This is a genomic window from Lelliottia wanjuensis (assembly GCF_030238365.1).
Classification (GTDB): domain Bacteria; phylum Pseudomonadota; class Gammaproteobacteria; order Enterobacterales; family Enterobacteriaceae; genus Enterobacter; species Enterobacter wanjuensis.
Genome location: NZ_JASSOT010000059.1, coordinates 1 through 56,655, shown reverse-complemented (window position 1 = coordinate 56,655; position 56,655 = coordinate 1). Strand labels below are relative to the sequence as shown.

Genomic DNA, 56,655 nt, shown 5'->3' with positions numbered 1-56,655 from the left:
AAGAGGGCGAAATCCTCTATAAAGCGATCCCCATTCATCTCCCGACGCCGGAATCGGCGCATAAAGTCGGGATTACCGCGATTCATCAGGAAACCGTGCTGTTCGATGAGCTGTCGGTGACCGAAAACATTTTTGTCGGCCAGTACCTGCACAAAGGCTTTTTCAAAAAGCTCGACTGGCCAGAGATGCACCGCCGGGCGCAGGAGATCCTCACGCGCCTCGAGGTGCAAATCGATCCGCGCGCGACGCTCAAAACCCTGAGCATCGCTCAGCGGCATATGGTCGCCATCGCCCGCGCCCTGTCGTTCGAGGCGCAGGTGGTGATCCTCGACGAACCCACCGCCGCCCTGTCGCAGCACGAAATCCTTGAGTTTTATCAGATCGTTGAGCGCCTCAAGCAGGAGGGGAAAGCCATTCTCTTTATCTCGCACAAGTTCGACGAGATTTTTGAGCTGGCAGACCACTACACCATTTTGCGCGACGGCGTATTCGTTGGCGCGGGGGCGATCAACGACATCACCGAAGAGCGGATGGTGGCGATGATGGTGGGCCGGGCGATCACCCAGACCTTCCCGAAAGTGGCGTGCGAAAAAGGGGCGACGGTGCTGGAGGTGAAAGACCTCTGCCACCCGACCGAGTTCGCGCACATCTCGTTTTCTCTGCGCAAAGGCGAAATCCTCGGCTTTTACGGGCTGGTCGGCGCCGGGCGGACCGAACTGATGCAGGCGCTTTCCGGCGTCACGCGCCCCTCTTCCGGCGAAATCGTCCTCAACGGCAGCGCGCAGCATTTCCGCCAGCCTGCCGACGCCATCCGCGCGGGAATTGTCTGCGTGCCGGAAGAGCGGCAAAAGCAGGGGGCGATTATCGAGCTGTCGATTGCCCAAAACATCAGCCTGCCGCAGCTGAGTAAACTCAACCCCGGCGGCGTGTTGAACCAGGATCGCGAATGGGCGCTGGCCGATGAGTATGCCCGGCGCTTGCAGGTCAAAGCCTTTAGCTGGAAACAGCCGGTCGAGACGCTCTCCGGCGGCAATCAGCAAAAGGTGGTTATTGGCAAATGGCTGGCGACGCATCCTGAGGTGATCATCCTCGATGAGCCGACAAAAGGCATCGATATTGGCTCGAAAGCGGCCGTTCATCAGTTTATGTCCGAGCTGGTCGGCCAGGGGCTGGCGGTGATCATGGTCTCGTCGGAACTGCCCGAAGTGATGGGCATGGCCGATCGCATCATCGTGATGCACGAGGGGCTGATGGTGGCGGAATACCCGGCAGGCGGCGCGACGGCGGAAACCATCGTCAGCGCGGCCAGCGGCGCAAAACAGGAGGCCGCGTAATGTTCAAGTCACTCCTGAAACACCGCGAAGCCCTGCTGGGCGGGGTCATCGTGCTGATGATTCTCGCCATCGGCAGCCGGGTGCCGTCGTTTATCGCACCGGGAAATCTGGTGGAGATGTTTAACGATACCTCGATTCTGGTCATCCTCGCGCTGGGCCAGATGATGGTCCTGCTGACCAAAGGCATCGACCTGTCGATGGCGGCCAATCTGGCGCTGACCGGGATGATTGTCGCCCTGATTAACTTCCACTACCCCGACGTGCCGGTCTGGGCGCTGCTGTTTCTCGCCACCGCCCTCGGCCTGCTGATGGGGGTCATCAACGGCCTGCTGGTGTGGAAGCTAGGGATCCCGGCGATTGTGGTGACGCTCGGCACCATGAGCATCTATCGCGGGATTATCTTTTTACTCACCGGCGGCGGCTGGGTGAACTCCAACCAGATGGGGGCGGATTTCCTCGCTCTGCCGCGCGCCTCCCTGCTCGGCCTGCCGGTGTTGAGCTGGTGTGCGATTGCCGCCCTGCTGCTGGTCGGCTATTTCCTGCGCTACAGCCGCACCGGACGCGCCCTTTACACCGCGGGCGGTAACGCCACGGCGGCGTATTACACCGGGATCAACGCAGGAAAAATGCAGTTCGTCAGCTTCTGCCTCTCGGGCGCGCTGGCCGGATTCTGCGGCTATCTGTGGATCTCACGCTTCGCCGTGGCCTACGTCGACGTTGCCAACGGCTTTGAGCTGCAGGTCGTCGCCGCGTGCGTGATCGGCGGCATCAGCACCATGGGCGGCACAGGCCGGGTGTTGGGCTGTCTGTTTGGCGCGCTGTTCCTTGGGGTGATCAACAACGCCCTGCCGGTGATCGGCGTCTCGCCGTTCTGGCAGATGGCGATTTCCGGAACGGTGATCGTGATTGCGGTGCTGCTCAATGAGCGCGGCAATAAACGCAAAGGGCGGTTAATCCTGCGCGATGCCGCCCTGGCGCGGCAGAAACAGGCGGTGAACTCATGAGCAAAATGATGACTACCGAAGAGATCAAAAACCAACCGACTTCCACGGGGATTTTCCAGCGCCTGCTGTGCTGGGAGGGCTTCCTGCTGGCGGTCACGCTGGCGGTGTTTATCGTCAACGCGATGGCCTCGCCCTACTTCCTCGATATCTGGAACCTGTCGGATGCCACCTTCAACTTCACCGAAAAGGCGATCATCGTGCTGCCGATGGCGATGCTGATTATCGCCCGTGAAATCGATCTGTCGGTGGCGTCAACCATCGCGCTCAGCTCCACGGCGATGGGCTTTTGCGCGGCGGCGGGGGTGGATACACCGCTGCTGGTCTGCGTGGGATTAGGCGTCGGGCTGCTGTGCGGACTGTTCAACGGCTTTCTGGTGACGCGCTTTAACCTGTCGTCGATCGTGATCACCATCGGCACCATGAGCTTGTATCGCGGCATTACCTACATTTTGCTCGGCGATCAGGCGCTGAACAGCTGGCCGGAGAGCTTCGCCTGGTTCGGGCAGGGCTACGTGTGGGGCGCGCTGTCGTTTGAGTTCGCGCTGTTTATCGTCCTGGCGGCGGTGTTTGCCTTCGTGCTGCATCGCACCAACTTCGGTCGCCGGACTTACGCCATCGGCAACAACCCGACCGGGGCGTGGTATTCGGGCATCAACGTAAAACGTCACAACCTGCTGCTGTTTGCGCTGGTCGGGCTGATGTCGGGCCTGGCCTCGGTGCTGCTCACCTCACGCCTCGGGAGCACGCGCCCGACCATTGCGATGGGCTGGGAGCTGGCGGTGGTGACGATGGCGGTGCTCGGCGGCGTCAATATTCTCGGCGGGTCCGGCAGCATGGTGGGCGTGATTATCGCCGCCTTCCTGATGGGGCTGGTGACCTTTGGCCTGAGCCTGCTCAACGTGCCCGGCATTGTGATGTCGGTGATCATCGGCGCGATGCTGATTGTGGTGATTTCGCTGCCGATTATGACTCGCCGGATGTTGCAGCGAAGACGGATTTGATGCCCTCACCCTAACCCTCTCCCACAGGGAGAGGGGACTGCTCGGTGCGGCCTTTCACCCTCTCCCTTGGGGAGAGGGCTGGGGTGAGGGGCAAGGATTTCCCAAAAAATCATTAAGGAGAATTATCATGAGCTTTATGTTGGCACTGCCGAAAATCAGCCTGCACGGTGCAGGCGCTATCGGCGATATGGTTAATCTGGTGGCGAGCAAACAGTGGGGCAAAGCGCTGATCGTCACCGACGGCCAACTGGTCAAAATGGGCCTGCTCGACAGTCTGTTCACCGCTCTGGACGCCCATCAGATGTCATATCACCTGTTTGACGAAGTGTTCCCGAATCCGACGGAAGCGCTGGTGCAAAAAGGCTTCGCGACGTATCAGAGCGCCGAATGTGATTACGTGATCGCCTTCGGCGGCGGCAGCCCGATTGATACGGCGAAAGCGATTAAAATCCTCACCGCCAACCCTGGCCCGTCGACCGCTTATTCTGGCGTCGGCAAGGTGAAAAACGCCGGTGTGCCGCTGGTGGCGATCAACACCACGGCAGGCACCGCGGCGGAGATGACCAGCAACGCGGTGATCATCGACAGCGAGCGCCAGGTGAAAGAGGTGATTATCGACTCGAATATCATTCCGGATATCGCCGTGGACGACGCCAGCGTGATGCTCGATATTCCCGCCTCCGTCACCGCCGCAACGGGTATGGATGCCCTGACCCACGCCATCGAAGCCTATGTTTCCGTTGGCGCGCACCCACTTACGGACGCCAACGCCCTGGAGGCGATTCGCCTGATTAGCCTCTGGCTGCCGAAAGCGGTCGACGAGGGACACAACCTCGAAGCGCGCGAGCAGATGGCCTTCGGCCAGTATCTGGCGGGCATGGCCTTTAACAGCGCCGGTCTGGGCCTGGTTCACGCCCTGGCGCATCAGCCGGGCGCGACCCACAACCTGCCGCACGGCGTGTGTAACGCCATCCTGCTGCCGATCATCGAAAACTTTAACCGTCCGAACGCGGTGGCGCGTTTTGCCCGCGTGGCGCAGGCGATGGGCGTGGAGACACGCGGCATGAGCGACGAAGCGGCCAGCATGGAGGCGATCAACGCCATTCGCGCCCTGAGTACCCGCGTCGGCATTCCTTCCGGGTTCAGCAAACTCGGCGTCACCAAAGCCGATATCGAAGGCTGGCTGGACAAAGCCCTCGCCGACCCGTGTGCGCCGTGCAACCCGCGCACCGCCAGCCGCGACGAAGTCCGCGAGCTGTATCTGGAGGCCTTATGATCCGCAAAGCTTTTGTGATGCAGGTAAACCCGGACGCCCACGAGGAGTATCAGCGCCGCCACACCCCCATCTGGCCGGAGCTGGAGTCGGTGCTGAAAGACCACGGCGCGCACCACTACGCCATTTATCTCGACAAGGAACGTCACCTGCTGTTTGCGACCGTGGAGATTGAATCGGAAGAGCGCTGGAACGCGGTGGCGAATACCGACGTGTGCCAGCGCTGGTGGAAACACATGCGCGACGTGATGCCCGCCAACCCGGATAACAGCCCGGTGAGTGCGGAGCTGAAAGAGGTGTTTTTCCTCGAGTAAGGTGTTGTGTGATTGCCGGGTGGCGGCTGCGCCTTACCCGGCCTACGAAAGATTATGCTGCCGCCCTTGCGGCAGCGATTTCCTGCCTGCTGCTCAGCGTAAACGCCGAGATTACCGTCACCGCCAGCACGAAGCATCCGAGCATCAGATAGGTGTCCTGGAAACCGATCCGGTCATACATATTCCCGGCGAACGCCGAAAGGAAAATGGCGGCCGACTGTTTGGCAAAGTTAAAGCCAATCAGATAGATGGTCGCTGACAGACGGGTATCAAACACGCCGGTGATGTATTTAAACGCCCCCACCAACAGGAAGGGTACTTCCAGCGCATGGAGCATTTTCAGGGCGATCACTTCCACCACGGTGGTGGCGAAGGACGAACCGATAATGCGCGTCGCCATAATCAGCCCGGCAATCAGCAGGGTGTTTTTCGCGCCGATGCGGTTAATGATCCACGGCGAGCAGAACATGATGATCGCGTTACACATTTCCCCGGCCGTGGTCGCAAAACCAAAGGCGCGCGTGCCCTCTTCCGGCGTCGCAAAGAACGATTTGAAGAAGGTGGCAAACTGCTGATCGAAGACGTCATACACGCAGGCCACGCCAATCACGTACAGAATAAACATCCACATTTTGCGCTGACGGAACAGGGTGAAGACGGTTTTGGCGGTGATTTGCGGCTGGTTCGCCCCCAGCGCGTTCATCACTTCGGCAGTCTGGTTTGGCTTAGGCTTGGCGACCACCAGCAGAAGCATCAGCAGCAGCGCCGCGCCGGAGCCCATCCAGAAGACATACGACGGATCGATGCTGAACAACACGCCGCCCGTCGAAGCACACAGCCCCCAGCCCAGGCAGCCGAACATCCGCGCTTTGCCGTATTCGAAGAAGCTGTTGCGACTCACGCGCTCGATGTAGGCCTCAATCGCCCCCGATCCCGCCGAGAAGACAAAACCGATATACAGCCCGCCGCTCAGCGCCCCAAGCCAGATATTCATTTTCAGCAGCGGCGCGAAAACGTAGAGGAAGAACGGCGCGAACAAAAAGAGTAAAACCGCGATGATCCACAGCAAGTGTTTTTTCAGCCCCAGCTTGTCGGAAATGACGCCCAGCACCGGCTGGAAGGCAATCGCCGAGAGTGAGATGCAGGAGAAGACAATCCCGGTATGGGTTTTATTCAGGCCGATGATATCCGACAGCCAGATCGGCAGGAACGGAAAGCAGGTGGCCATAATGAAGAAGTAGAGAAAGAAGAACGCCCCGAAAATCCAGAAATTAGGGTTGTCTTTGTGGGTACAGGCAGTCGTGTTCATTATTTTTATCCTCAACTCAGGGCCGGTCGCCCGGCCCATCACCCTTACACGCGTTCAACGCCAATCAGAATGGCGGTTTCCGGGTCCAGAATCGGCAGGACGAGCCCCGCCTGCATCAGCCATTCGCCGCTCACCGTTTGCGGCGCTTCCATCCATGCCGGGAGTTTGCGCATGGTGTGACCCCCTTCGCCGGTCAGGCGGATATTCGGGTGATCGAGCAACGTGATGCGGTACTGCGCGTCTCGCGCCAGGCCCGGCATGCGCAGCGGCATCATCAGGGTGTAATCCGGCATGGCCAGCTGGCTGACGATAAACAGCCCCTGCCGCTGGTCTTCGCTCACTATACCCTGCGCCTGGGTGGTGGCGTCCGGCATATCCACGCGCCACTGGGTGCCGTGGTGAATCACCTCGCGCCACTGTTTGTGCAGCGCGGCATAGCGGCGGTAGCCTTCGCGCTCGTGCTCGTCGACGGTGAGCGGATCCAGCTCCAGCCCCATATGCCCAAACAGCGCCGTCAGCCCACGGAATTCAATGCTGTGCTGGCGGAAGGTGGCATGGCATTTATGATGACCGATATGCGCGCCCATCACCTCCGGCGGGAAGAAGTAGCTCATTCCGCGCTGGATGGTGTTGCGCTCCAGCGCGTCGTTGTTATCGGAGGCCCAGAAGCGATGGCAGCGGGTCAGGACTTCGTAATCAATACGTCCGCCGCCGGACGAGCAGGATTCGAATTCCACGTTCGGGAAGCGCTGACCCAGCGTCTCAAGCAGACGATAATACTGGCGCGTTTGCGCATCGGCGGCGGCTTTGCCGAGATGGCCCGGCTGCACCAGCTCGCGGTTCATGTCCCACTTCACGTAGTCCACCGGGTGCTCGCCCAGCAGCCAGCTCATGCGCTCCAGCAGATACTCGAAGGCTTCAGGTATGTTCAGGTTCAGCACCAGCTGATGTCGCCCCGTCGCCTGCGGATATCCCGGCAGGGCCAGCACCCAGTCAGGATGGGCGCGGTAGAGATCCGAGTCCGGGTTAATCATCTCCGGCTCCACCCAGATGCCAAACTCCATCCCGAGATTTTTGACGTGATTGATCACCGGCATCAGGCCGTTGGGGTATTTTTTCTCGTCGAGCGTCCAGTCGCCGAGGGCGGCGTGGTCGTCGTTGCGCCCTTTAAACCAGCCGTCGTCGATGATGAAACGCTCCACGCCCAGCGCCGCGGCTTCGTCGGCCATGCGCATGATGTATTCCGGATCGTGGTTGAAGTAGATCCCCTCCCAGGTGTTGAGATGCACCGGGCGCGGTTTGTTTTCCGGGAAGCGAATAATATTGTCACGCAGATAGCGGTGGAACTGCTGGCTCATGCCGTTCAGCCCCTGCGCGGAGTAGCTGGCGTAGAGCTTAGGCGTCCAGAGGGTTTCGCCCTCGGCAATCGCCATTTCCCCTGGCAGATAAAGCGCTTCGGCCTGCACGTAGCGGCGGCCATCGGTTTTGACTTCGGCGCGCAGGCGGTGGTTGCCGCTCCAGCCGAGATGCACACCCCACACGTCGCCGTGCATTTCGCCAAACGCCGGCGTGCCGGTCATCAGCGCCGGGAAATGTTCGTGAGAGGTGCGCCCGCGGCGGTTCTCAATCACAAAGCTGTCGTGCTCAAGGGTCAAACGATGCGGCTGGAATTCGCGGATCCAGCGGCCATGAAAGGCCATCACCTCTTTTGCGCGCTCCGAAACCGGCAGCGTCACGGCCAGGCGATCCACCTGCCACGGCTGCGCTCGTAGGTTGGTCAGACCGTGGCGCACCACCAGCACGCCGCTCTCATCGAGGGACAATTCGCTGGTCAGGCGTAGCCCGGCGTGTTCATCTTCTGCGGTAATGGTCAGGCTCTGGCCCTGCTGATCGACAGCTTCGGTCCTGAAAACCGGAGACCCGTCCAGCCCCTGACGGTGGCCTTCGATACCCGGCGCACCGAACAGACCGTGGCCCAGCTCGGCCATCAGCGTCAGCGGAATATCCACATCCAGCCTGCCATTGGCGACAGGGCGAATCAGGCTTTGCGCATCCTGCGGCGAAAAGTGGCGAAGGTGTGGCCCCCAGTAGACAATTTCGGCGAACGGGTGAGTTTTGATCACCACGTCTGTCGTCGGGCTTTCGAGTCGTAAAATGGAATCTTGCATCGGACATCTCCTGTCATCAGATGTCCTGAGTGTTGATCCGAAACGTTTCGGATACCAACCCAAACGTTTCGGATCTGTGATCGACTTTTGAATTTTGCGGAGATTTAGGCCGTCTGGCCCGGTGAAAATTCAGGCTGCCACAGCACCTGCAGCCGGGAAATATCCTCGCCATTAATCAACTGGCGCACCATGTCAGCGATTTGCTTGCCGACGCCCTCGCGGGTGGACTGGATCACTGCCGCCACGTCAGCCTCGACAATGCTGTCCTGCGGCAGACCGTCGTACACCACCAGCGAAACCGCGTCGCTGCCGGTCAGTCGTCCCTGCTGGGCCAGCGCCATGGCGGCTCCGTCACCGTGGGTGTTGCAGTCGGTGACAATCGCGGTGGGCGGGTTGGGCAGTGAAAGCAGCTCCAGCGTCGCGGTATAGCCCGCGCGGCGTGACGGCGGCATGGCGCGCAGCCATTCGCTGGAGAGCCCCGCCTCGCGCAGGGCGTCGAGATAGCCCAGACGGCGCTGGGTGATAAACGCCTGACTGTTGTTTTCGCCTAACAGGGCGATGCGCTGATGGCCTTTGTCGATCAGCCAGCGCGTGGCGCGATAGGTGCCCGCATAGTTATCGAAATCAAACCACGCGTAGGGTTTCGGCAGCTGGCTGCGGCCAAGGGCGAGGAACGGGAAACCGGCGTTTTGCAGCTGCGTGAGGCGCGGGTCCTGATCGAGGGTATGGGCGACAATCAGGGCATCCACGCGGCGACTTTGCACCATGCGCATATAGCTGTGTTTGTCGGCGAGGTCATCGTCGGCGATCAGCAGCAAATCAATCTCATGTCGCGCCAGTTCGTGGCTAATTTCGCCGACCATGTCCATAAACACGCTGTTATTAAGCGGAACCGGATGCACGGGAAACACCAGCCCGACGGCGTCGATTTTGCCCATCTTCAGACGACGGGCAAAGGTGTTCGGTCGATAGCCACGGCGCTGCGCTTCGGCTTCCACGCGGGCGCGCGTCTCGCGAGAAACGTCATCATATCCGTTGAGGGCGCGGCTGACGGTGGTAACCGACAGCCCCAGTTCTTTGGCAATGGCTTTGAGCGACATGATTTCCGTGTCCGAAGAAGTTAGTTTTGTTCCGCTACTAAAAGCGCGTGGGTGTCGGGTTCCAGCGCCTTAAAGATATGCGGCTGATCGGCGGGATAGCAGATGTAATCGCCAGGACCGAGCTCTTCCGGCGCGTCCGTCAGGCCGATCAGCGCCCGCCCCTGGGTGACAATAATGTGCTCCACAGAGCCCGGCGGATGCGGCTGCGAAATACGGTCCGCGCCCGGCTGGGTCATCAGGAGATAGACATCCCGACGCGCGCCCGGCGGGCAGGACGCCAGTAAAATCGCCTGATAGTTCGCCTGCTCGGCAATCACCTTGGTGCCTTCGCCCCGGCGGATCACCTGGGTGGTCGGCTGCTGCGGCTCCAGCAGACGCGCGAAGGGAATTCCGAGCGCCACGCAGAGCGACCAGAGCGTTTCCAGGCTAGGATTGCCATTGCCCGACTCCAGCTGTGACAGCGTGGATTTGGCGATCCCGGCGCGGCGCGCGATTTCCGCCAGCGACAGCCCGGTTCGCAGGCGTTCCCGCACCAGGCTTTTGGCGATCACGCTGATTGGCTGCGTCATAAAACGGCCTCTTGTTCTATAAATCGAACGAATCGTTCATCTTGAAAAACGAAAGTGATGCGTTCATTATAATGGAATCTCGTTCGATATGGCTAAAATTGTATGAAGAACTCCCTCTCCTGCCTGAAAGGCGACACGATAAAAGCGATCGTGCTGGTGTGCCTCGCCGTCGGCGTGGTCGGCATGTCCTACGGCTCGCTGGCGATGGCTTACGGCTTCCCGGTGTGGGTGCCGTTTTTACTCTCGATTACCGTCCTCGCGGGCGCGTCAGAATTTATGTTTATCGGCATCGTTGCCAGCGGCGGTAATCCCCTTGCGGCAGCGGCGGCGGGTCTGCTGGTCAACGCCCGCCACGTACCGTTCGGCGTGACGGTGCGGGAACTGGTGGGAAAACGCGGCCTGAGCTTCCTCGGCTGCCACATCATGAACGACGAAAGCGTGGTGTTTGGCCTGTCGCAAAAAACGCCCGAGCAGCGCAAAGCCGCCTACTGGCTGTGCGGTATGGGCGTGGCGATCGTCTGGCCGCTCGGCACGCTGTTAGGGGCGATGGTCGGCAAACTGCTGCCCGCGCCGGAAACCATCGGTCTCGACGCCGTATTCCCGGCGATTTTGCTGGCGTTAGTGGTTCCGGCGTTTAAAAACCGCACCACGCTGATTCGCGCCTGCAGCGGCGCGGCGCTGTCGCTCGCCGCCGTGCCGTTCGCGCCGGTCGGTTTGCCGGTGTTGTTGTCATTGCTCGGTCTCGCCGCGAGGAAGAAATAATGGGAAATATGACGGTCTTTATCCTCGGCATCGCGATTTTGTCGGCGGGCACCTATCTGATGCGCCTCGGCGGGGCGAAACTCGGCAGCCGCCTGGCGCTGTCCGAGCGTTCGCAGGCGTTGCTCTCAGATGCGGCAACGGTGCTGCTGTTTTCCGTGGCGCTGGCTACCACGTTTTACGAAGGCGACCATTTTGCCGGTATGGCGCGCGTGCTCGGCGTGGCCTTTGCCGTGTTCCTGGCCTGGCGCAAAGTGCCGCTGATCCTGGTGATTATCTCCGCGGCGGTAGTGACGGCGCTGCTGCGGGTGGCCGGAATCCATTGATAAAACACATTCCCTGATGATGAAAGATTCATCAGGGAAAGATCACGCCACAGAATGTGGGTTCGCCCACAAAACGCCCCTTTGATTCCCTGCTGTGTTGTCACATCGCGCTGACATATTCCCTCTCATAGCCCCCGCCTTGCCCTCGTAGAATGGCTGCAGACATTTTCTGCTGGAGTGGCACCATGGCTCTACTGACTTCCCACTGCATTAACCTCGATATTCACGGCAACAGCCCCTATTCCGTGCTGAAAGCCCTCTCCGATATGGCCTTTCAGAACGGTTTTATCACCGATCGCAGCGCCTTTTTGCAGACGCTGTTACTGCGCGAAAAACTGCATTCGACCGGGTTCGGATCCGGCATCGCCGTGCCGCACGGCAAGAGCGCGACCGTCAAACAGCCCTTTATCCTCTTCGCGCGCCAGACGGCGGGCGTGGAGTGGAAAGCCAGCGATGACGAGCCCGTCACCTGCTGGATCTGCCTCGGCGTGCCGCAGGAGGGCGAGGACGATCAGGTGAAAGTGATCGGCAGCCTGTGTCGCAAAATTATCCACGCCGATTTTATCGCCCAGCTCAAACAGGGCGATGCCGACCAGATTCTGGCGCTGCTCAGCCAGACGCTCAGCCAATAGAGGGGTTACCCATGGAAAAATCCTTACGCCTGGTGGCGATCACCAACTGCCCGGCAGGCATTGCCCACACCTACATGGTGGCCGAGGCGCTGGAGCGCAAAGCGCGCGATCTGGGCCACAGCATTCAGGTGGAAACCCAGGGGTCGAGCGGGGTTGAGAATCACCTGAGCGACGCCGCCATTCACGCCGCGGATTATGTGATTCTGGCGACCGGCCGCGGCCTGAGCGCCGATGACCGCGCGCGCTTTGCGGGCAAGCAGGTTTATCAGATTCCGATCTCCCAGGCGCTAAAAAATATTGACGCCATTTTTGAACAGTTATCCACGCAATCACAGCTTTTCACCGCCGATAGCAGCGTGAAGCTGGGCAAACAGGATGTGCAGCAGGGCAGCGTAATGAGCCATCTGATGGCAGGCGTGTCGGCGGCCCTGCCGTTTGTGATTGGCGGCGGTATTCTCGTCGCCCTCGCCAATATGCTGGTGCAGTTTGGCCTGCCGTATACGGATATGGCGAAGGGCGCGCCGTCGTTTACCTGGGTGATCGAGTCCATCGGTTATCTGGGATTCACCTTTATGATCCCGATTATGGGCGCCTACATCGCCCTGTCGATTGCCGATAAACCGGCGTTCGCCCCTGCCTTTTTGGTCTGCTATCTGGCGAACGACAAAGGGCTGCTCGGCACTCAGTCCGGCGCGGGTTTTCTCGGCGCGGTGGTGCTGGGGCTGGCGATCGGTTATTTCGTACTGTGGTTCCGCAAGGTGAAACTGGGCAAGGCCCTGCAGCCGCTGCTCGGGTCGATGCTGATCCCCTTTGTCACCCTGCTGGTGTTTGGCGTGCTGACGTATTACGTGATTGGCCCGCTGATGTCCGACCTGATGGGCGGCCTGCTGCATTTCCTCAACACCATTCCACCGTCAATGAAGCTCGGCGCGGCCTTCCTGGTCGGCGCAATGCTGGCCTTTGATATGGGTGGCCCGGTCAACAAAACCGCGTGGTTCTTCTGCTTCTCCCTGCTGGAAAAACATATCTACGACTGGTACGCCATCGTCGGCGTGGTGGCCCTGATGCCGCCCGTCGCGGCAGGGATTGCGACCTACCTTGCGCCGAAACTCTTCACCGCGCAGGAGAAAGCGGCGGCCAGCAGCGCGATTGTGGTGGGCGCGACCGTCGCCACCGAACCGGCGATTCCTTACGCCCTCGCCGCGCCGCTGCCGATGCTGACCGCCAATACCCTGAGCGGCGGTATCGCGGGGATGCTGACGATTTCATTTGGCATTCAGCGCCTGGCGCCGGGGCTGGGCGTATTTGACCCGCTGATCGGCCTGATGTCTCCGGGGGGTTCCTTCTATCTGGTGCTGGCCATCGGCCTGGCGCTGAATGTTTCGCTGATTATTTTACTGAAAAGCTGGTGGCTGAAGCGTCAGGCCGCTCGTCTGGAGATGTCCCATGAACATTGAGCTACTGAAAAACCTGTGCGCTTGCAGCGCTGTCAGCGGGGATGAGCAGGAGGTGCGCGATGTGCTTATCCACACCCTGGAAAAACACGCCGATGAAATCCGCTTTGACGGACTGGGGAGTTTTATCGCCCGCAAAGGTTCGCGTGGCCCGAAAGTCGCCATCGTCGGGCACATGGACGAAGTGGGCTTGATGGTCACCCATATCACCGACGAGGGTTTTATCCGCTTCGACACCATCGGCGGCTGGTGGAGCCAGTCGATGCTCAATCATCGCGTGACCCTTCGCACCCGCAGCGGACGCAAAATCCCCGGCGTGATTGGCTCTGTCGCGCCCCATGCGTTGAGCGAAAAACAGAAGCAGCAGCCGATGACCTTTGACGAGATGTTTGTCGATATTGGTGCGAACAGCCGTGAAGATGTCGTCAAACGTGGCATCGCGATGGGAGATTTTATCAGCCCGGAAGCCAATTTCGCCCAATGGGGCGAGGACAAAATCGTCGCCAAGGCGCTGGATAATCGCGTCGGCTGTGCGCTGATGGCGGAGCTTTTCCAGCGCGTTGATAACCCGAATATCACCCTTTATGGCGTCGGGAGCGTGGAAGAAGAGGTGGGTCTGCGCGGGGCGCAAACCTCCGCCGAGTCGATTAAACCGGATGTGGTGATTGTGCTGGACACCGCCGTGGCGGGCGACGTGCCGGGCATCGACGCGGTGAAATATCCGCTCAAACTCGGTCACGGGCCGGGAGTGATGCTGTTCGACAAACGCTATTTCCCGAATCAGAAACTGCTGGCGGCGCTGAAAGCGAGCGCCGAAAAACGGGAAGCCGCGCTGCAATTTAGCACCATGAAAACCGGTGCCACCGACGGCGGGCGGTATAACGTGATGGGCGGAGGCCGCCCGGTGGTGGCGCTTTGCCTGCCGACACGTTACCTGCACGCCAATAGCGGTATGATTTCGGCAACGGATTACGACGCGGCACTCACCATTGTGCACGAGCTGTTGATGTCCCTCGACGAGGAGCACGTCGCCGCGTTTACGCAGTTTCGCTAAGGATGCAGCATGTTGAATGAACGCCAGTTTTCTCTGCTCGATGCCATCGAATCACAGCCCGTGTCCCTGAGCGTGCTGGCGCGGCAGACTGGCGTTTCGGCGCGCACCATTCTGCGCGATATTGATTATCTCAACTTTACCCTGAGCGGAAAGGCGCACATCCGCACGGCGGGTAACGCGCTGTATCAGCTGGAAATTGTTGATCGCAAAAGCTATTTCCAGCTTTTGCAGCGTCATGATAATGATGACCGGATGCTGGCCCTGCTGCTGATCCACCCGGTGATTTCCCGCGCGCAGCTGGCCGACGCGCTCAACTTGCCCGACAGCTGGGTCGCCGAGCGTTTACCCCGGCTGAAAACCCGCCACCAGCGGGCGTTCAGCCTGGCGAGCCGCCCCGGTGCGGGTCATTACATCGACGTCGATGAACACAAACGTTTTCTCCTGCTCGCCAATGTCTTTCGCAAAGATCCCTTTGTCTATCCCCTCACGGGTATGACGCCGGACGCTTACGCTCAGCTTCAGGAAGAGTGTCGTCGGCAGACGGACTGGCCGAATATCTCCCCTGACTATCGGGTGAGCATGATCCTCGCGGCCTGCGCGCTGCGGGAATGCCCACAATGCCCAGGCCCAACGATTCCAGAGAAAGTGCGGGAGCGGCTCAATCATCTGCAGCATCAGGCCGAGAGCATGACTCCCGAGTATGTCAGGGAATTGCTCGCCGCCAGTTCCAGCGCGGGCTCGCCGCATGTGGTCGATGCGCAGCTGATTGAGGATCTGACCGGCCATCTCAAACGCTGCGTGGCGATGCCGCAATGGCTGGCGGAAAATCGTCAGGGATCGATGAATCACCTGAAAGCCGCCTGGCCTGCCGCCTTTGATATGAGCGTGAAATTTATCAATCATCTGCGAACGGTGATGGATATTCCATTAATCGACAGCGATCTGCCGGGGCTGTACTTCGCCTGTGCGCTGGAGCGCCATCAGCACGAATCGACGCCAGTGATTTTATTGGCCGACCAGAACGCCATCGCCGCTATCAACAAAATGGCGATTGAGCGCGAAGTGCTGAACTGCCGGGTGATTGTGGCGCGCACGCCCGACGAACTTGATGCCATCTGCGAAGAGCTGACGCCTGCGCTTATCATCAACAACGGTCATGACACGCTGGATAACGGGCCGCGCCACGTCCTGACTATCCGCAATATCATCACCTCAGCCGGTATCGATCAGATCAAAGACTTCCTCGCTTCGGCGTTTATTCGCCAGCAGCCGGAACGGTTTTTCCCGCCGGAGGGCTATTTTCATTACCCCAACGCGGCAGGTGAAAGTTGGGCGCAAATTGTCGCGGCGATTGCGGCGCGGCTGTGCGCCGAAAAGCGGTTAACGCCCGAAGAATCACAGCGGATTTGCCAGCGCGAGCAGGAAGGGGAAAACCTGATTGTGAACCGCATCGCCATCCCCCACTGCTGGAGCGATCGTCAAAAACCCTTTCGCGGATTTTTCATCACCCTTGAGCGCGGACTTCTGGTGAACGGGGAAGAGGTACAACATCTGCTGATGGCCTGCGCCAGCGCGGCGAACCGCCAGGAGCTGAAAATTTTTAGCTTTCTGGCCAGCCAGCTGAACAGCCATTCGGCGGAGACGATTGAGAAAATCAGGGACTACGAGGGGTTTGTGGTGTTACTGCGCTAAGACCTGTCCCTGCTCCGAAGAGCAGGGGACAGTGGCGGCATAGCTTATTTGTTCAGTTCAGCCGTCATGTGCACACGGTTACCGGTAAATGCCTGGGTGATGGTGTAAGACGATGCACCAGCCTGCTGTGCCTGAGCGGCAATTTTCGCTTCTGCACCATCGATGGTAGAAGAGGTGGCGGTCACGGTATCAGCAGCGAAAGAACCGAAAGAAGCGGCCAGAGCGATAACTGCAACAAAAGTTTTGATGTTTTTCATGATGTAAATCCTTCATTTGGTTGTTTAGATAAGGCGTTGCGCCTTGATGTGATAATAATAGGCCTCATCACCAACAACGAAAAGCGGAAGGATTTGCTAAAGTCTTTCAAATTTACTGATTAATAATTAAGCGCTGTGGATGGGTGTAGATGGTGACGCGCCCCGGCTTGCAGAACCCCACCAGCGTCAGGTTACAGCGCTGGGCCACTTCCACCGCAAGGGTGGTCGCCGCCGAGACGGCAAACAGGATTTCGACGCCGCACATGGCCGCCTTTTGCACCATCTCATAGCTCGCCCGGCTGGAGACCAGCGCCGCACCCTGCTGCCAGGCTTCGCTCTCTCCGGCGCGACGCCCGAGTAGTTTATCCAGCGCAACGTGACGGCCCACATCTTCGTGACCGCCCGCAATTTCCCCCGATGGCAGGACCCACGCCGCCGCGTGCGTGCAGCCGCTCAGCTGGCCGATCGGCTGCACGTCGTTGAGATGCTCAAGGGCGCGATCGAGATGTTTGAGATTGAAAGTCTGGGTGAACGGCAGCGGGACAATCGGCTTGCCGATATCGTTGAGTTGCTCGACGCCGCACACGCCGCAGCCAGTGCGTCCGGCCAGCGCGCGACGGCGCTCTTTGAGGCCCATAAAGCGGCGGCTGGAGAGCTCGATTTGCACTTCCAGGCCGTTGCAGACCTTCACCACCTCCATGCCGTAGATCTCCTGCGGGCGCTCGATGATGCCCTCGGAGAGCGAAAAACCGATCGCAAACAGCTCGAGATCTTTCGGCGAGGCCATCATCACCACGTGGGAGATACCGTTGTAGACCAGAGCAACAGGCACCTCTTCCGCCAGAAAATCGGGGACGCCGTGGGTAATGTGAGGGGGTCTGTGTACCACCTGCTCCACAACGCCGACGGGCAGTGGAGACGAATGGGTATCACGATTCTGTTTTGACACAACGGTATTCCTGAGCAACCACAAAGGTGAGCCTGCTATTGCATCACAAACCGCAGGCCTTGCGCATAGTATGGATCAACTTTTCGGCAGCCATACTCATCAAGTTTACCTACTCATTTGGGAGTGGCACAACCGAAGCGCTGATACAGCTCTTTAACAAGCCAGGGCCTAAATGTGATCAATATCACACTTTATAATCATCAGAGTGATAATACGTTCACTTTGTATTAACCCCACCGGAACAGGCTTACCGACATTGTGGTATTCTCAAATCATATCCCTCGTGGAATTGAGGGAATACATCAAATTTTGAGCGTTATGGTTGTTTTGCAATCATGCGCGAAAACAAAAATGAGCATTGTCAGAAAGAACAAAAAAGGAGTGACCCATGCAGGTCAGCAGAAGGCAGTTCTTTAAGATCTGCGCTGGCGGTATGGCAGGCACAACGGCAGCGGCGCTGGGCTTTGCCCCTGGTGTAGCGCTGGCGGAGACGCGGCAGTACAAACTGCTGCGCACCCGCGAAACCCGTAATACCTGTACGTACTGCTCTGTCGGTTGTGGGCTGTTAATGTATAGCCTCGGCGACGGCGCGAAAAACGCGAAAGCTTCCATCTTCCATATCGAAGGTGACCCGGATCACCCGGTCAACCGTGGTGCGCTGTGCCCAAAAGGGGCCGGTCTGGTGGACTTCATCCACTCCGAAAGCCGCCTGAAATTCCCCGAATATCGCGCTCCTGGCTCCGATAAATGGCAGCAAATCAGCTGGGAAACGGCGTTCGACCGTATCGCCAAACTGATGAAAGAAGACCGTGATGCGAACTTTGTCGCGCAGAATGCCGACGGCGTCACCGTTAACCGCTGGCTCTCCACCGGCATGCTCTGTGCCTCTGCATCCAGCAATGAAACCGGGTATTTAACCCAGAAATTTACGCGCGCACTCGGTATGCTCGCGGTCGACAACCAGGCGCGTGTCTGACACGGACCAACGGTAGCAAGTCTTGCTCCAACATTTGGTCGCGGTGCGATGACCAACCACTGGGTCGACATCAAAAACGCTAACCTCATCGTCGTGATGGGTGGAAACGCGGCAGAAGCGCATCCAGTCGGGTTCCGCTGGGCGATGGAAGCCAAAATCCACAATGGCGCGAAACTGATTGTGATCGATCCCCGCTTCACGCGTACGGCGTCAGTGGCGGATTTCTACACCCCTATTCGTTCAGGTACTGACATTACTTTCCTGTCAGGCGTATTGCTGTACCTGATGACCAACGAAAAATATAACCGTGAATATACCGAGGCTTACACCAACGCCAGCCTGATTGTGCGTGAGGATTACGGCTTCGAAGACGGTCTGTTCAGCGGCTACGACGCAGAAAAACGCAAATACGATAAAACCAGCTGGAACTACGAGCTGGACGAAAACGGCTTTGCGAAACGCGATACCACCCTTGCCCACCCGCGCTGCGTGTGGAACCTGCTGAAAACGCACGTTTCCCGCTATACGCCGGAGGTGGTCGAAAACATCTGCGGTACGCCGAAAGCCGACTTCCTGAAAGTCTGCGAGTACATCGCCGAAACCAGCGCCCACGATAAAACCGCGTCGTTCCTCTACGCGCTGGGCTGGACGCAGCACTCCATCGGCGCGCAGAACATTCGCACCATGGCGATGGTTCAGCTGCTGCTCGGCAATATGGGGATGGCAGGCGGCGGTGTGAACGCCCTGCGCGGTCACTCCAACATTCAGGGCCTGACGGACCTCGGCCTGCTGTCGCAGAGCCTGCCGGGCTACATGACGCTGCCGAGCGAAAAACAGACCGACATCCAGACCTACCTGACCGCCAACACGCCGAAACCGCTGCTGGAAGGCCAGGTCAACTACTGGGGCAACTACCCGAAATTCTTCGTCTCGATGATGAAAGCCTTCTACGGCGATAAAGCGACGGCGGAAAACAGCTGGGGCTTTGACTGGCTGCCGAAGTGGGACAAGGGTTACGACGTTCTGCAGTATTTCGAGATGATGCACCAGGGCAAAGTGAACGGCTATCTGTGCCAGGGCTTTAACCCGGTCGCCTCGTTCCCGAATAAAAACAAGGTGGTGGAGTCTCTGTCGAAACTGAAATTCCTGGTGACGATTGACCCGCTCAATACCGAAACGTCCACGTTCTGGCAGAACCACGGCGAATCGAACGACGTCGATCCGTCGAAAATTCAGACCGAAGTGTTCCGCCTGCCATCCACCTGCTTCGCGGAAGAGAACGGCTCGATCGTTAACTCCGGTCGCTGGTTGCAGTGGCACTGGAAAGGCGCGGACGCCCCGGGCATCGCCCTGAACGACGGCGAGATCCTGGCCGGTATCTTCCTGCGCCTGCGCAAGATGTACGCGGCAGAGGGCGGGGCGAATCCGGAACAGGTTCTGAACATGGCCTGGAACTATTCGACGCCTGACAATCCGGCCCCTGAAGAGGTGGCGATGGAGAGCAACGGTAAAGCGCTGGCGGATGTGATTGATCCGGCCACCGGCACCGTGCTGGCGAAGAAAGGCGATCAGCTGAGCACCTTTGCGCATTTGCGCGATGACGGCTCCACCGCCAGCGGCTGCTGGATTTTCGCCGGAAGCTGGACGCCGAAAGGCAACCAGATGGCGAACCGCGATAACGCCGATCCGTCGGGCCTCGGCAATACGCTGGGCTGGGCATGGGCGTGGCCGCTAAACCGCCGCATTCTCTATAACCGTGCTTCCGCTGACCCGCAGGGTAAACCCTGGGATCCGAAGCGCCAGCTCCTGAAGTGGGACGGCGCGAAATGGGGCGGTGTGGATATTCCGGACTACAGCGCAGCCGCACCGGGCAGCGACGTCGGGCCGTTTATCATGCAGCCAGAAGGCATGGGCCGCCTGTTTGCCATCGATAAAATGGCAGAAGGACCGTTCCCGGAACACTACGAACCGTTTGAAACGCCGCTGGGGACCAACCCGCTGCACCCGAACGTGGTCTCCAACCCGGCTGCCCGTATCTTCAAAGGCGATTTTGAAGCGCTGGGCAAAAAAGATAAGTTCCCGTACGTCGGCACTACGTACCGTCTGACCGAGCACTTCCACTACTGGACCAAACACGCGCTGCTTAACGCCATCGCGCAGCCGGAACAGTTTGTGGAGATCGGCGAGAAGCTGGCGAATAAGCTCGGCATCGCGCACGGCGATACGGTGAAAGTCTCCTCCAACCGTGGCTACATCAAGGCCAAGGCGGTGGTGACCAAACGTATTCGCACGCTGAATGTACATGGGCAAGAGGTGGATACCATCGGCATCCCGATTCACTGGGGTTACGAGGGCGTGGCGAAGAAAGGCTTTATTGCCAACACCCTGACGCCGTTCGTCGGTGATGCAAACACGCAGACGCCGGAGTTCAAAGCCTTCCTTGTGAACGTGGAAAAGGTGTAACGGAGACGACTTATGGCTTATCAATCGCAAGACATCATTCGTCGTTCCGCGACTAACGGTCTCACGCCCGCGCCTCAGGCGCGGGACCACCAGCAGGAAGTGGCGAAACTCATCGACGTGACCACCTGTATCGGCTGTAAAGCCTGTCAGGTGGCGTGCTCGGAGTGGAACGATCTCCGTGACGAAGTGGGTCACAACGTCGGGGTGTACGACAACCCCGCCGATTTGACCGCCAAGTCCTGGACGGTGATGCGTTTCTCGGAAGTGGAACAGAACGACAAACTGGAGTGGCTGATCCGCAAGGATGGCTGCATGCACTGCGCCGATCCGGGCTGCCTGAAGGCGTGTCCGTCAGAAGGGGCTATCATTCAGTATGCCAATGGCATCGTCGACTTCCAGTCTGAGCAGTGCATCGGCTGCGGCTACTGCATTGCGGGCTGTCCGTTCAACGTGCCGCGACTGAACCCGGAAGACAACCGCGTCTACAAATGTACGCTGTGCGTCGACCGCGTGAACGTCGGCCAGGAACCGGCCTGCGTGAAAACTTGCCCGACGGGCGCTATCCACTTTGGCTCCAAAGAGGATATGAAAACCCTGGCGGGCGAGCGCGTGTCCGAGCTGAAAACCCGTGGTTACGACAACGCCGGTCTGTACGACCCGGCGGGCGTTGGCGGTACGCACGTGATGTATGTGCTGCACCATGCCGACAAGCCGAATCTGTATCACGGCCTGCCGGAGAACCCGGAAATCAGCGCCACGGTGAAATTCTGGAAAGGTATCTGGAAACCGCTGGCCGCCGTTGGCTTTGCCGCGACCTTTGCCGCCAGTATCTTCCACTACGTCGGCGTCGGTCCGAACCGCGCGGAAGAGGAAGACGACAATCTGCATGAAGAGAAAGACGAGGTGCGCAAATGAAAAGACGTGACACCATCGTGCGCTACACGGCGCCGGAACGTATCAACCACTGGGTCACCGCCTTCTGCTTCATGCTGGCGGCGATAAGCGGGCTGGGGTTCTTCTTCCCCTCCTTCAACTGGCTGATGCAAATTATGGGTACTCCGCAGCTGGCGCGCATTCTGCACCCGTTTGTCGGCGTGATCATGTTTGCCTCGTTTATCATCATGTTTTTCCGCTACTGGCACCATAACCTAATCAATCGGGATGATATCTTTTGGGCGAAGAATATTCGTAAGATCGTCGTCAACGAGGAAGTGGGTGATACCGGGCGTTATAACTTCGGTCAGAAATGCGTATTCTGGGCGGCGATTATCTTCCTGGTCCTGTTGCTGGCAAGCGGCGTGATCATCTGGCGTCCGTATTTTGCGCCTGCTTTCTCAATCCCGGTGATCCGGTTTGCGCTGATGCTGCATTCATTTGCCGCAGTAGCATTAATTGTGGTTATCATGGTGCATATCTACGCCGCCCTTTGGGTGAAAGGCACCATTACCGCGATGGTGGAAGGATGGGTAACCAGCACGTGGGCGAAGAAGCATCACCCGCGCTGGTACCGTGAGGTCCGCCAGAAACAGGAAAAGTCATCTGAATGAGTATTCGCATAATCCCACAAGATGAGCTGGGTTCGAGCGAGAAACGCACGGCGGAGTACATTCCGCCGCTGTTATTCCCCAGACTCAAGAACCTCTACAACCGCCGCGCAGAACGCCTGCGCGAGCTGGCAGAGAACAATCCGCTCGGTGAGTTTCTGCGCTTTGCGGCGCTGATCGCCCATGCGCAGGAAGTGGTGCTGTACGACCATCCGCTGCAAATGGATCTCACCGCGCGCATCAAAGAAGCCAATGAACAGGGCAAGCCGCCGCTGGATATCCACGTCCTGCCGCGCGACAAGCACTGGCAGAAGCTGCTGCACTCGCTGATTGCCGAGCTGAAACCCGAGATGAGCGGCCCGGCGCTGGCGGTGATCGAGAATCTGGAAAAAGCCTCAGACCTTGAGCTGGAAGAGATGGCGAGCGCCCTGTTTGCCTCTGATTTTTCCCTGGTCAGCAGCGATAAAGCACCGTTTATCTGGGCCGCACTGTCGCTCTACTGGGCGCAGATGGCGAGCCTGATTCCGGGAAAAGCGCGCGCAGAATACGGCGAAGCCCGTCAGTTCTGCCCGGTGTGCGGCTCGATGCCGGTCACCAGCATGGTGCAAATCGGCACCACGCAAGGTTTGCGCTATCTGCACTGCAACCTGTGTGAAACCGAGTGGCACGTAGTGCGCATCAAATGCAGCAACTGCGAGCAGACCCGCGATCTGAACTACTGGTCTCTCGAAGACGAGAATGCGGCCATCAAAGCGGAAAGCTGCGGCGACTGCGGGACTTACCTGAAAATTCTCTATCAGGAAAAAGACCCGAAAGTGGAAGCCGTCGCCGACGACCTCGCCACGCTGGTGCTGGACGCGCGCATGGAGCAAGAGGGCTTTGCCCGCAGTTCCATCAACCCGTTCCTGTTCCCGGGTGAAGGGGAGTAGTTTTCTGTGATAGTGCCGGGCAGCGCTTGCTTGCCCGGCCTACAGAACGTACGGCGTTTCTACTCCATTAATTCCGGCAAAATCTTTCGTGTTGCGCGTGATCAGCTGGCAATTTCTGACCTGAGCGCTGGCCAGGATAATGGCATCCGGTAACTTCATCCCGAACTCTGCACGCAGTAAGACACTCCGCTCCGCCACATCCCGCGAGACATCAATCACTTCAAACGCACCCAGCACCGCTGCGGTTTTGGCTTCCTGATGATATTTTCGTGCACCGACCATCACCTCCATCCAGGTGATCATACTGATCGCTCGGTGAGCTGCCCCATTTTCAATGGCATCCGCCGCCTCAACCTTATTGTTCAGGAGATCGATCAGAATATTGGTATCGAAAACAGCCATGCGCTCCATGCCTTACCACTCCTCACGCAGCTTACGCTCATACTCAAGGCCATCTTCCTGGCTATCGCCCCATAACCCTAACGCCTCCCGAATCACCGATGAACTTTGCCTGTCGAGATACTGCTCTACCGCTTCTCGTAGCAATTCGGCACGCGGTTTATTTCGCAGCTGCTTGAGATCATCAAGCCGCTGAAGGACATCGTCTGACAAATCGAGGAGTATTCTGCCCATATCCATTCCAGCCATTATGCTCATATATACTCCCAGTATATCATCGTGGTTAATTTGCAAACAAAATACACATCGAAAATGGGGTTTTAAAGCTCAATTTTGCAGCTGCGATCGTTTTTGCGAGCCTCTTTCCAGATTTTCAATTCCCTCAAAATCGTTCGTTTTCATCTGCTAAAAACCAGGTTATAACGCTGTGTATTCATACAGCTTTCAGGGAAGAATAATGATGACCGATTGTGTTCGCACGAATCGCGCGCTAAGGGTATTCCAGCCTGACGATGCCGGTGCTATCTTGTGTTGATAGATAACACAGAAGGATATCACTATGCCCAGAACCACAAGCATCACCATCGGTGAACACCTCGATCGCTTTATCAGTGAAATGATAGAAAGTGGGCGCTACGGCTCAACCAGTGAAGTCGTTCGCTCTGCTCTGCGTTTACTGGAAGAACAAGAGTTACGAACCGGCAAGCTTCGCGAAGCACTTGAAGAAGGGCTTCGCAGTGGTGAAAGCTCACTGTCATTACAAGAAATCGCGGCAAGGAAGAAACGCCATTTAAATGTATAAACTTTCAAACCTGGCAGCGGATGACTTCGGCGCTGTATATGAATATACGTGGAGGAAATTCGGCCCAGGGCAGGCTGATAAATACACTGACGAGTTGGATTTATTTCTCAGGTTACTGTCGGCCAATCCACAGATGGGCCGGGACTGCTCAAATATTATAGAAGGGGTTCGGCGCCATGATCACCGCCATCACAGCGTTTTCTATCAGCCATCGGATGACAGTATTTTTGTCATCCGCATCTTGCATCAGCAGATGAACCCCTTACTCCATCTGAAATAGAAGGATCACTCCTCCTCGTTCCCACCCTCTTCATACGGACCAAACGGCTTAGCTGGCAGCACGAGGTAAGTACCCTCGAAGATGGCGCCGGAGGATTCATCGCCAAACAGCTCGACCTGCATCTGCACGCGTGCTTTTCGTCCGCGCGCCAGGCGGTCCAGATCGCCGCTGAGGGAGCCTAAGTCCGCGACTGCGCTCGGTTTGCCGCTGATAGGGCTGCTGTAACGGATATGGGCGTCGGCGAGAATAATGGTGCCGCCGAGGTGGCGCTCGCGCAGCATCAGCCAGATCAGCCCCCAGCCGGTCAGGGTGGCAAGTGAGAACAGGCTACCGGCGAACAGAGTATGGTGCGGGTTCTGATTGCCGATTTCCGGCATGGTGGTAATGAATTTTTGCCCGGTGTATTGCTGGATACGCACGCCCATCTTTTCGCTCAGCGGGATGTGCTGATACCAGGCCTGCTGCAGCTGGCCGCACCAGTCGGCGCGGTGGAGAATATCGTCGAGGGTGGCGATGGGTTTGATCATCAAAAAATGACGAATCGGGGTGGTTTGCGGCGCGGTGATTTCGCCTTCGTTGACGAAACCGAGCTTGGAGAAAAACTCCACCGCATCTTCGCGGGCGCTACAGGTGACGCGTTTCACGCCCTCCTGACGGGCAACGGATTCGAGCGTCATCGCCATCAGGGTGCCAAGTCCTTTGTCCTGCACGGACGGGTGCACGGCCATAAAGCGGATCGAGGCTTCGTTATCGGCATTGATATACAAACGCCCGACGGCAACCAGGTTGCCCTCTTCGTCCACCACCATCTGATGATGCGCCATCGCATCCCAGGCGTCGCGCTCGGAGCCTTTTGGCTGATGCAACGGTTTACGCAGCATTTCCCAGCGGAAGTGATAGTAAACCTCTAATTCTTCTTCTGTTTGCGGTACTCGAAGGTGATACATAGCTGTACTCTCTCTTGTTACCCGCGGCCATGCCGCCAGCTGGCTCATACCTGGAGCCAGAACGTGACGGGGCCATCGTTCACCAGCGAAACCTGCATATCTGCAGCGAATCGTCCGGTTTGCGTGTTCATTTCCTGTTGGCGACAACGTTCAGCAAAGTATTCGTAAAGCGCTTCTGCGCGGTCCGGTGCGGCGCCTTTAGAGAACCCCGGACGCATGCCGCGCTCCGTGTCGGCGGCCAGGGTGAACTGCGACACCACCAGCACGCTGCCACCCGCCTGCTGAACGTTAAGATTCATCTTCCCTTCGGCATCGCTGAAAATGCGATACCCGAGCACACGCTCGCACAGACGATTTGCTTTTTGTTCGTCGTCATCCTTTTCGACACCTAACAACACCAAAAGTCCTGGGCCAATTTCACCCGTCACCTCATCCTCCACGGTGACGCTGGCACGGGTTACGCGCTGAATCAATGCAATCATGGTTGTTCTGCTTCTTCTTGTTCTGCGGCTTGTTTGAGTTTGCGGTATTCACCGAGAGTGACAGTTATTTCGGCACCTAGCAAGACGATACACCAGGTCCAGTACACCCAGACAAACAAAATCGGGATCACCGCCAGCACGCCATAAATCAGCTGGTAAGAGGGGAACATGGTGATGTAGACCGCGAATCCTTTCTTGCCCAGCTCGAAGAGGACCGCCGCTACCAGCGCGCCGACAATGGCGTCCCGGTTGGGCACGCGCGTGGTCGGGACCACGCTGTAAAGCAGCCAGAAAGAGAGCCAGGAGAGGATCAGCGGGAAGATGCGTAACACGTTGTCGATCACGCTGTTCAAATCGCTCGCCCAGCGTAACGACAGGAGATAAGAGCTGATCGCCAGACTGGCCCCGGCCAGCAGCGGCCCCAGCGTCAGGATCATCCAGTACACGGCAAAGGAGTAAACTTTAGGCCGCGCCTTTTTACTGTGCCAGATGGTGTTCAGCGCGCTATCGATGGCGTACATCAGCAGCAGCGCCGTGACGATTAAGCCACATGCGCCCACGGCGGTCATCTTGCTGGAGTTCGCCACGAACTGCTCGATGTAGCCCTGAATCACATCCCCGGTAGCGGGAATAAAGTTGGCAAAAACGAAATGCCGCAGCTGCAGGCTGACGTCGGCAAACATTGGGAAGGCAGAGAACAAGGCAAAAATCACCGCCACCAGCGGCACCAGTGAGAGCAACGACACGTAGGCGAGGTTGCCCGCCAGCGTGGTCATGTTGTCCTCATCGATGCGCTGCCAGAGCAGTTTGATCCACGCCCGAAACGGACGCGTATGATGAGTGGCTTTTTGATGAACGGTTTTTAGCATAACTGCTTCGCAAAGTAGTTCGGTATCGTCTCTTTCCCGGTCACCAGGATCGACGTGATACCTAACTGGTTAGCTCCCTCTATATTATCGGCATTATCGTCAAAAAAGACCGTATCGGACGCGGAGAAACCTTCGGCCTGTAAGACGGCCTGGTAAATGCGCGCCTCGGGTTTGCGCATGCCCATCTCCTGCGACAGGTAGATTTTATCCGCTACGGCCTGGATTTGCGGGTATTCGTCAGGCCAGAAGGTGGTGTGCAGACGGTTGGTATTGGACAGGACGACCACGCGATGCCCCTGCTCGCGCAGTTTGTTCATGGTGTCGACAACCTCCGGGCGGAGCGCCACAAACACCGCCTGCCAGCCGTGAGCAAATTGCTCGTAACTTAAAGGCAGGTCCATCTCGTGACACATGGCTTCAGCGAAAGCTTCATCGCTGATTTCACCCCGCTCATGCTGATGGAACGCCTCTCCCATAGTGAAATTCTGCTTAAGCGTCGCCAGTGGCACACGGCTAAAATCGCTCCATGCCCCCAGCACTCGATTGAAATCGATATCGACGATGACATTTCCTAAGTCAAAGATATAAAGCATGTTTATCCCCTTCGCGCCGTGGAGAAATAACTGTAGCGGGAAAGAGAGGCTTTGGCTATGCGCCAGATTCAGGTTAGAGCAAGAGAGGAAACTCCCCGACGCATCAGTCGCCGGGGATGGAAATGCAGAGGTTAACCGGCCTGCTGTTCATCGCTGGAGCTGACTTCGACCAGTTCGACTTTGCTGGATTTCAGCAGGCTTTGCAGCCCAGAGCCGGGAAGTTCGTCGGTGAACAACGCCGTGACCTGCGAAACATTACCAATTTCGACGGCTGCCGAGGCCTGATATTTGGTGTGATCGGCCGCAAGTAAGACATGCCGCGAATGGGCGATCATCGTTTTCACAACGCTGGCTTCATTGACATCAAACTCCATCATCGCCCCGTCGCTCTCGATAGCGCCTACGCTGGTGACCAGATAATCCGCCCGGAAACCGGAGACAAACGCGGTCGCGGCGGGCCCGATAATCCCGCCGTTGTGCGCGCGCAGCGTGCCGCCCGGCACCATCACTTCAAAGCGCGGATTTTTATACAGGATATGCGCCACCCGCAGGCTGTTGGTGATGATGCGCAGGTGGTTGTGATTAAGCAGCGCACGCGCGACGTGTTCCACAGTGGTGCCGATGGTGATAAAAATCGTCGAGCCGTCCGGGATATAGTCCGCAATGGCTTCCGCGATCGCGCGCTTCTCTTCCGTTAACGAGACTTCACGCTGCTCAAACGCCGTATTGACCACGCTGGAGGCGCGGCCTGCACCTCCGTGATGGCGCGTAATCAAGCCCTGCTCGCTGAGTTTGCGGATATCCCGACGCACAGTCTGCGTGGAGACATCCAGCAGTTGCGCCAGTTCATCAATGTTCATGTAGCCGCGATCGGCGATCAACGTCAGCAGTTGATCGTGTCGCGGATTACCGGTCAGTTCAGTCAGGCTCATGGGCTGTCCTCGAAATACCATCACGCCCCGCATTTTATACAAAAAGTGACAAGAAAGAGCGGGTTTGATCACAGTCAGGGATGCCAGCACGTCCGCCGGGACGCGTACACTTGAGCGCGGCAACGGCGCTGGCAAACTGAACCGCCTCTGCCACCCGCGCTTTCTGCGCCAGACTCACCGCCAGTGCGCCATGAAAAACGTCGCCCGCGCCCGTGGTATCCACCACTTCCACGCTAAAACCGGGCTGATGGCAAAGCTCTCCGGCCTCAAGCCAGTAACAGCCCTCTTTGCCCTGGGTGACGTAAACATGTCCATTTGTGAGCGTTTGTGCTTTTTTCAGTGCGTCGACGGGTGAAGAGAGGCTGGTCAGGCGCTGCAGGCCCGGTGCGGAGAAGGCTGCGTGATCGCTCAAGGCCACCAGCTCGCTGATATCCTGCGGCGTGATATCCGCATCCAGCACCGTCGTCACGCCCTGCTCACGTGCGCAGGTAAAAGCCTGCTTTGCCCCGTCGTGCCAGCGCACATCCGCCAGCACCACGTCCCATTGAGAGAAGTCGATTTCGCGCAGCCAGTCCGCCTCCGCCGGGAGATCCGGGCTGGGATAGTTGGCAATAATGCGCTCGCCGCTGGCATCCACCAGTACCGCAGATTGCGAAGAGCGCGCCCCTTTCACGACGCGGGTGTAGCGGGTGTTGACCCCCAGGGACTCCAGCTCCGCGAGGAGTCGGTTGCCGGTATCGTCATCACCCACGCGGCCAATGAAGTCCACCTGTGCGCCCAGTTTTGCCGCGGCCACTGCCGCCGTCGCCGCCGGGCCACCGCCCACTTCCGTATAGTTATTCGCGACATACTTTCCGCCTTCCTTTGGTAAATCACTGAGATACCAGATGCGATCCAGCACGGTGATGCCAACACACACGATTCGAGTCATGGTTTTTCCTTATGCGTTTTTGATGCCTCTCATTTTAATTTCACAAAATGTTTAAAAAGTGACCCATGTCTATTTTTTGACTATAAATTACAAATACGATCAAAAACAGACACCACAAACGCTCACTAATTGACAATTTGTGACAAGCAGGAGAGAGGAATGTCAGCAATCGCATTTATAGGTTTAGGGCAGATGGGCGCGCCGATGGCGAGCAATCTGCTTAAGCAGGGCCACCAGCTGCAGGTATTTGATGTGAATCCTGAGGCGGTTCAGGCGCTGGTCGCAAAGGGGGCGCAAGCGGCGACGACGCCCGCGGATGCAGCAAGCGACGCCGAGTTTGTTATCACCATGCTGCCCAACGGCAATTTGGTTCGTGCGGTTCTGTTTGGTGAAAACGGTGTTTGCCAGGGGTTATCTCGCGAGGCGCTGGTCATTGATATGTCGACCATTCACCCGCTGCAAACGGACAAGCTCATTGCAGAGATGGCGGAGCGCGGGTTGAGCATGATGGATGTGCCCGTCGGCCGCACCTCTGACCATGCCATTGCCGGAACCTTGCTGCTGCTGGCAGGCGGCACGCCTTCGCAGGTCGAGCGCGCGACGCCGGTGCTGATGGCGATGGGGAGTGAACTCATCAACGCGGGCGGTCCCGGCATGGGGATCCGCGTCAAGCTCATCAACAACTACATGAGTATCGCCCTGAACGCCCTTTCCGCAGAAGCCGCGGTGCTATGCGAAGCCCTGGGGCTCTCTTTCGACGTGGCGCTGAAAGTGATGAGCGGCACGCCCGCCGGCAAAGGCCATTTCACCACCTCCTGGCCGAACAAAGTGCTGAAAGGCGATCTTTCTCCGGCGTTCATGATCGACCTTGCCCATAAAGATCTGGGGATTGCGCTGGATGTCGCTAACCAGCTGCACGTCCCGATGCCGCTCGGGGCAGCTTCCCGTGAAGTTTACAACCAGGCGCGCGCCGCCGGACGCGGCCGCGAAGACTGGACCGCGATTCTCGAGCAAGTTCGGGCGTCTGCCGGGCTGAACCACACACGTTAATGAAAAGGACTGAAGAATGACCCCTTATACCCTGAAAGATATCACCCGACCTTCCGGCGGTTTCGCCATGCTGGCCGTCGATCAGCGTGAAGCGATGCGCCTGATGTTTGCCGCTGCGGGCGAAAAACTGCCGGTCACCGACCAGCATTTAACGGATTTCAAAGTCAACGCGGCAAAAATCCTCTCGCCTTACGCCTCGGCCATCCTGGTCGATCAGCAGTTTTGCTATCGCCAGATCGTCGAGCAACACGCCGTCGCCAAAAGCTGCGCGATGATTGTCGCCGCCGATGAATTTATTCCGGGGAACGGACTTCCGGTCGACAGCGTCGTTATTGATAAAAGCATCGATGCCCAGGCGGTACGACGCGACGGCGGCAAAGCGCTGAAACTGCTGGTGTTGTGGCGCAGCGATGAAGATCCGCAGCAGCGCCTTGAGATGGTAAAAGCCTTTAATCAGCTGTGTCACAGCCAGGGGCTGCTCAGCATCATTGAACCGGTGGTGCGCCCACCGCGCCGCAGCGCGGCATTCAACCGTGAGCAGGCCATCATCGATGCGGCGAAAGAGCTGGGTGATAGCGGGGCCGATCTCTACAAAGTCGAAATGCCGCTGTTCGGAAAAGGCACGCAGCAAGAGCTGCTGGCCGCCTCGCAAAAGCTGAATGAGCAGATCGCGATGCCGTGGGTGATCCTCTCTTCCGGCGTTGATGACAAACTCTTCCCGCGCGCCGTACGCGTGGCGATGCAGGCGGGCGCCTCCGGCTTCCTGGCTGGTCGCGCCGTGTGGTCGTCCGTGGTGGGTCTGCCGGACACGGAGCTGATGCTGCGCGATGTCTCTGTGCCAAAACTGCAGCGTTTGGGTGAGATTGTTGACGAAATGATGGCAAGTCGCTGAAAGAGGGATTGAACAATGAAATGGTTTAACACACTGAGCCACAACCGCTGGCTGGAACAAGAGACCGATCGCATTTTTGATTTTGGCAAAAACGCCGCCGTTCCGACCGGTTTTGGCTGGCTGGGTAATACCGGGCAGGTGAAAACGGATATGGGGACGCATCTGTGGATCACCGCTCGCATGCTGCACGTCTACGCCGTGGCCGCCGCGATGGGCCGCCCTGGCGCGTATGCCCTGGTGGAGCACGGGATTAATGCCCTGAACGGTGCGCTGCGCGATAAAGAGTATGGCGGCTGGTACGCCTGCGTGAACGACGAAGGCGTTATCGATGCCTCCAAGCAGGGCTATCAGCACTTCTTCGTGTTACTCGGTGCGGCCAGCGCCGTGACGACGGGCCATCCGCAAGCGCGCCAGCTGCTGGATGACGCCATCGAGGTTATCGAGAAGTATTTCTGGAGCGAACAGGAGCAGATGTGCCTGGAATCCTGGGATGAAGCCTTCAGCAAAACCGAGGATTACCGCGGCGGCAACGCCAATATGCACGCCGTTGAAGCCTTCCTGATTGTCTATGACGTCACCCACGACCGCAAATGGCTGGACCGCGCCCTGCGCGTTGCCTCGGTGATTATTCACGATGTCGCCCGCAAAGGGGAGTATCGCGTTAACGAACATTTCGACACCGACTGGAACCCGATTCGCGATTACAACAAAGACAATCCGGCGCACCGTTTCCGCGCTTACGGCGGTACGCCGGGCCACTGGATCGAGTGGGGCCGCCTGATGCTGCATCTGCGTGCAGCCCTGGAAGCACGCTTTGAAACCCCGCCGGAATGGCTGCTGGAAGATGCGAAAGGCCTTTTCCACGCCACCATTCGTGATGCCTGGGCACCGGACGGCGCGGACGGGATCGTCTACACCGTCGACTGGGACGGCAAACCTATCGTCCGCGAACGCGTGCGCTGGCCGATCGTCGAAGCCATGGGAACAGCCTACGCGCTCTATACCGTCACCGGCGATCCGCAGTATGAAGCCTGGTATCTGACCTGGTGGGAGTACTGCATAAAGTACCTGATGGACTACGAAAATGGCTCGTGGTGGCAGGAGCTGGATACCAACAACGAAGTGACCACCAAAGTCTGGGACGGCAAGCAGGATATTTACCATCTGCTGCACTGCCTGGTGATCCCGCGTCTGCCGCTCGCTCCGGGTCTTGCACCTGCCGTCGCGGCCGGGCTGCTGGACTGCAACGCGAAGTAATTCCAGGAGAAGGGCATGCATAAAAGTGGCAAAACCCTCGTCCTGAATGCGGGCGATTACCGGGCTGAAATCGTCACCGTGGGCGCTGGGCTGGCTTCCCTGACGCATCGTGGGCGTCACCTTGTGATCCCGCACGCGCCGGAAGAGATGCCGTTAGCCCATCTGGGAAAAGTCCTGATTCCCTGGCCCAACCGCATCACGGATGGCCGCTATACGTTCGACGGTGAAACGCTGACGCCCGCCATCAACGATCGCGCCTCGAATACGGCGATCCATGGGCTGCTGGCATGGCAGAACTGGCAGATTGCCGGGCAGACGCCCTCAAGCGTTACGCTGACGGCCTTTTTGCCGCCGACCTACGGCTACCCTTTTATGCTTGCCGCTGAGATCACTTACCAGCTGGTTGAGTCTGCGGGCCTGAGCGCCCGTATTCTCAGCAAAAATCTCGGGGATCGTGCTGCGCCTTATGGCGCAGGCGTTCACCCCTATCTGACCTGCAATCAGCAGCCTATCGACCGCTGCGAGTTGCAGCTGCCCGCCTGCGATATTTTTGACGTTCCGACATCAACGCGCGGCGCGGTCAGGGAACTGGATTTCCAGGCACCGCGCACCATCGGCTCGACGCAGATCGACCACACCTTTCACCCGTTGGACGTCGGGTCTCGCTGGGAAGTCAGGTTAACGGACCCGCAAAGCGCGATGGCCGTTTGGCTGCGCTCGAACCAGCCGTGGATCCAGATTTACTCCGGCGAAAAGCTGGAACGAAGAGGCCTTGCGGTGGAACCGATGAGCTGTCCGCCGGATGCCTTTAACTCAGGCGTTGACCTGGTGGTCCTCGGACCGGGCGACGCCCATCAGATGAGCTTTGAAATTGGCTGCGAATAACTAAAACAAAGAACCCTTACCCTACAACGGAGGTCAAAATGGCTTCGCAATACCCTGATGTGAAAGTGATAACCCGTGACGATGGTTTTAGCCTGTCGTTTCAGGACCGCCTGATCCTGTGCCACACGCCGCAATCGCCTTGCCTGTGGATGGGTTCGGGCGCGGCAGATATTGAGATGTTTCGCGGCAACTTCAGCATCAAAGACAAACTCAACGAGAAGATTGCCCTGACGGATGCGACGGTCACAGCGCAAGGCGCAGGCTGGACGATTCGTTTTACCCGCGGGGATGCGGTGAGCGCCACCTTGCTGGTCGGCACGGATAAACAGGGCCGCCTTGAGCTGAAACTCAAAAACGAGCTTCCCAGCCATAACCGCATCTGGCTGAGACTGGCGGCGCAGCCAGCGGACCATATCTATGGCTGCGGCGAGCAGTTTTCATATTTCGATCTGCGCGGCAAACCTTTCCCGCTGTGGACCAGCGAACAGGGCGTGGGGCGTAACAAACAGACCCTCGTCACCTGGCTTGCCGACTGCAAAGAGAATGCGGGCGGGGATTATTACTGGACCTTCTTCCCCCAGCCGACCTTCGTCAGCACGCAAAAGTATTACTGCCACGTCGATAACAGCTGCTACATGAATTTTGACTTCAGCGATCCTGATTTCCACGAGCTGGCGTTCTGGGAGGATAACGCCACGCTGCGCTTCGACTGTGCTGAAACCTATGTCGATCTGCTGGAAAAACTGAGCGGATTACTGGGCCGACAGCCGGAGCTGCCGGACTGGGTTTACGACGGCGTGACGCTGGGCGTTCAGGGCGGGACCGAGGTGTGCCAGCAAAAGCTCGATACGATGCGTAACGGCGGCGTGAAGGTGAACGGCATCTGGGCGCAGGACTGGTCCGGCATCCGCATGACCTCGTTCGGCAAGCGCGTGATGTGGAACTGGAAATGGAACCGCGAGCTTTATCCGCAGCTTGATGAGCGCATCCCGCAGTGGAAACGCGAAGGCGTGCAGTTCCTCTCCTACATCAACCCGTACGTTGCCAGCGATAAAGATCTCTGCGAAGAGGCAGCGACACGCGGCTATCTGACCAAAGATGCCGACGGCAAAGACTATCACGTCGAGTTCGGCGAGTTTTACGCGGGCGTGATCGACCTGACCAACCCGGAAGCCTACGACTGGTACAAAGAGGTCATCAAACGTAACCTGATCGAACTCGGCTGCGGCGGCTGGATGGCGGACTTTGGCGAGTATCTGCCTACCGACACCTTCCTGCACAACGGCGTGAGCGCCGAGATCATGCATAACGCCTGGCCTGCCCTGTGGGCGAAGTGTAATTACGAGGCGCTGGAAGAGACCGGCAAGCTCGGCGAGATCCTGTTCTTTATGCGCGCGGGTTACACCGGGAGCCAGAAGCATTCGGTGATGATGTGGGCGGGCGATCAGAACGTGGACTGGAGTCTGGACGACGGCCTGGCGTCAGTGGTTCCGGCGGCGCTGTCGCTGGCGATGACCGGGCACGGTCTGCATCACAGCGATATCGGCGGTTACACCACTTTATTCGAGATGAAACGCAGCAAAGAGCTCCTGCTGCGCTGGTGCGATTTCAGCGCCTTCACGCCGATGATGCGCACCCATGAGGGGAACCGCCCTGGCGATAACTGGCAGTTCGACAGCGACGCAGAAACTATCGATCACTTCGCCCGAATGACATCCATCTTCACCACCCTGAAGCCCTACATCAAAGACGCCGTGGCGCAGAACGCGAAACGCGGCCTGCCGGTGATGCGCCCGCTGTTCCTGCATTACGAGGATGACGCGCAAACCTATTCCCTGAAATATCAGTATCTGTTTGGCCGCGATCTGCTGGTCGCGCCCGTGCATGAAGAAGCTCGCCGCGACTGGACGCTTTATCTTCCGCAGGACAGCTGGATCCACGCCTGGACGGGAGAAGAGTACACCGGCGGAGAAGTGACGGTGCAGGCGCCATTGGGCCAGCCGCCGGTCTTTTATCGGGCTAACAGTGAATGGCGCAAGCTGTTCGACCAGCTTATCGCTCTGTAATTCAAGGAAAGAACATGGACTTCTTTACTCTGTTTACTCCAGACGGTGTGCCTCTGGATTACGGCGTGATGGCTATCGTGATTGCCATTATGTTTATGTACACCTTCGTTGGGATCTGCGCCGGTTTCGGCGGCGCACTCACCACCATGCCGCTGATTACCCTGCTCCTGCCGCTGAAAATGGCGGCACCGATGTCGGTAATTGTCGGCACGGCGACGGCGCTGTACGCCACCTGGCTCTCGCGCAAAGAGACGCAGTGGAAATCAGCGCTGGTGCTGATTCTGTTCTCCTTTGCCGGGATCCCGGTCGGCATTTACGCGCTCTCTTATCTGCCCGATCACATCATGAAAATCGGTCTCGGCGGTTTCCTGATCCTCTACTCCTTCTACAGCCTGTTTATTCCGCGTCTGCCGGTGTATGACAAAAACTGGATCGCCATGCCGATTGGCGTGATTGCCGGTGCGCTGGGTTCAGCCTTCTCCACCAACGGGCCGCCGGTGGTGATTTACGGCATGCTGCGCAATCTGGCTCCGGCGGCGTTTCGCGGCACCCTGAACGCGTTCTTTACCGCCAACAACATCGCCATTATTGGCGGGCTGACCACCAGCGGTATTTTGACGGTGTCGACCATCAAGCTGGTGCTGTTCTGCGTGCCGACCATGATCCTGGGGTCGCTGGTGGGCCAGTACGTGCACAAGCGGATCTCCGTCAACGTCTTCCGGGTGATGGTCTTTTTACTGCTGATTGCCTCCGGCGCGATGCTGATCAAAGGCGCCACGGGTATTTCCACGCTGAGTGCGTTACTGCCGGTGTTTGGTTTGCTGCTGGTACTGCAGATCCTGTTTGGCAAAAAAGTGGCCGCCATTCGCGCCGCCAGTCAGAGTTAGCGGAGAAGAGACGATGAGTCAGTCAATGACCGAAAACGGCAATCCGGCCAGTCTGCGTTTGCCGTTTAAAGAAAAACTGGCCTATGGAATGGGCGATCTGGGTTCCAATATTCTGTTGGATATTGGCACGCTCTATTTGCTGAAGTTTTACACCGACGTGCTGGGGCTGCCGGGCACCTACGGCGGCATTATCTTTTTGATTGCCAAATTCTTTACCGCGTTTACCGATATGGGCACCGGGATTATGCTCGACTCGCGGCGCAAGATTGGGCCAAAGGGGAAATTCCGCCCGTTTGTGCTGTACGCGGCGTTTCCGGTCACGCTGTTAGCCATCGCCAACTTTGTCGGCACGCCTTTTGATATCACCGGCAAAACGATCATGGCGACCCTGCTGTTCATGCTCTACGGGTTGGTTTTCAGCATGATGAACTGCTCCTACGGCGCGATGGTGCCTGCGATCACCAAGAACCCCGATGAGCGTGCCGCCCTCGCCGCCTGGCGTCAGGGCGGAGCAACGCTCGGATTGCTGCTCTGTACGGTCGGTTTTGTGCCGGTCATGAACCTGATTGAAGGCAGCTCGCAGGCCGGGTATATCTTTGCCGCCACTCTGTTTTCCCTCTGCGGATTGCTCTGCATGTGGTGCTGCTATCGGGGCGTGAAGGAGCGCTACGTCGAGGCGCAGCCTGCCCATATGGCGCAGAAACCGGGCCTGCTCCAGTCGTTTCGGGCTATCGCCGGGAACCGGCCGCTGTTTATCCTCTGCATCGCTAACCTGTGCACCTTAGGCGCGTTCAACGTCAAACTCGCGATTCAGGTTTACTACACGCAATACGTGCTCAACGACCCGATTTTGCTGTCGTACATGGGATTCTTCAGCATGGGCTGCATTTTTGTCGGCGTATTTATGATGCCCGGTGCGGTGCGGCGCTTCGGCAAGAAAAAAGTCTATATCGGCGGGCTGCTGATCTGGGTGGCGGGCGATCTCCTGAACTACTTCTTCGGCGGCGGGCCGGTCAGCTTTGTCGCGTTCTCCTGTCTGGCCTTCTTCGGGTCGGCATTCGTGAATAGCCTGAACTGGGCGCTGGTGTCGGACACGGTGGAGTACGGCGAATGGCGAACCGGCGTGCGGTCAGAAGGAACGGTTTACACCGGATTTACCTTCTTTCGCAAGGTGTCGCAGGCGCTGGCCGGTTTCTTCCCGGGCCTGATGCTGACGCAAATCGGCTATGTGCCCAACGTGGTTCAGTCCGCCGGTACCGTGGAAGGCTTACGTCAGCTGATATTCATCTATCCGTGCATTCTGGCCGTCGTCACCATTGTGGCCATGGGCTGCTTCTATAACCTCAACGAGAAGCTGTATATGCGCATCGTTGAAGAGATAGAGCTTCGTAAGGCGCTATGAGGATCGCGTATGACTAAGACCCCTGATCCGTTAACCCTGAAACTGAGCCTGCGCGAGAAGTTTGCCTATGGAATGGGTGATTTTGGCTCGAACCTGATTCTGTCGATTGGCACGCTGTACCTGCTGAAGTTTTATACGGATGAGCTGGGCATGCCGGCGTTTTACGGTGGGATTATTTTTCTGGTGGCGAAGTTCTTCACCGCCTTCACCGACATGCTGACCGGTGTGCTGCTGGATTCACGGCGCCATATCGGCGCACGGGGGAAATTCCGGCCCTTTATTCTGTACGCCTCCGTTCCGGTCGCGCTGGTCGCGACGGCACAGTTCATCGCCAATGATTTCAGTCTGACGGTCAAAACGGCCATCGCCACCGTGTTATTTATGCTGTTCGGCCTGTTCTACAGCCTGATGAACTGCTCGTACGGGGCGATGGTTCCGGCGATCACCAAAAACCCGAACGAGCGCGCGCATCTTGCGGCCTGGCGTCAGGGCGGAGCCACGGTGGGGCTGCTGCTGTGTACGGTGGGCTTTATGCCCATACAGGCGCTGTTTGCCAGCCAGACGTCGCTGGGGTATCTGGTTGCCGCGTTGCTCTTCGTGACCACCGGGCTGTTCTGCATGTGGTACTGCTACAGCGGGGTGCAAGAGCGTTACGTCGACATCACGCCCGAGCACCATAAGCCAGGGATCATGAAATCGTTCTATGCGATTTTCCGCAATCCCCCGCTGCTGGTGCTGTGCATCGCCAATCTCTGCACACTGGCGGCTTTTAACATCAAACTCGCAATCCAGGTCTATTACACCCAGTACGTGCTTAACGATATTCATCTCTTGTCGTGGATGGGGTTTTTCAGCATGGGCTGCATTCTGGTGGGCGTGCTTCTGGTGCCGGGCGCAGTGAAACGCTTTGGCAAAAAGCAGGTGTATTTAGGTGGGCTGACCCTGTGGCGGTGGGCGATGTGCTGAACTTTGTCTGGGGAAGCAGCTCGCTAACGTTCGTACTGTTTTCCTGTATGGCGTTTTTCGGCACGGCTTTCGTGAACAGCCTGAACTGGGCGCTGGTGCCGGATACCGTTGAGTATGGGGAGTGGAAGACGGGGATCCGCGCCGAAGGCTCGGTCTATACCGGCTATACCTTTTCGCGCAAGATTTCGGCGGCGCTCGCCGGATTCTTACCTGGGATTATGCTCACGCAAATCGGTTATATCCCGCACGCGGTACAAAGTGCAGGCACCCTGCTTGGCCTGCGTCAGCTGATTTTTCTTTGGCCGTGCGGGCTGGCGATTATCGCCGCCATTACCATGGGACTGTTTTATAAGCTCAACGAGCAACGCTTCGCTTTTATCGTTGAGGAGATAGGGAAGCGGAAAAAAGAGCCGGAACCCGATGCGCCGGCGAAGAATAAACCGTCTGCCGTCACTCAGTTCTGACATAAAAAAAGCCGCTGAATATCAGCGGCTTTTCGCATTACGCACCTCAGAGAGGCATCGTATTAGTCTTTGCTGCCACGGCCCGCACGTTTACGGTCGTTCTCAGTCAGGTGACGTTTACGGATACGTACGGAGGTAGGGGTAACTTCTACCAGTTCGTCGTCATCGATAAATTCCAGAGCCTGCTCAAGAGACATTTTCTGTGCTGGAACCAGCGTGGTGGCTTCGTCAGTACCGGAAGCACGCATGTTGGTCAGTTTCTTACCGGTCAGGCAGTTTACAGTCAGGTCGTTAGAACGACTGTGAATACCGATGATCTGGCCTTCGTAAACTTCTGCACCGTGACCCAGGAACAGCTTACCGCGGTCCTGCAGGCTGAACAGTGCGAACGCAACTGCTTTACCCTGGCCGTTAGAGATCAGCACGCCGTTCTGGCGCTGGCCGATTTCACCCGGTTTAACGTCATCGTAGTGGCTGAAGGTGGAGTACAGCAGACCAGTACCAGAAGTCATGGTCATGAACTCGGTACGGAAGCCGATCAGGCCACGTGCCGGGATCAGGTAATCCAGACGAATACGGCCTTTGCCGTCAGGGATCATGTCTTTGACATCGCCCTTACGCTCGCCCATTGCCTGCATCACAGAACCCTGGTGCTGTTCTTCGATATCCAGCGTCACGTTCTCGAACGGCTCTTGCATACGGCCATCGATCATACGGTTGATAACTTTCGGACGGGACACAGCCAGTTCGAAGCCTTCACGACGCATGTTTTCGATAAGAACAGACAGGTGCAGCTCGCCACGACCGGATACACGGAACGCGTCCGCATCTTCGGTTTCTTCAACACGCAGTGCCACGTTGTGCACCAGCTCTTTGTTCAGGCGGTCAAGGATCTGACGAGAGGTAACGTATTTACCTTCTTTGCCACAGAACGGAGAGGTGTTGACGTTGAAGAACATGGTAACGGTTGGTTCATCAACAGACAGGGCTGGCAGCGCTTCGACGTTTTGCGGATCGCAAAGGGTGTCAGAGATGTTCAGCTCGCCCAGACCGGTGATCGCGATGATGTCGCCCGCTTCGGCTTCGGTGGATTCAATACGCTCCAGACCGAGGTGAGTCAGTACTTTACCGACTTTACCGTTGCGAGTTTTACCTTCGCTGTCGATGACAGTGACTTGCTGGTTAGGCTTCACTTTACCGCGCTTGATACGACCGATGCCGATAACGCCAACGTAGTTGTTGTAGTCCAGCTGGGAGATCTGCATCTGGAACGGACCATCGAGGTCAACGCTTGGTGCTTTAACGTGGTCAACAATCGCCTGGTACAGCGGAGTCATGTCTTCCGCCATCTCATTGTGATCGTTACCCGCGATACCCATCAGTGCTGATGCATAGATGATTGGGAAGTCGAGCTGCTCGTCGCTTGCGTCCAGGTTCACGAACAGGTCGAAGACCTGATCCACAACCCAGTCAGGACGCGCGCCAGGACGGTCAACTTTGTTGATAACCACGATTGGCTTCAAACCATGGGCAAATGCCTTTTTGGTTACGAAGCGCGTCTGCGGCATTGGGCCATCCATTGCGTCAACGACCAGCAGAACGGAGTCTACCATGGACATTACACGTTCAACTTCACCACCGAAGTCGGCGTGCCCAGGGGTATCAACGATGTTGATACGGTAGTCATTCCATTTGATAGCGGTGTTTTTAGCGAGGATGGTAATCCCACGCTCTTTCTCCAAATCGTTGGAGTCCATCACGCGTTCGGTGGCTTCAGCACGTTCATTACTGAAGGTACCGGATTGCTGCAGCAGCTTGTCAACCAGGGTAGTTTTACCATGGTCAACGTGCGCGATGATGGCGATATTACGCAGATTTTCGATCACAACTTTGCCTCAGGCATTTAGAAATAGCGCGTTATTGTACACGGATTAATCGCAGGACTAAACAGGATCACAAACATCCTCCGCAAACAAGTATCGCAGAGTTGCTTTGTGACCGCTTTCACGCAGCGTAAAAAGCGCACTTTAACGAAAATTGCACCAATATGGTGCTCAATGTTCACACTGAAGCACTATACTGGTGCAAGATGACTATCGTGGTGCAGTTCATTTGCACTATGACGTGCATGATAACGCCTTTTTGGGGTGATTTAAAAGTTGGCACAGATTTCGCTTTATAAAAATACGGCAAAAAGATGGCAACCCTGCCTGCCATAAACAGAATTGAAGACCTCGTTACCACGACGACAATGACCAATCCGGGAGAGTTAAGTATGTCCGCTGAACACGTTTTGACGATGCTGAACGAACACGAAGTGAAGTTTGTTGATCTGCGCTTCACTGATACCAAAGGTAAAGAACAGCACGTCACAATTCCTGCTCACCAGGTAAATGCCGAATTCTTCGAAGAAGGCAAAATGTTTGACGGCTCCTCAATCGGCGGCTGGAAAGGTATCAACGAATCCGACATGGTTCTGATGCCAGACGCAACCACTGCGCTCATTGACCCGTTCTACGAAGAGTCTACCCTGATTATCCGTTGCGACATCCTCGAGCCAGGCACGCTGCAGGGCTACGACCGCGACCCACGCTCCATCGCTAAACGCGCTGAAGAGTACCTGCGTTCTACCGGCATCGCGGACACCGTGCTGTTCGGGCCAGAGCCAGAGTTCTTCCTGTTCGACGACATCCGCTTTGGTGCGTCTATCTCCGGCTCTCACGTGGCTATCGACGATATCGAAGGCGCATGGAACTCTTCCACCAAATACGAAGGTGGTAACAAAGGTCACCGTCCAGGCGTGAAAGGCGGTTACTTCCCGGTTCCTCCGGTCGATTCTTCTCAGGACATCCGTTCTACCATGTGTCTGATCATGGAAGAGATGGGTCTGGTTGTTGAAGCGCATCACCACGAAGTGGCGACGGCGGGTCAGAACGAAATCGCCACCCGCTTTAACACCATGACTAAAAAAGCGGATGAGATTCAGATCTACAAATATGTGGTTCACAACGTGGCGCACCGCTTCGGCAAAACCGCGACCTTCATGCCAAAACCAATGTTCGGCGATAACGGTTCCGGTATGCACTGCCACATGTCCCTGTCCAAGAACGGGACTAACCTGTTCTCTGGCGACAAATATGCGGGTCTGTCCGAGCAGGCGCTGTTCTACATCGGCGGTGTGATCAAGCACGCTAAAGCGATTAACGCCCTGGCGAACCCGACCACCAACTCCTACAAGCGTCTGGTCCCAGGCTACGAAGCACCGGTCATGCTGGCTTACTCTGCCCGTAACCGTTCTGCTTCTATCCGTATCCCAGTGGTTGCGTCTCCAAAAGCGCGTCGTATCGAAGTGCGCTTCCCGGACCCAGCGGCTAACCCATACCTGTGCTTCGCAGCGCTGCTGATGGCGGGTCTTGACGGTATCAAGAACAAGATCCATCCAGGCGAAGCGATGGACAAAAACCTGTACGACCTGCCGCCAGAAGAAGCGAAAGAGATCCCACAGGTTGCCGGTTCTCTGGAAGAAGCACTCAACGCGCTCGACGCTGACCGTGAGTTCCTGACGGCTGGCGGTGTGTTCACCGACGACGCTATCGATGCTTACATCGCCCTGCGTATCGAAGAGAACGACCGTGTGCGCATGACGCCACACCCGGTTGAGTTCGAACTGTATTACAGCGTTTAAGTTTTAACGATGACCCGCGACCTTTTCCGCGGGAAATCGAAAGCCGTTTTTTGTTGCCGTGGAAACTTTTTAGCCCATCTCCGGATGGGCTTTTTTCTCCACCAACAAACTGATCTCACGCGCTTTTTACAACGAAAAAGCTATACTGCACTAAAATAGTGCACCCAACTCCAGGAGACTGCTTAATGGCAACTGGCACGCTGCCCGATGCTGGGCAGATCCTCAATTCTTTAATCAACAGTATCTTACTGGTCGACGATGAGCTGGCGGTGCATTACGCCAACCCTGCGGCGCAGCAGCTGCTCGCCCAAAGCTCGCGTAAATTATTTGGTACGCCGTTACCCGAACTGTTGAGCTATTTTTCGCTGAATATTGCCCTGATGCAGGAAAGTCTCGCGGCGGGCCAGGGGTTCACCGACAACGAAGTGACTCTGGTGATCGACGGGCGCTCGCATATTCTGTCGCTGACGGCACAGCGTCTGCCGGACGGGCTCATTCTGCTGGAAATGGCGCCGATGGATAACCTGCGTCGCTTGAGCCAGGAGCAGCTCCAGCACGCTCAGCAAATCGCCGCCCGCGATCTGGTACGTGGCCTTGCCCATGAGATTAAAAACCCGCTGGGTGGCCTGCGTGGCGCAGCACAGCTGTTAACCAAAGCTCTGCCCGACCCTACGCTTGCAGAATACACCAACGTCATCATTGAACAGGCCGATCGCCTGCGCAACCTGGTGGACCGTCTGCTGGGGCCTCAGCAGCCGGGTATGCACGTGACGGAAAGCATTCACAAAGTGGCTGAACGCGTAGTGAAGCTGGTCTCGATGGAGTTACCCGCAAACGTCACGCTGGTGCGCGATTACGATCCAAGTCTGCCGGAATTGCCGCACGATCCCGACCAGATTGAACAGGTTCTGCTGAACGTGGTGCGTAACGCCCTGCAAGCCTTGGGCGCAGATGGCGGGCAGATCGTTCTGCGTACGCGGACCGCATTCCAGTTAACGCTGCATGGCGTGCGCTATCGCCTCGCCGCTCGTATCGACGTTGAAGACAACGGGCCAGGCATTCCCTCGCATCTTCAGGACACGCTGTTTTACCCGATGGTGAGTGGCCGCGAAGGCGGGACCGGGCTGGGATTATCCATCGCCCGTAATTTGATCGACCAACACTCCGGCAAAATTGAATTTACCAGTTGGCCGGGTCATACCGAGTTTTCGGTTTACCTGCCAATTAAAAAATAAAGGTGACGACGATGCAACGAGGGATAGTCTGGGTAGTCGATGATGATAGCTCCATCCGCTGGGTGCTTGAACGCGCGCTCACGGGCGCAGGATTAAACTGCACCACCTTTGAAAGCGGCAGCGAAGTGCTCGATGCGCTCATCACCAAAACCCCGGACGTGCTGCTTTCGGATATTCGGATGCCAGGCATGGACGGGCTGGCGCTGTTAAAACAGATCAAACAGCGCCATCCGATGCTTCCGGTCATCATAATGACCGCTCACTCAGACCTGGATGCCGCCGTCAGCGCCTACCAGCAGGGTGCATTTGATTATCTGCCAAAACCCTTCGATATCGATGAAGCCGTCGCCCTGGTGGAACGTGCGATCAGCCACTATCAGGAACAGCAGCAGCCGCGCAACGCGCCGGTGTTTGGCCCGACGACGGATATTATTGGCGAAGCGCCCGCGATGCAGGATGTGTTTCGCATCATCGGTCGTCTGTCGCGTTCGTCCATCAGCGTGCTGATTAACGGTGAATCCGGGACCGGTAAAGAGCTGGTCGCTCACGCCCTTCACCGCCACAGCCCGCGCGCGAAAGCGCCGTTTATCGCCCTGAATATGGCCGCCATCCCGAAGGATTTGATCGAATCGGAGCTGTTTGGTCATGAGAAAGGCGCGTTTACCGGCGCGAACACCATTCGTCAGGGGCGCTTCGAACAGGCCGACGGCGGGACGCTTTTCCTCGATGAGATCGGCGATATGCCGCTGGACGTGCAAACGCGTCTGCTGCGCGTGCTGGCCGACGGACAGTTTTACCGCGTCGGCGGGTATGCGCCGGTGAAAGTCGATGTGCGTATTATCGCCGCCACGCACCAGAACCTGGAGCAGCGCGTGCAGGAGGGCAAGTTCCGCGAGGACTTGTTCCACCGTCTGAACGTCATTCGCGTTCACCTTCCGCCGCTGCGCGAACGCCGGGAAGATATTCCGCGTCTGGCGCGCCATTTCCTGCAGGTTGCCGCCCGTGAACTGGGGGTTGAAGCGAAACTGCTGCACCCGGAAACCGATGCAGCATTGACGCGTCTGGCATGGCCGGGAAACGTGCGTCAGCTGGAAAATACCTGCCGCTGGCTCACGGTGATGGCTGCCGGTCAGGAAGTGCTGATTCAGGATCTACCGAGCGAATTGTTTGAAGCCACTGCGCCCGAAAGCAGCAGCGGCCAATCGTTACCCGACAGCTGGGCGACGCTGCTGGCGCAGTGGGCGGATCGTGCGCTGCGTTCCGGTCATCAAAATCTGCTTTCCGAAGCGCAGCCTGAAATGGAACGCACCTTGCTGACAACGGCATTGCGCCATACGCAGGGGCATAAACAGGAAGCGGCTCGGCTGCTGGGTTGGGGGCGAAATACCCTGACGCGGAAGCTGAAAGAGCTGGGAATGGAATAACGCCTGATGGCGCTGCGCCGATCAGGCCTACCATCTGTAGGCCCGGTCTGTGTAGCGCCTAGATCACGCGAGAGAATTGCTGCAATCGCGCTTTCTGACGCAGATAGGCGTCAAAGCACATGCAGATATTACGAATTAACAGGCGTCCTTTTGGTGTTACCTGAATCGCGTTATCCGTCACCTCCACCAGCCCATCTTTCGCCAGCGGCGCGAGCAGTTTCAGATCTTCCGCAAAGTAGTCGGTAAAGGCGAGTTCCCACTGGGATTCGACGTCAGCAAAATCGAGGCGGAAGTTACAGATCAGCGCCTTAATAACATCCCGACGGATACAGTCATCGCGCGTCAGCGCAATTCCGCGCCACAGAGCATTGCCGCTTTCATCCACCTGCTGATAGTACTGTTTCAGCTCTTTTTGGTTCTGCGCATAGCAGTCGCCAATCATGCTGATCGCCGACACGCCCATCCCCAGTAAATCCGTATCGCCCTGAGTGGTGTAACCCTGGAAGTTGCGATGTAAGACGCCTTCACGCTGGGCGATGGCCAGCTCGTCATCAGGACGGGCAAAGTGGTCCATGCCGATAAACTGGTAGCCGGTTTCCGTCAGAGAAGTAATGGTCTCCTGCAGGATATCGAGCTTTTGCTGCGCAGACGGCAGGTCGGCATCTTTGATTTTGCGCTGGGCGGCAAACAGCGTCGGCAGGTGCGCATAGTTAAAGACGCTCAGGCGATCGGGGTTCAGCTCCGCCACACGTTTCAGCGTAAAGGCGAAGCTTTCCGGCGTTTGCTTCGGCAAGCCGTAAATCAGGTCGATGTTGGTCGAGGTAAAACCGATTTCACGCGCGTGGTTCAGCAGCGCAAAAATAAACTCCTCGTCCTGCTCGCGGTTGACCAGGCGCTGCACTTCTTTGTTGAAGTCCTGCACGCCCATGCTCAGACGGTTGAAGCCCTCGGCACGCAGGTGATCGAGCACGTCCAGTTCGATTTCACGCGGATCGACTTCAATCGAGATTTCAGCATCGGCATCAAAACGGAAATTGGCGCGCAGGAGGCTCATCAGGCGGCTGATTTGCGCTTTGTTGAGATAGGTTGGCGTACCGCCGCCCCAGTGCAGCTGGCTCACGTGACGCCCGGCCACCAGCGGCGCGCGGTGCAGGATCTCCTGCTCTAACGCATCCAGATACTGATCGGCTTTGTGCTGCTGGCGGGTGACGATTTTATTGCAGCCGCAGAAATAGCAGAGCTTATGGCAGAAGGGGATGTGAACATACAGCGACAGCGGGCGCTCAGGATAGCGCGCAACCGCCTGCAAAAAGTCGGCCTCACCGAAGGATTCCGAGAACTCCAGCGCGGTCGGGTATGAGGTATAACGCGGCCCGGAATAGTTATATTTCTGGATCAGGGCCAGATCCCAGTCGATGCTTGGTACAGACATGCTCACTCCTTCCGTTGGTGTCGCGTTCGTATACGGCGGCCCGTTTTGACCCCACTGCGGGTCAACATTCGGGTGCGCAGCCACCTCTGTCGCCGCGACAACCGCCGTAGTTTAACGAATAACCACACCAGATAACATATAACCGGAAGGGTTATAAGCAGGACTATAGAGCCCGCCGGGTGCAAATGTTAGTTTCCACCTTTCAGCAGACGCATCATGTCGTCCTGCTTCTCTTCTTCTTCGTCTTCTTCATCGTCGTAAGAGAGACCGAGCTGCTGCATCAGTTCATCAATACGATCCAGTTTGGCATCAACCCATTTCTGCTCTTCAGCATTCAGCGCTTCGCCCTGTTCAAGACGTTCCAGCAGCGCATCCAGGCGCTCATCATTCTCCAGCATATCCAGCTCAGCCTGCGGTGAAAGCATAGGTTTCTCGCTCTTTTTAGGTTTTTGCTGCTTGATAACCGGGGCGTCGGTGACGCCCAGTGGAATTGGCGTTTTGCTCCCGATGCGCGGGTCTTTCTGTTTGGATTGCTGCGCAGCGGAACCTGTGACACTGCTACCGCTCGCGCGGCTACCCGATGCATGACCACTATGCTTTTTCGCACGTTTACGATCGCGAGCTTCCTGATTCAGTTCTTCACGGGTTTTGCGGTGTGCTTTTGCCGGGCGTTTAGCGCCCGCTGTGGATGTCGGTTTTTTCATGATGCCTTGTCTTTAAGCCATTTTATTCAGTATAGAATTGCGGCGAAATCTAGCAGAAAGCAAGCAAAGAAAAAAGGCGACAGAGCAATCTGTCGCCTTTTTTCCTGACTCTCAACCCTTAACGGGTCAAACATTCCATGTTTGCCAACAACTAACCCTGTTTATCCTTTAGCGGATACCGTCCATGATACGGTTCCTTTTCCTTTCAAACGCCTCCAGGCGTGTCACCATCCTGGTTGTCCTGAGTCTTCGCCTCCTGGCGCTCCTGACCCTTCATCCTGAAGTCGTTATCCTGCTGGCATCCTCGCCTTGGTTGCTACTTTACCTTTTTCAGGTTTTCTGACAAGCCACCTGCGCGTCCAAATTAGAACTTTCGGATAATTCCTTATCGTCAACATTATGATTTTAAAGGTTTTGCTATTTTTACTGCATGAGGATCCTCTTAAATATCCCATAGCAATAATGGTCAATGTCTTACATTTATAATGGTTTTAATCTACAGCCCGAACGCGAAGAGAAAAGCCTTTTGCCTGCATTCAGGTATACTCCCCATCAGATTACGATTTTTGGAGACGACCACGTGACTACCTGGAACTATCAACAGACGCATTTTGTCACCAGTGCGCCTGATATTCGCCACTTACCGCCTGATACGGGTATCGAAGTGGCATTTGCTGGCCGCTCCAATGCGGGAAAATCCAGCGCCCTGAATACGCTGACAAACCAGAAAAGCCTGGCGCGTACCTCAAAAACCCCGGGTCGTACTCAGCTGATTAACCTGTTTGAAGTTGCCGACGGTAAGCGTCTGGTGGATTTACCCGGTTACGGCTACGCCGAAGTGCCGGAAGAGGTCAAAATCAAATGGCAGCGCGCGCTGGGAGAATACCTGGAAAAACGCCAGTGCCTGAAAGGTCTGGTGGTGCTGATGGACATCCGTCACCCGCTGAAAGATCTCGATCAGCAGATGATCCACTGGGGCGTTGCGAGCGATATCCCGGTTCTGGTGCTGCTGACCAAAGCCGATAAACTGGCAAGCGGTGCGCGTAAAGCGCAGCTGAAACTGGTGCGTGAAGCCGCGGTGGAGTTCGGCGGTGACGTGCAGGTTGAGACGTTTTCCTCCCTGAAAAAGCAGGGTGTGGACGTGCTGCGTCACAAGCTCGACAGCTGGTATAACGGACTGGAACCCGCGACTGAAGCGGAAGAGTGATGAAGAGCGCGGCGATGACCGCGCTTTTTTTTGGTCCAAATATTTTCTTTGCCGCAATAAAAAACGCCCCAGTCATTACTGACTGGGGCGGCTAAAATATTCAGCCAAATCCGATTACGTGAAGTAAAAGGTCTGAAAGATAGAACATCTTACCTCTGTACCCTACATCGATAACTCTACTCTTTTTTTATCGCTGGACAAAGCACTTTTTGTAGTTTTTTTTCACTCTTTACATAGGTAAATCTAATGGTTGTCACAAAAAGCGGGCTGTTATGTTGCTTACTTACATAATCAGCCGCTTGTTCATCGAACCCTTAGTGAGCCTGATCCCAGTTCGCCCCACTCCCCACTTCCACCAGCAATGGCACATCTAATTTCACGCTGCTTTCCATCAGTTCGTGGATCTTTTTCGATACGGCTTCCAGATCGTCTTTGTGCACTTCGAACACCAGTTCATCATGCACCTGCATGATCATTTTCACGCGTGGTTTATCGTTTTCCAGCCAGGCATCAACCGCAATCATGGCGCGCTTGATGATATCCGCGGCCGTCCCCTGCATCGGGGCGTTGATGGCCGCGCGCTCTGCACCAGCACGACGCGCCGCGTTGCTGGAGGTGATATCCGGCAGATACAGACGGCGACCATCCAGCGTTTCAACGTAGCCCTTATCTTTTGCCTGGGCACGCGTGCGTTCCATGTATTCCAGTACGCCCGGATAACGCTCGAAGTAGAGATCCATGTACTTCTGCGACTCTTTACGCGGAATATTCAGCTGGCGAGAAAGGCCAAAGGCGCTCATACCGTAGATCAGGCCGAAGTTGATCGCTTTCGCGCTGCGGCGCTGCTCGCCGGTTACGCTCTCTAATGGCAGACCAAAAACTTCTGCAGCCGTAGCGCGGTGGATATCTTTCCCTTCGGCAAACGCGGTCAGCAAACCCTTGTCACGCGACAGGTGCGCCATGATGCGCAGTTCGATTTGCGAGTAGTCGGCAGAGACGATCAGGTAATCTTGCGGAGCGATGAAGGCCTGACGGATGCGTCGCCCTTCTTCGTTACGCACCGGAATGTTCTGCAGGTTAGGATCGGTGGAGGACAAACGCCCCGTCGCCGCTACCGCCTGATGATAGGAGGTGTGAACGCGACCAGTTTTTGGGTTGATCATTAGCGGCAGCTTATCGGTGTAGGTCGATTTAAGCTTCGCGAGGCCACGGTATTCCAGAATCACTTTTGGCAGCGGGTAATCCAGCGCCAGCTCTTCCAGTACCTCTTCAGACGTAGACGGCGCGCCGCCCGGCGTTTTCTTCAGCGGTTTAATACCCTGTTTTTCAAACAGAATGGTTTGCAGCTGTTTGGTCGACGCCAGGTTGAAGGGCTCGCCCGCAATGTCATGAGCTTTCAGCTCCAGCTCATTCAGACGCAGGGTGATCTCTTCCGAATGCTTGTGCAGAACGGCCGGATCGATTTTGACGCCGTTGCGCTCAATACGAGACAGCACAGGCACCAGCGGCATTTCGACATTCTCGAAAATGTTCAGCGGCCCTTCCTGCTTTTGCAGTTTCGGGTACATTTTCAGGTGTAACTGCAGCGTCACGTCAGCATCTTCTGCCGCGTAGCGACCCGCCTCTTCCAGGGCAATCTGGTTGAAGGTCAGCTGATTTTTGCCTTTGCCGGCAATTTCTTCGAAGGTGACGGTTTTATGCTTAAGCCAGCGATCGGAGAGCGAATCCATATCATGACGGCCCGCGACGCTGTTCAGAATGTAGGATTCCAGCATGGTGTCGTAGGCGATACCGCGCAGCTCGATGCCGTAGTTCTGCAAAATGCCGCGATCATATTTCAGGTTTTGCCCAACCTTGAGCGCTTTATCATCTTCCAGCAGCGGCTTGAGCAGCTCAAGTACGCGGTCACGGGATATTTGATCCGGTGCGTCCAGATAGTCATGCGCGACAGGGACATAAGCGGCGATGCCCGGCTCTGTCGCAAAGGAGAGACCGACCATGTTGGCGGAGATGTTATCGAGGCTGTCGGTTTCGGTATCGAACGCGAAGACCGGCGCTTTTTTCAGTTTCTCAATCCAGGCGATGAGCTGCGCTTCGTCGAGTACCGTTTCGTAGTTTTCGAAGGAGAGCTGACTCGCCGCCTCTTCGACTTCCTCTTCGGCATTAACAACGAGGGTCTCTTTTGGCTTGGCGGCAGGTTTAGCGCCCTTCGCCTGCATCCATTTCCCGGCTTCGACGTCGGTTATCCAGCGTTTGAACTCATACTGCTTAAACAGGCCAAGGAGCTCTTCCGCGACCGGCTGCTGCACTTCAAGCTGCTCGCAGGTAAGTTCCAGCTCGACGTCAGTTTTGATGGTGGCCAGCTTATAGGAGAGGTAAGCCACATCTTTATTTTGCTCGAGCTTCGCGGCCATGGTTTTGGCACCACGGAACGTCAGCCCGGCAATTTTGTCGGATTCAGCATACAGCGTATCCAGTCCGCCGAGGCCCTGCAGCAACGCCTGCGCGGTTTTCTCGCCCACGCCTGGCACGCCCGGAATGTTATCCGAGGAGTCACCCATCAAGGCGAGGAAATCGATGATCAGTTCTGGCGGCACGCCATATTTGGTGACGACCTCTTCCGGCCCAAGGATGGTGTTGGTCATGGTATTGATCAGGGTGATCCCAGGAGTCACCAGCTGCGCCATGTCTTTATCACCGGTACTGATCAGCACCGGACGGCCCATTTTCTCCGCTTCACGCGCCAGGGTACCGATGACGTCGTCAGCTTCCACCCCAGAAACCGCCAGCAGCGGCAAGCCCATCGCTTTCACCATGGTGTGCAGCGGCTCGATTTGCGCGCGCAAATCATCCGGCATCGGCGGACGGTGGGATTTGTAATCCTCGAATAGCTCATCGCGGAAGGTTTTGCCCTTCGCATCAAATACCACCGCCGCATGGGACGGCTGGTATTGCAGGATCAGGCTGCGCAGCATATTCAGCACGCCATACATCGCGCCGGTTGGCTCCCCCGCGCTGTTGGTCAGAGGAGGAAACGCATGATACGCCCGATACAGGTATGAAGAGCCGTCGACGAGAATAAGAGGGTTTTCTGGAATCTGAACCATAATGTCCGTGCCTTTAATCAATTTATGGCTAAAGGATGCCACAGAAGGATGAAAACATCAGTTTTTAGCGCCGAATACAGGAAAAGATTTTGCGATCGTCAGGATCGATCGCAAAATCAAACTGTGGATAAGTTTGTGCATACTTTTAATTCATATGAAGAAACGAGTCATAAATGGATCTTATTTGAATTTTTTATAAATTAAAATCAATGCTTTATAAATAGATCCGATCGGTATATTTCCAATTGATGACTATTTGCTCTATGTGGATATAAGAAGAGCCAAATAGGCTATCGCAGACAAATACTCTGTTAAGGCACATATCCCACACTATCGCAGAGTGAAAGCCCCCTGCTTTAATTCGTTTTCTGGTAAAATCAGCGCCCTGCGCAGCGATCTGGCCGCCAGACTCCAGCTAACTATCTGAAAAAACTCATCATGCCGAGATTACTCGCTGCGATAACATTACTGTTAAGCATCATTTTAACTATCCTGGTGACCATCGCCTGTTCTGTACCGATCATCGTCGCCGGAATCATTAAACTTCTGCTGCCGGTTCCAGTCGTCTGGCGCGCGGTATCCGCATTCTGCAATTTTATGATGTACTGCTGGTGTGAAGGGCTGGCACTGCTGCTGCGTCTTAACCCACATCTGAAATGGGATATCGAAGGGCTGGAAGGCCTCAACAAGAAAAACTGGTATTTGCTGCTCTGCAATCACCATAGCTGGGCCGATATCGTGGTGTTATGCGTGCTGTTTCGCAAACATATTCCGATGAACAAGTACTTTCTTAAGCAGCAGCTGGCCTGGGTGCCGTTTATCGGGCTGGCATGCTGGGCGCTGGATATGCCGTTTATGAAACGCTACTCGCGCAGCTATCTTATTCGACACCCGGATCGCCGTGGCCGTGATGTTGAAACAACGCGTCGCTCCTGCGAGAAATTCCGCGCACACCCGACAACCATCGTTAACTTTGTTGAGGGCTCCCGTTTTACGGAACTGAAGCGTCAGCAAACTCGCTCCCCTTATAAAAACCTTCTGCCGCCGAAAGCCGCGGGGATTGCGATGGCGCTTAATGTGCTGGGCGCGCAGTTCGATAAATTGCTGAACGTCACTCTGTGCTATCCAGAAAATGACGGCACACCGTTCTACGATATGTTGAGCGGGAAGCTGACGCGGATTGTGGTGAGAGTTAATCTGGTGCCCGTGGATGAAGGACTACACGGGGATTATATCAATGATAAGAATTTCAAACGTCGCTTCCAGCTGTGGCTGAACACGCTGTGGAACGATAAAGATGTGCTGATAAACGATATTAAATCTGCAAACAAAAACGCCGGTCAATGACCGGCGTTTTCACTTTTATTTCTTCTCAACCAGATATTTCACGGTCTCGGCATACTGCTGCACGAAGATATCCATGCTGCTGGTATCCATACCCTGTGGGTTCACCTGGTATTTACCGTTAACGAACATCGCCGGAACACCCTGCAGCTGGAGATCGGCTGCGGCTTTCTCCTGCTGAGCCACCAGAGATTTCACCACAAAGCTGTTCCAGGCCGCGTCGTAATCTTCGCCTTTCACACCGGCATCAACAAAGACTTTACGAATATCTGCAACGGTCTGAACGGTCTGGGTTTTCTGTACAGCTTCGAACATTGGCGCCGTCACCTGATCTTCCACGCCCAGCGCCAGAGCAACCGCCCAGGCTTGCGTCAGATCTTTACCCAAAGGACCCAGGAATTCGACATGATACTTGGTCATTTTGGTGCCTTCAGGCAGCTTTTTCTTCACGTTATCGGAAACGTGCAGAACTTCTTCAAACTGGTAGCAGTGCGGGCAATAGAATGAGAAGAACTCCAGCACCTGAGGCTCACCGGCGACCGGCTTTTCAAGGGTAGTGAACTGCTTGCCATCGCTGAATTGAGCAGCAGATGCGCTAAATGTCAGAATCATACCTGCCAGCGCCAGCCATATTTTTTTCATGATCAACTTTCTCCTGATGTGTCCGATTAATACATTGGCGTTAATTGTAGTGGCGGTTCCTGCAGAACCTTAACTTGCTGAATAAAGGTGGTTGTCTGGCTGCGCCAGTAATCTTCCCCGGTCAGCCATGGGAAGTTTTTAGGAAACGCGGGATCGTCCCAACGCCTGATTAACCATGCGAGATAATATACAAATCGCATGGCGCGTAAAGGTTCAATCAGGGCGATTTCGTCTGAATTGAAGGGGCTAAACTCTTCATAGGCTTCAATGATGGTTTCGAGCTGCATGCGCTGTTCGGCTTTATCACCATTGAGCAGCATCCAGAGATCCTGAATCGCTGGCCCCATGCGGGCATCGTCAAGATCCACAAATAGCGGGCCGTCGCGCCAGAGGATATTCCCGGCGTGGCAGTCGCCGTGCAGGCGCAGAATGTCCGTTTGATCGTCCCAGCGCTCAGTCACCGCCGCAATAAGCGCATCGGTGGCTTTCAGGAAATCCGCTTTCAATGCCTTCGGAATGAGCGTTGATGTTTCGAACACCTGGCGGGGTTCGGTCAAATATTCCTGAATCCCGATCGTAGGGCGTGCGTTGAAGGTTTTTTTACGTCCCGTCTGATGGATTCGTCCCAGATAACGGGCAACCCACTCCATCTGATCGATATTATCCGCCTCAAACTGGCGGCCACCCAGGCTCGGAAAAACAGCAAAGTAATATCCCTGATGCGTGAGCAGTGATTGGTTATTAAACTGAATGGGAGCGGCAACCGGAACATCATCGTTGACCAAATCGAGAGCGAACTGATGCTCTTCCTGAATTTGCTCAGCCGACCAACGCTTTGGGCGATAAAATTTAACGACGAAGCGCTGACGATCCTCGTCCTGGAATTGATAGACGCGGTTTTCGTAGCTGTTTAAGGGAGTTAGCCCGGAATCCACCCGAATACCCTGTTCGAAGAGGGCATCCATAATGGTATCCGGGTTTAATGTCTGGAAAGTAAAAGCCGTGTCGTTCATCCGATCATCCGGAAATTATACGAATGATTCAGGATATCATTTCACAGCGATTTCGGTGGCGCCGCTTACAAGGTTTTACTCTTTAATTACGCCACGGGCGCGCAGCAGCGCGGTTTTGAAATCTTCCTCATAGTCTTTCTTAATGCCCGGAATAGCGGCATCTTTATCAGAATCACGCATTTTGAGATGGTAGATCAGGATGTCATCAGAAAGGTCGGTCAGTTCACCGTCATAACCTGACTCTTTCGCCAGTTTCTGTAAAAATTGCATCAGGTTGAGCTCAGGCTCTTTTTGCCAGGCGGGCTGGAGAAGTTCGATAACTTCGTTCAGGCGTTTACATTTCATCGTAGTGCTCCTTTCATTGATAGGGACACGTTAGCAGGGTCAATCCCACAATAAAAGAGGCGACATTCGTGAATCAGTGCCGAGGAGTGACTGGCATCGTGCTTGCCGGGGGAAGAGCGACGCGCATGGGCGGAAAAGATAAGGGTTTACAGTTACTTAATGGCAAACCTCTATGGCAGCACGTTGCCGCTACGCTGAGTGGACAGGTTGAAATGATGGCTATCAGCGCTAACCGCCATATCGAGATTTATCAGCAAAGCGGGTATCCGGTATTTCAGGATAGCTTAGCGGATTACCCTGGCCCACTGGCCGGTATGCTGAGTGTTATGCAGCAGTCTGACGAGGAGTGGTTTCTCTTTTGCCCGTGCGATACGCCGTTTATTCCATCCTGTCTGGCTGAACGTCTTACTCATCAACGCAAAAACGCGCCCGTGGTCTGGGTATATGACGGTGAGCGCGATCATCCCACGATTGCGTTAATGAACCGGACATTGATTCCTGAACTGCAGGATTATCTGGCAGCAGGAGAGCGACGTGTGATGGTATTTATGCGCCAGTCTGGCGGCCACTCCGTTGATTTCAGCGATCTGAAGTCTGCTTTTATTAACGTCAACACGACTGAGGATTTGCAAACGATGCAGGGGAAAGAATGAAACCTGTTCTAGCGATCGCCGCCTGGAGCGGCACCGGGAAAACGTCGCTTCTAAAAAAATTGATCCCAGCCCTATGCGCGCAGGGGATCCGTCCTGGGCTGATTAAACATACTCACCACAACATGGATATCGATAAGCCGGGGAAAGACAGCTACGAGCTGCGCAAAGCCGGTGCGGCGCAAACCATGGTCGCCAGCGCTCAGCGATGGGCGTTGATGACGGAAACACCTGAGGAAGAGGTGCTGGATTTAGATTATCTGGTGAGTCGAATGGACCATTCGACGCTGGATCTGGTGCTGGTTGAGGGGTTTAAACATGAATCCGTGGCGAAGATTTTGCTTTTCAGAAGCGATGCGGGGCATGAGATCGAGGAACTAACTGTGGATCAGCATGTGATTGCGGTCGCCAGCGACGTTTCACTATCACTTGATGTTCCGGTTCTGGATTTGAATGATGTGGATGCGATCGTAGGGTTTATTCGGGGATGGATGGCTGGGCGCTGACATATTGTCAGCTTCTTATCAACGACAAAAACGCAAAAAGGCCATCCTTGCGGATGGCCTCTTCACTTATTTGATGCCTGGCAGTTCCCTACTCTCACATGGGGAGACCCCACACTACCATCGGCGCTACGGCGTTTCACTTCTGAGTTC

Annotated in this window: 53 protein-coding genes, 1 rRNA gene and 1 pseudogene (1 of these 55 only partly in view); 32 read left to right on the top strand and 23 right to left on the bottom strand. The window is 56.5% G+C overall.

Features of this window, described 5'->3' with window-relative positions; all coding sequences use genetic code 11:
- From QQF33_RS11210 to rhaM, 5 genes are all read left to right on the top strand, one after another.
- Positions 1-1,334, top strand: partial view of a sugar ABC transporter ATP-binding protein gene (locus tag QQF33_RS11210; RefSeq protein ID WP_285157822.1) — the 3' portion only. It extends 178 nt beyond the left edge of the window; 1,334 of the gene's 1,512 nt are visible here — the last part of the coding sequence; its start codon lies off the left edge, out of view; its stop codon occupies positions 1,332-1,334.
- The gene (locus QQF33_RS11205; protein WP_285157821.1) at positions 1,334-2,338 is read left to right on the top strand and encodes an ABC transporter permease; all 1,005 of its coding nucleotides are present in this window, start codon (positions 1,334-1,336) and stop codon (positions 2,336-2,338) included. The genes QQF33_RS11210 and QQF33_RS11205 overlap by 1 nt, the downstream gene beginning before the upstream one ends.
- Positions 2,335-3,339: an ABC transporter permease gene (locus QQF33_RS11200; RefSeq protein WP_285146467.1), complete on the top strand. Its 1,005-nt coding sequence runs from the start codon at positions 2,335-2,337 to the stop codon at positions 3,337-3,339. Before QQF33_RS11205 ends, QQF33_RS11200 begins: the two co-directional genes overlap by 4 nt.
- 127 nt (positions 3,340-3,466) lie before the next feature.
- On the top strand, positions 3,467-4,615 hold the full coding sequence (gene fucO, locus QQF33_RS11195; protein WP_285157820.1) for a lactaldehyde reductase: 1,149 nt from the start codon (positions 3,467-3,469) through the stop codon (positions 4,613-4,615).
- Positions 4,612-4,926, top strand: a complete 315-nt coding sequence (gene rhaM / locus QQF33_RS11190) for an L-rhamnose mutarotase (RefSeq protein WP_285146465.1) — start codon at positions 4,612-4,614, stop codon at positions 4,924-4,926. Before fucO ends, rhaM begins: the two co-directional genes overlap by 4 nt.
- A gap of 52 nt (positions 4,927-4,978) precedes the next feature.
- Here the strand turns inward: rhaM and QQF33_RS11185 are convergent, their stop codons facing one another.
- The 4 genes from QQF33_RS11185 to QQF33_RS11170 form a co-directional block, all read right to left on the bottom strand.
- A complete protein-coding gene (locus QQF33_RS11185; protein ID WP_285157819.1) occupies positions 4,979-6,235 on the bottom strand; it encodes an MFS transporter in 1,257 nt (418 codons plus the stop codon).
- Positions 6,236-6,279: 44 nt separating this feature from the next.
- Positions 6,280-8,403 carry an alpha-galactosidase gene (locus tag QQF33_RS11180; protein ID WP_285157818.1) on the bottom strand — a complete coding sequence of 708 codons (2,124 nt, stop codon included), beginning with the start codon at positions 8,401-8,403 and terminating at the stop codon, positions 6,280-6,282.
- Between the two features lie 104 nt (positions 8,404-8,507).
- Positions 8,508-9,503 carry a substrate-binding domain-containing protein gene (locus QQF33_RS11175; RefSeq protein ID WP_282492175.1) on the bottom strand — a complete coding sequence of 332 codons (996 nt, stop codon included), beginning with the start codon at positions 9,501-9,503 and terminating at the stop codon, positions 8,508-8,510.
- Positions 9,504-9,523: 20 nt separating this feature from the next.
- Positions 9,524-10,072 (bottom strand): helix-turn-helix domain-containing protein, encoded by a 549-nt coding sequence (locus QQF33_RS11170; RefSeq protein WP_095284012.1) that lies wholly within the window; start codon positions 10,070-10,072, stop codon positions 9,524-9,526.
- A 102-nt stretch (positions 10,073-10,174) separates the two neighbouring features.
- Here QQF33_RS11170 and QQF33_RS11165 point away from each other — a divergent pair, with 102 nt between their 5' ends.
- The 6 genes from QQF33_RS11165 to QQF33_RS11140 all read left to right on the top strand — a co-directional run bounded on the left by QQF33_RS11165 (position 10,175) and on the right by QQF33_RS11140 (position 15,989).
- Positions 10,175-10,834 (top strand): AzlC family ABC transporter permease, encoded by a 660-nt coding sequence (locus QQF33_RS11165; protein WP_285146463.1) that lies wholly within the window; start codon positions 10,175-10,177, stop codon positions 10,832-10,834.
- Positions 10,834-11,157 carry an AzlD domain-containing protein gene (locus tag QQF33_RS11160; RefSeq protein WP_282492178.1) on the top strand — a complete coding sequence of 108 codons (324 nt, stop codon included), beginning with the start codon at positions 10,834-10,836 and terminating at the stop codon, positions 11,155-11,157. Before QQF33_RS11165 ends, QQF33_RS11160 begins: the two co-directional genes overlap by 1 nt.
- Positions 11,158-11,342: 185 nt before the next feature.
- Positions 11,343-11,789, top strand: coding sequence for a PTS fructose transporter subunit IIA (locus QQF33_RS11155; protein WP_285157817.1), 447 nt, complete (start codon positions 11,343-11,345; stop codon positions 11,787-11,789).
- Between the two features lie 11 nt (positions 11,790-11,800).
- Positions 11,801-13,246 (top strand): PTS fructose-like transporter subunit IIBC, encoded by a 1,446-nt coding sequence (locus QQF33_RS11150; RefSeq protein WP_285157816.1) that lies wholly within the window; start codon positions 11,801-11,803, stop codon positions 13,244-13,246.
- Positions 13,236-14,297 (top strand): aminopeptidase, encoded by a 1,062-nt coding sequence (locus QQF33_RS11145; RefSeq protein WP_285157815.1) that lies wholly within the window; start codon positions 13,236-13,238, stop codon positions 14,295-14,297. Before QQF33_RS11150 ends, QQF33_RS11145 begins: the two co-directional genes overlap by 11 nt.
- Before the next feature lie 9 nt (positions 14,298-14,306).
- Positions 14,307-15,989: a putative frv operon regulatory protein gene (locus tag QQF33_RS11140; protein WP_285157814.1), complete on the top strand. Its 1,683-nt coding sequence runs from the start codon at positions 14,307-14,309 to the stop codon at positions 15,987-15,989.
- A 44-nt stretch (positions 15,990-16,033) separates the two neighbouring features.
- Here QQF33_RS11140 and QQF33_RS11135 read toward each other — a convergent pair whose 3' ends face one another.
- Entirely contained in the window at positions 16,034-16,246 is a 213-nt protein-coding gene (locus QQF33_RS11135; RefSeq protein ID WP_282492183.1) for a YdgH/BhsA/McbA-like domain containing protein, read from the bottom strand.
- Between the two features lie 112 nt (positions 16,247-16,358).
- On the bottom strand, positions 16,359-17,195 hold the full coding sequence (gene fdhD, locus QQF33_RS11130; protein ID WP_285148608.1) for a formate dehydrogenase accessory sulfurtransferase FdhD: 837 nt from the start codon (positions 17,193-17,195) through the stop codon (positions 16,359-16,361).
- A 388-nt stretch (positions 17,196-17,583) separates the two neighbouring features.
- Between fdhD and fdnG the strand changes: the two genes are divergently transcribed.
- Genes fdnG through fdhE form a run of 4 tightly spaced genes read left to right on the top strand, consistent with a single transcriptional unit; the run spans position 17,584 to position 23,107 of the window.
- Positions 17,584-20,634, top strand: coding sequence for a formate dehydrogenase-N subunit alpha (gene fdnG, locus QQF33_RS11125; RefSeq protein ID WP_285157813.1), 3,051 nt, complete (start codon positions 17,584-17,586; stop codon positions 20,632-20,634).
- A gap of 12 nt (positions 20,635-20,646) precedes the next feature.
- A complete protein-coding gene (gene fdxH / locus QQF33_RS11120) occupies positions 20,647-21,549 on the top strand; it encodes a formate dehydrogenase subunit beta (RefSeq protein ID WP_095284023.1) in 903 nt (300 codons plus the stop codon).
- Entirely contained in the window at positions 21,546-22,181 is a 636-nt protein-coding gene (gene fdoI / locus QQF33_RS11115; RefSeq protein WP_095284024.1) for a formate dehydrogenase cytochrome b556 subunit, read from the top strand. Before fdxH ends, fdoI begins: the two co-directional genes overlap by 4 nt.
- Entirely contained in the window at positions 22,178-23,107 is a 930-nt protein-coding gene (gene fdhE / locus QQF33_RS11110; protein ID WP_282492186.1) for a formate dehydrogenase accessory protein FdhE, read from the top strand. Before fdoI ends, fdhE begins: the two co-directional genes overlap by 4 nt.
- Positions 23,108-23,146: 39 nt before the next feature.
- On the opposite strand, the gene QQF33_RS11105 is transcribed toward fdhE, so the two are convergent.
- Entirely contained in the window at positions 23,147-23,518 is a 372-nt protein-coding gene (locus QQF33_RS11105; RefSeq protein ID WP_282492187.1) for a type II toxin-antitoxin system VapC family toxin, read from the bottom strand.
- 3 nt (positions 23,519-23,521) lie between these two features.
- The gene (locus tag QQF33_RS11100; protein WP_285148612.1) at positions 23,522-23,764 is read right to left on the bottom strand and encodes a ribbon-helix-helix protein, CopG family; all 243 of its coding nucleotides are present in this window, start codon (positions 23,762-23,764) and stop codon (positions 23,522-23,524) included.
- Positions 23,765-24,065: 301 nt separating this feature from the next.
- On the opposite strand from QQF33_RS11100, the gene QQF33_RS11095 reads away from it, so the two are divergent.
- Together QQF33_RS11095 and QQF33_RS11090 are read left to right on the top strand one after the other, a co-directional pair.
- Complete coding sequence (locus QQF33_RS11095; RefSeq protein WP_285146452.1) at positions 24,066-24,308, top strand: type II toxin-antitoxin system ParD family antitoxin; 243 nt, start codon at positions 24,066-24,068, stop codon at positions 24,306-24,308.
- Complete coding sequence (locus QQF33_RS11090; protein ID WP_285157812.1) at positions 24,301-24,588, top strand: type II toxin-antitoxin system RelE/ParE family toxin; 288 nt, start codon at positions 24,301-24,303, stop codon at positions 24,586-24,588. Before QQF33_RS11095 ends, QQF33_RS11090 begins: the two co-directional genes overlap by 8 nt.
- Positions 24,589-24,593: 5 nt before the next feature.
- Here the strand turns inward: QQF33_RS11090 and fabY are convergent, their stop codons facing one another.
- The 6 genes from fabY to QQF33_RS11060 form a co-directional block, all read right to left on the bottom strand.
- Complete coding sequence (gene fabY, locus QQF33_RS11085) at positions 24,594-25,535, bottom strand: fatty acid biosynthesis protein FabY (RefSeq protein WP_282492190.1); 942 nt, start codon at positions 25,533-25,535, stop codon at positions 24,594-24,596.
- 44 nt (positions 25,536-25,579) lie between these two features.
- Positions 25,580-26,017 (bottom strand): D-aminoacyl-tRNA deacylase, encoded by a 438-nt coding sequence (gene dtd, locus QQF33_RS11080; RefSeq protein WP_285157811.1) that lies wholly within the window; start codon positions 26,015-26,017, stop codon positions 25,580-25,582.
- Positions 26,014-26,886, bottom strand: a complete 873-nt coding sequence (locus tag QQF33_RS11075; RefSeq protein WP_285157810.1) for a virulence factor BrkB family protein — start codon at positions 26,884-26,886, stop codon at positions 26,014-26,016. The genes dtd and QQF33_RS11075 overlap by 4 nt, the downstream gene beginning before the upstream one ends.
- Complete coding sequence (gene yihX / locus QQF33_RS11070; protein ID WP_285157809.1) at positions 26,880-27,479, bottom strand: glucose-1-phosphatase; 600 nt, start codon at positions 27,477-27,479, stop codon at positions 26,880-26,882. The genes QQF33_RS11075 and yihX overlap by 7 nt, the downstream gene beginning before the upstream one ends.
- Positions 27,480-27,610: 131 nt before the next feature.
- The gene (locus QQF33_RS11065) at positions 27,611-28,411 is read right to left on the bottom strand and encodes a DeoR/GlpR family DNA-binding transcription regulator (RefSeq protein WP_285146449.1); all 801 of its coding nucleotides are present in this window, start codon (positions 28,409-28,411) and stop codon (positions 27,611-27,613) included.
- Between the two features lie 34 nt (positions 28,412-28,445).
- Positions 28,446-29,342: a sugar kinase gene (locus QQF33_RS11060; RefSeq protein ID WP_285157808.1), complete on the bottom strand. Its 897-nt coding sequence runs from the start codon at positions 29,340-29,342 to the stop codon at positions 28,446-28,448.
- Positions 29,343-29,501: 159 nt separating this feature from the next.
- On the opposite strand from QQF33_RS11060, the gene yihU reads away from it, so the two are divergent.
- The 8 genes and pseudogenes from yihU (at position 29,502) to QQF33_RS11020 (ending at position 39,211) form a co-directional block, all read left to right on the top strand.
- A complete protein-coding gene (gene yihU / locus QQF33_RS11055) occupies positions 29,502-30,392 on the top strand; it encodes a sulfolactaldehyde 3-reductase (protein WP_285157807.1) in 891 nt (296 codons plus the stop codon).
- Positions 30,393-30,408: 16 nt separating this feature from the next.
- On the top strand, positions 30,409-31,284 hold the full coding sequence (gene yihT, locus QQF33_RS11050; protein WP_285157806.1) for a sulfofructosephosphate aldolase: 876 nt from the start codon (positions 30,409-30,411) through the stop codon (positions 31,282-31,284).
- 15 nt (positions 31,285-31,299) lie between these two features.
- On the top strand, positions 31,300-32,541 hold the full coding sequence (gene yihS / locus QQF33_RS11045; protein ID WP_285157805.1) for a sulfoquinovose isomerase: 1,242 nt from the start codon (positions 31,300-31,302) through the stop codon (positions 32,539-32,541).
- 15 nt (positions 32,542-32,556) lie between these two features.
- Positions 32,557-33,426: an aldose-1-epimerase gene (locus QQF33_RS11040; RefSeq protein WP_285148630.1), complete on the top strand. Its 870-nt coding sequence runs from the start codon at positions 32,557-32,559 to the stop codon at positions 33,424-33,426.
- A 38-nt stretch (positions 33,427-33,464) separates the two neighbouring features.
- Positions 33,465-35,492: an alpha-glucosidase gene (locus QQF33_RS11035; RefSeq protein WP_285148632.1), complete on the top strand. Its 2,028-nt coding sequence runs from the start codon at positions 33,465-33,467 to the stop codon at positions 35,490-35,492.
- A gap of 14 nt (positions 35,493-35,506) precedes the next feature.
- Entirely contained in the window at positions 35,507-36,379 is an 873-nt protein-coding gene (locus QQF33_RS11030) for a sulfite exporter TauE/SafE family protein (protein WP_285148633.1), read from the top strand.
- A 25-nt stretch (positions 36,380-36,404) separates the two neighbouring features.
- Positions 36,405-37,781 (top strand): MFS transporter, encoded by a 1,377-nt coding sequence (locus tag QQF33_RS11025; protein WP_390888471.1) that lies wholly within the window; start codon positions 36,405-36,407, stop codon positions 37,779-37,781.
- 9 nt (positions 37,782-37,790) lie between these two features.
- Positions 37,791-39,211: pseudogene (locus tag QQF33_RS11020) on the top strand (MFS transporter).
- A gap of 62 nt (positions 39,212-39,273) precedes the next feature.
- Here the strand turns inward: QQF33_RS11020 and typA are convergent.
- Positions 39,274-41,097 carry a ribosome-dependent GTPase TypA gene (typA, locus tag QQF33_RS11015; RefSeq protein WP_282492205.1) on the bottom strand — a complete coding sequence of 608 codons (1,824 nt, stop codon included), beginning with the start codon at positions 41,095-41,097 and terminating at the stop codon, positions 39,274-39,276.
- Positions 41,098-41,486: 389 nt separating this feature from the next.
- Here typA and glnA point away from each other — a divergent pair, with 389 nt between their 5' ends.
- The 3 genes from glnA to glnG all read left to right on the top strand — a co-directional run bounded on the left by glnA (position 41,487) and on the right by glnG (position 45,555).
- Entirely contained in the window at positions 41,487-42,896 is a 1,410-nt protein-coding gene (glnA, locus tag QQF33_RS11010) for a glutamate--ammonia ligase (protein WP_095284040.1), read from the top strand.
- A gap of 185 nt (positions 42,897-43,081) precedes the next feature.
- Entirely contained in the window at positions 43,082-44,131 is a 1,050-nt protein-coding gene (gene glnL / locus QQF33_RS11005; protein ID WP_282492206.1) for a nitrogen regulation protein NR(II), read from the top strand.
- 11 nt (positions 44,132-44,142) lie between these two features.
- Complete coding sequence (glnG, locus tag QQF33_RS11000; RefSeq protein WP_285157804.1) at positions 44,143-45,555, top strand: nitrogen regulation protein NR(I); 1,413 nt, start codon at positions 44,143-44,145, stop codon at positions 45,553-45,555.
- A gap of 58 nt (positions 45,556-45,613) precedes the next feature.
- Here glnG and hemN read toward each other — a convergent pair whose 3' ends face one another.
- Together hemN and yihI are read right to left on the bottom strand one after the other, a co-directional pair.
- Positions 45,614-46,987, bottom strand: a complete 1,374-nt coding sequence (gene hemN, locus QQF33_RS10995) for an oxygen-independent coproporphyrinogen III oxidase (RefSeq protein ID WP_285157803.1) — start codon at positions 46,985-46,987, stop codon at positions 45,614-45,616.
- Positions 46,988-47,175: 188 nt separating this feature from the next.
- Entirely contained in the window at positions 47,176-47,691 is a 516-nt protein-coding gene (gene yihI, locus QQF33_RS10990) for a Der GTPase-activating protein YihI (protein ID WP_282492209.1), read from the bottom strand.
- Positions 47,692-48,271: 580 nt separating this feature from the next.
- On the opposite strand from yihI, the gene yihA reads away from it, so the two are divergent.
- The gene (yihA, locus tag QQF33_RS10985; protein WP_282492211.1) at positions 48,272-48,898 is read left to right on the top strand and encodes a ribosome biogenesis GTP-binding protein YihA/YsxC; all 627 of its coding nucleotides are present in this window, start codon (positions 48,272-48,274) and stop codon (positions 48,896-48,898) included.
- Between the two features lie 100 nt (positions 48,899-48,998).
- Here yihA and QQF33_RS25935 read toward each other — a convergent pair whose 3' ends face one another.
- Both QQF33_RS25935 and polA read right to left on the bottom strand, forming a co-directional pair.
- Positions 48,999-49,046 carry a spot 42 RNA, inhibition of DNA synthesis gene (locus QQF33_RS25935; RefSeq protein ID WP_071892919.1) on the bottom strand — a complete coding sequence of 16 codons (48 nt, stop codon included), beginning with the start codon at positions 49,044-49,046 and terminating at the stop codon, positions 48,999-49,001.
- A gap of 166 nt (positions 49,047-49,212) precedes the next feature.
- A complete protein-coding gene (gene polA / locus QQF33_RS10980; protein ID WP_285157802.1) occupies positions 49,213-52,005 on the bottom strand; it encodes a DNA polymerase I in 2,793 nt (930 codons plus the stop codon).
- 438 nt (positions 52,006-52,443) lie between these two features.
- Here polA and QQF33_RS10975 point away from each other — a divergent pair, with 438 nt between their 5' ends.
- A complete protein-coding gene (locus tag QQF33_RS10975; RefSeq protein ID WP_285157801.1) occupies positions 52,444-53,352 on the top strand; it encodes an acyltransferase in 909 nt (302 codons plus the stop codon).
- A 15-nt stretch (positions 53,353-53,367) separates the two neighbouring features.
- Here the strand turns inward: QQF33_RS10975 and dsbA are convergent, their stop codons facing one another.
- The 3 genes from dsbA to QQF33_RS10960 all read right to left on the bottom strand — a co-directional run bounded on the left by dsbA (position 53,368) and on the right by QQF33_RS10960 (position 55,349).
- Complete coding sequence (gene dsbA / locus QQF33_RS10970; RefSeq protein ID WP_285157800.1) at positions 53,368-53,991, bottom strand: thiol:disulfide interchange protein DsbA; 624 nt, start codon at positions 53,989-53,991, stop codon at positions 53,368-53,370.
- Between the two features lie 26 nt (positions 53,992-54,017).
- Positions 54,018-55,004, bottom strand: a complete 987-nt coding sequence (locus QQF33_RS10965) for a serine/threonine protein kinase (RefSeq protein ID WP_285157799.1) — start codon at positions 55,002-55,004, stop codon at positions 54,018-54,020.
- A gap of 75 nt (positions 55,005-55,079) precedes the next feature.
- A complete protein-coding gene (locus QQF33_RS10960) occupies positions 55,080-55,349 on the bottom strand; it encodes a YihD family protein (RefSeq protein ID WP_282492216.1) in 270 nt (89 codons plus the stop codon).
- Between the two features lie 68 nt (positions 55,350-55,417).
- On the opposite strand from QQF33_RS10960, the gene mobA reads away from it, so the two are divergent.
- Positions 55,418-56,002, top strand: a complete 585-nt coding sequence (gene mobA / locus QQF33_RS10955) for a molybdenum cofactor guanylyltransferase MobA (RefSeq protein ID WP_285148645.1) — start codon at positions 55,418-55,420, stop codon at positions 56,000-56,002.
- Positions 55,999-56,505: a molybdopterin-guanine dinucleotide biosynthesis protein MobB gene (mobB, locus tag QQF33_RS10950; protein ID WP_285148647.1), complete on the top strand. Its 507-nt coding sequence runs from the start codon at positions 55,999-56,001 to the stop codon at positions 56,503-56,505. The genes mobA and mobB overlap by 4 nt, the downstream gene beginning before the upstream one ends.
- A 75-nt stretch (positions 56,506-56,580) precedes the next feature.
- Here the strand turns inward: mobB and rrf are convergent.
- Positions 56,581-56,655 (bottom strand): 5S ribosomal RNA (gene rrf, locus QQF33_RS25930); the annotation flags it as partial.

What these genes read in the sequence shown, in the direction of transcription:
- QQF33_RS11205 (WP_285157821.1), top strand. Translation starts at nt 1,334, where the DNA reads ATGTTCAAGTCACTCCTGAAACACCGCGAAGCCCTGCTGGGCGGGGTC.
- QQF33_RS11200 (WP_285146467.1), top strand. Translation starts at nt 2,335, where the DNA reads ATGAGCAAAATGATGACTACCGAAGAGATCAAAAACCAACCGACTTCC.
- fucO (WP_285157820.1), top strand. Translation starts at nt 3,467, where the DNA reads ATGAGCTTTATGTTGGCACTGCCGAAAATCAGCCTGCACGGTGCAGGC.
- rhaM (WP_285146465.1), top strand. Translation starts at nt 4,612, where the DNA reads ATGATCCGCAAAGCTTTTGTGATGCAGGTAAACCCGGACGCCCACGAG.
- QQF33_RS11185 (WP_285157819.1), bottom strand. Translation starts at nt 6,235, where the DNA reads ATGAACACGACTGCCTGTACCCACAAAGACAACCCTAATTTCTGGATT.
- QQF33_RS11180 (WP_285157818.1), bottom strand. Translation starts at nt 8,403, where the DNA reads ATGCAAGATTCCATTTTACGACTCGAAAGCCCGACGACAGACGTGGTG.
- QQF33_RS11175 (WP_282492175.1), bottom strand. Translation starts at nt 9,503, where the DNA reads ATGTCGCTCAAAGCCATTGCCAAAGAACTGGGGCTGTCGGTTACCACC.
- QQF33_RS11170 (WP_095284012.1), bottom strand. Translation starts at nt 10,072, where the DNA reads ATGACGCAGCCAATCAGCGTGATCGCCAAAAGCCTGGTGCGGGAACGC.
- QQF33_RS11165 (WP_285146463.1), top strand. Translation starts at nt 10,175, where the DNA reads ATGAAGAACTCCCTCTCCTGCCTGAAAGGCGACACGATAAAAGCGATC.
- QQF33_RS11160 (WP_282492178.1), top strand. Translation starts at nt 10,834, where the DNA reads ATGGGAAATATGACGGTCTTTATCCTCGGCATCGCGATTTTGTCGGCG.
- QQF33_RS11155 (WP_285157817.1), top strand. Translation starts at nt 11,343, where the DNA reads ATGGCTCTACTGACTTCCCACTGCATTAACCTCGATATTCACGGCAAC.
- QQF33_RS11150 (WP_285157816.1), top strand. Translation starts at nt 11,801, where the DNA reads ATGGAAAAATCCTTACGCCTGGTGGCGATCACCAACTGCCCGGCAGGC.
- QQF33_RS11145 (WP_285157815.1), top strand. Translation starts at nt 13,236, where the DNA reads ATGAACATTGAGCTACTGAAAAACCTGTGCGCTTGCAGCGCTGTCAGC.
- QQF33_RS11140 (WP_285157814.1), top strand. Translation starts at nt 14,307, where the DNA reads ATGTTGAATGAACGCCAGTTTTCTCTGCTCGATGCCATCGAATCACAG.
- QQF33_RS11135 (WP_282492183.1), bottom strand. Translation starts at nt 16,246, where the DNA reads ATGAAAAACATCAAAACTTTTGTTGCAGTTATCGCTCTGGCCGCTTCT.
- fdxH (WP_095284023.1), top strand. Translation starts at nt 20,647, where the DNA reads ATGGCTTATCAATCGCAAGACATCATTCGTCGTTCCGCGACTAACGGT.
- fdoI (WP_095284024.1), top strand. Translation starts at nt 21,546, where the DNA reads ATGAAAAGACGTGACACCATCGTGCGCTACACGGCGCCGGAACGTATC.
- fdhE (WP_282492186.1), top strand. Translation starts at nt 22,178, where the DNA reads ATGAGTATTCGCATAATCCCACAAGATGAGCTGGGTTCGAGCGAGAAA.
- QQF33_RS11105 (WP_282492187.1), bottom strand. Translation starts at nt 23,518, where the DNA reads ATGGAGCGCATGGCTGTTTTCGATACCAATATTCTGATCGATCTCCTG.
- QQF33_RS11100 (WP_285148612.1), bottom strand. Translation starts at nt 23,764, where the DNA reads ATGAGCATAATGGCTGGAATGGATATGGGCAGAATACTCCTCGATTTG.
- QQF33_RS11095 (WP_285146452.1), top strand. Translation starts at nt 24,066, where the DNA reads ATGCCCAGAACCACAAGCATCACCATCGGTGAACACCTCGATCGCTTT.
- QQF33_RS11090 (WP_285157812.1), top strand. Translation starts at nt 24,301, where the DNA reads ATGTATAAACTTTCAAACCTGGCAGCGGATGACTTCGGCGCTGTATAT.
- fabY (WP_282492190.1), bottom strand. Translation starts at nt 25,535, where the DNA reads ATGTATCACCTTCGAGTACCGCAAACAGAAGAAGAATTAGAGGTTTAC.
- dtd (WP_285157811.1), bottom strand. Translation starts at nt 26,017, where the DNA reads ATGATTGCATTGATTCAGCGCGTAACCCGTGCCAGCGTCACCGTGGAG.
- QQF33_RS11075 (WP_285157810.1), bottom strand. Translation starts at nt 26,886, where the DNA reads ATGCTAAAAACCGTTCATCAAAAAGCCACTCATCATACGCGTCCGTTT.
- yihX (WP_285157809.1), bottom strand. Translation starts at nt 27,479, where the DNA reads ATGCTTTATATCTTTGACTTAGGAAATGTCATCGTCGATATCGATTTC.
- QQF33_RS11065 (WP_285146449.1), bottom strand. Translation starts at nt 28,411, where the DNA reads ATGAGCCTGACTGAACTGACCGGTAATCCGCGACACGATCAACTGCTG.
- QQF33_RS11060 (WP_285157808.1), bottom strand. Translation starts at nt 29,342, where the DNA reads ATGACTCGAATCGTGTGTGTTGGCATCACCGTGCTGGATCGCATCTGG.
- yihU (WP_285157807.1), top strand. Translation starts at nt 29,502, where the DNA reads ATGTCAGCAATCGCATTTATAGGTTTAGGGCAGATGGGCGCGCCGATG.
- yihT (WP_285157806.1), top strand. Translation starts at nt 30,409, where the DNA reads ATGACCCCTTATACCCTGAAAGATATCACCCGACCTTCCGGCGGTTTC.
- yihS (WP_285157805.1), top strand. Translation starts at nt 31,300, where the DNA reads ATGAAATGGTTTAACACACTGAGCCACAACCGCTGGCTGGAACAAGAG.
- QQF33_RS11040 (WP_285148630.1), top strand. Translation starts at nt 32,557, where the DNA reads ATGCATAAAAGTGGCAAAACCCTCGTCCTGAATGCGGGCGATTACCGG.
- QQF33_RS11035 (WP_285148632.1), top strand. Translation starts at nt 33,465, where the DNA reads ATGGCTTCGCAATACCCTGATGTGAAAGTGATAACCCGTGACGATGGT.
- QQF33_RS11030 (WP_285148633.1), top strand. Translation starts at nt 35,507, where the DNA reads ATGGACTTCTTTACTCTGTTTACTCCAGACGGTGTGCCTCTGGATTAC.
- QQF33_RS11025 (WP_390888471.1), top strand. Translation starts at nt 36,405, where the DNA reads ATGACCGAAAACGGCAATCCGGCCAGTCTGCGTTTGCCGTTTAAAGAA.
- glnA (WP_095284040.1), top strand. Translation starts at nt 41,487, where the DNA reads ATGTCCGCTGAACACGTTTTGACGATGCTGAACGAACACGAAGTGAAG.
- glnL (WP_282492206.1), top strand. Translation starts at nt 43,082, where the DNA reads ATGGCAACTGGCACGCTGCCCGATGCTGGGCAGATCCTCAATTCTTTA.
- glnG (WP_285157804.1), top strand. Translation starts at nt 44,143, where the DNA reads ATGCAACGAGGGATAGTCTGGGTAGTCGATGATGATAGCTCCATCCGC.
- hemN (WP_285157803.1), bottom strand. Translation starts at nt 46,987, where the DNA reads ATGTCTGTACCAAGCATCGACTGGGATCTGGCCCTGATCCAGAAATAT.
- yihI (WP_282492209.1), bottom strand. Translation starts at nt 47,691, where the DNA reads ATGAAAAAACCGACATCCACAGCGGGCGCTAAACGCCCGGCAAAAGCA.
- polA (WP_285157802.1), bottom strand. Translation starts at nt 52,005, where the DNA reads ATGGTTCAGATTCCAGAAAACCCTCTTATTCTCGTCGACGGCTCTTCA.
- QQF33_RS10975 (WP_285157801.1), top strand. Translation starts at nt 52,444, where the DNA reads ATGCCGAGATTACTCGCTGCGATAACATTACTGTTAAGCATCATTTTA.
- dsbA (WP_285157800.1), bottom strand. Translation starts at nt 53,991, where the DNA reads ATGAAAAAAATATGGCTGGCGCTGGCAGGTATGATTCTGACATTTAGC.
- QQF33_RS10965 (WP_285157799.1), bottom strand. Translation starts at nt 55,004, where the DNA reads ATGAACGACACGGCTTTTACTTTCCAGACATTAAACCCGGATACCATT.
- QQF33_RS10960 (WP_282492216.1), bottom strand. Translation starts at nt 55,349, where the DNA reads ATGAAATGTAAACGCCTGAACGAAGTTATCGAACTTCTCCAGCCCGCC.
- mobB (WP_285148647.1), top strand. Translation starts at nt 55,999, where the DNA reads ATGAAACCTGTTCTAGCGATCGCCGCCTGGAGCGGCACCGGGAAAACG.